Annotated in this window: 52 protein-coding genes (2 of these 52 running past the window's edge); 30 read left to right on the plus strand and 22 right to left on the minus strand. The window is 62.6% G+C overall.

The genetic code is table 11. The features are described from left to right. Positions 1–611, plus strand: the 3' portion of a protein-coding gene (locus ACFOEV_RS20760) for a TSUP family transporter (RefSeq protein WP_386776801.1). Its footprint begins 154 nt before the window's first position; only the last 611 of its 765 coding nucleotides appear in the window; its start codon lies beyond the left edge, outside the window; the stop codon is at positions 609–611. A gap of 30 nt (positions 612–641) precedes the next feature. Here ACFOEV_RS20760 and ACFOEV_RS20765 read toward each other — a convergent pair whose 3' ends face one another. Beyond that, complete coding sequence (locus ACFOEV_RS20765; RefSeq protein ID WP_386776802.1) at positions 642–2,351, minus strand: cobaltochelatase CobT-related protein; 1,710 nt, start codon at positions 2,349–2,351, stop codon at positions 642–644. Continuing rightward, positions 2,351–3,331, minus strand: coding sequence for an AAA family ATPase (locus tag ACFOEV_RS20770; RefSeq protein ID WP_386776803.1), 981 nt, complete (start codon positions 3,329–3,331; stop codon positions 2,351–2,353). The genes ACFOEV_RS20765 and ACFOEV_RS20770 overlap by 1 nt, the downstream gene beginning before the upstream one ends. A 297-nt stretch (positions 3,332–3,628) precedes the next feature. On the opposite strand from ACFOEV_RS20770, the gene thiO reads away from it, so the two are divergent. From thiO to ACFOEV_RS20785, 3 genes are all read left to right on the plus strand, one after another. Then, positions 3,629–4,786 (plus strand): glycine oxidase ThiO, encoded by a 1,158-nt coding sequence (thiO, locus tag ACFOEV_RS20775; RefSeq protein ID WP_386776804.1) that lies wholly within the window; start codon positions 3,629–3,631, stop codon positions 4,784–4,786. Between the two features lie 161 nt (positions 4,787–4,947). Further along, complete coding sequence (locus ACFOEV_RS20780) at positions 4,948–5,331, plus strand: nuclear transport factor 2 family protein (protein ID WP_386776805.1); 384 nt, start codon at positions 4,948–4,950, stop codon at positions 5,329–5,331. Between the two features lie 48 nt (positions 5,332–5,379). Beyond that, positions 5,380–6,819 (plus strand): NAD(P)/FAD-dependent oxidoreductase, encoded by a 1,440-nt coding sequence (locus ACFOEV_RS20785; protein WP_386776806.1) that lies wholly within the window; start codon positions 5,380–5,382, stop codon positions 6,817–6,819. Between the two features lie 106 nt (positions 6,820–6,925). On the opposite strand, the gene pdxR is transcribed toward ACFOEV_RS20785, so the two are convergent. Further along, on the minus strand, positions 6,926–8,398 hold the full coding sequence (gene pdxR, locus ACFOEV_RS20790; RefSeq protein ID WP_386776807.1) for a MocR-like pyridoxine biosynthesis transcription factor PdxR: 1,473 nt from the start codon (positions 8,396–8,398) through the stop codon (positions 6,926–6,928). A gap of 482 nt (positions 8,399–8,880) precedes the next feature. On the opposite strand from pdxR, the gene ACFOEV_RS20795 reads away from it, so the two are divergent. The 5 genes from ACFOEV_RS20795 (at position 8,881) to ACFOEV_RS20815 (ending at position 13,524) form a co-directional block, all read left to right on the plus strand. After that, positions 8,881–9,894: a TRAP transporter substrate-binding protein gene (locus ACFOEV_RS20795; protein ID WP_386776808.1), complete on the plus strand. Its 1,014-nt coding sequence runs from the start codon at positions 8,881–8,883 to the stop codon at positions 9,892–9,894. A gap of 100 nt (positions 9,895–9,994) precedes the next feature. After that, positions 9,995–10,561, plus strand: a complete 567-nt coding sequence (locus tag ACFOEV_RS20800; RefSeq protein WP_386776809.1) for a TRAP transporter small permease — start codon at positions 9,995–9,997, stop codon at positions 10,559–10,561. A gap of 2 nt (positions 10,562–10,563) precedes the next feature. After that, entirely contained in the window at positions 10,564–11,904 is a 1,341-nt protein-coding gene (locus tag ACFOEV_RS20805) for a TRAP transporter large permease (protein ID WP_386776810.1), read from the plus strand. A 76-nt stretch (positions 11,905–11,980) separates the two neighbouring features. After that, complete coding sequence (locus ACFOEV_RS20810) at positions 11,981–12,475, plus strand: universal stress protein (protein ID WP_386776811.1); 495 nt, start codon at positions 11,981–11,983, stop codon at positions 12,473–12,475. Then, a complete protein-coding gene (locus ACFOEV_RS20815) occupies positions 12,472–13,524 on the plus strand; it encodes a YeiH family protein (RefSeq protein WP_386776812.1) in 1,053 nt (350 codons plus the stop codon). Before ACFOEV_RS20810 ends, ACFOEV_RS20815 begins: the two co-directional genes overlap by 4 nt. A gap of 30 nt (positions 13,525–13,554) precedes the next feature. On the opposite strand, the gene ACFOEV_RS20820 is transcribed toward ACFOEV_RS20815, so the two are convergent. Further along, on the minus strand, positions 13,555–14,346 hold the full coding sequence (locus ACFOEV_RS20820) for a TraX family protein (protein ID WP_386776813.1): 792 nt from the start codon (positions 14,344–14,346) through the stop codon (positions 13,555–13,557). Positions 14,347–14,423: 77 nt separating this feature from the next. Then, a complete protein-coding gene (locus tag ACFOEV_RS20825; protein WP_386776814.1) occupies positions 14,424–14,828 on the minus strand; it encodes a gamma-glutamylcyclotransferase family protein in 405 nt (134 codons plus the stop codon). A 228-nt stretch (positions 14,829–15,056) separates the two neighbouring features. Here ACFOEV_RS20825 and ACFOEV_RS20830 point away from each other — a divergent pair, with 228 nt between their 5' ends. The 9 genes from ACFOEV_RS20830 (at position 15,057) to ACFOEV_RS20870 (ending at position 25,887) form a co-directional block, all read left to right on the plus strand. Further along, the gene (locus ACFOEV_RS20830; protein WP_386776815.1) at positions 15,057–15,599 is read left to right on the plus strand and encodes a TRAP transporter small permease subunit; all 543 of its coding nucleotides are present in this window, start codon (positions 15,057–15,059) and stop codon (positions 15,597–15,599) included. Next, on the plus strand, positions 15,596–16,924 hold the full coding sequence (locus tag ACFOEV_RS20835; RefSeq protein WP_386776816.1) for a TRAP transporter large permease: 1,329 nt from the start codon (positions 15,596–15,598) through the stop codon (positions 16,922–16,924). The genes ACFOEV_RS20830 and ACFOEV_RS20835 overlap by 4 nt, the downstream gene beginning before the upstream one ends. Before the next feature lie 123 nt (positions 16,925–17,047). Next, positions 17,048–18,106 (plus strand): TRAP transporter substrate-binding protein, encoded by a 1,059-nt coding sequence (locus tag ACFOEV_RS20840; RefSeq protein ID WP_386776817.1) that lies wholly within the window; start codon positions 17,048–17,050, stop codon positions 18,104–18,106. A gap of 107 nt (positions 18,107–18,213) precedes the next feature. Beyond that, a complete protein-coding gene (locus ACFOEV_RS20845; protein WP_386776818.1) occupies positions 18,214–19,173 on the plus strand; it encodes a LysR family transcriptional regulator in 960 nt (319 codons plus the stop codon). Positions 19,174–19,401: 228 nt separating this feature from the next. Further along, the gene (gene eat, locus ACFOEV_RS20850; RefSeq protein WP_386776819.1) at positions 19,402–20,865 is read left to right on the plus strand and encodes an ethanolamine permease; all 1,464 of its coding nucleotides are present in this window, start codon (positions 19,402–19,404) and stop codon (positions 20,863–20,865) included. A gap of 86 nt (positions 20,866–20,951) precedes the next feature. Continuing rightward, positions 20,952–22,331, plus strand: a complete 1,380-nt coding sequence (locus ACFOEV_RS20855) for a glutamine synthetase family protein (RefSeq protein WP_386776820.1) — start codon at positions 20,952–20,954, stop codon at positions 22,329–22,331. A gap of 131 nt (positions 22,332–22,462) precedes the next feature. Next, positions 22,463–23,848 carry an aldehyde dehydrogenase family protein gene (locus tag ACFOEV_RS20860; protein ID WP_386776821.1) on the plus strand — a complete coding sequence of 462 codons (1,386 nt, stop codon included), beginning with the start codon at positions 22,463–22,465 and terminating at the stop codon, positions 23,846–23,848. A 79-nt stretch (positions 23,849–23,927) separates the two neighbouring features. Next, complete coding sequence (locus tag ACFOEV_RS20865) at positions 23,928–25,112, plus strand: iron-containing alcohol dehydrogenase (RefSeq protein ID WP_386776822.1); 1,185 nt, start codon at positions 23,928–23,930, stop codon at positions 25,110–25,112. Between the two features lie 55 nt (positions 25,113–25,167). Next, positions 25,168–25,887: a glutamine amidotransferase-related protein gene (locus tag ACFOEV_RS20870; RefSeq protein WP_386776823.1), complete on the plus strand. Its 720-nt coding sequence runs from the start codon at positions 25,168–25,170 to the stop codon at positions 25,885–25,887. Here the strand turns inward: ACFOEV_RS20870 and ACFOEV_RS20875 are convergent. Both ACFOEV_RS20875 and corA read right to left on the minus strand, forming a co-directional pair. After that, positions 25,850–28,102 (minus strand): heavy metal translocating P-type ATPase, encoded by a 2,253-nt coding sequence (locus tag ACFOEV_RS20875; protein ID WP_386776824.1) that lies wholly within the window; start codon positions 28,100–28,102, stop codon positions 25,850–25,852. The genes ACFOEV_RS20870 and ACFOEV_RS20875 overlap by 38 nt on opposite strands. Positions 28,103–28,188: 86 nt before the next feature. Then, positions 28,189–29,142 carry a magnesium/cobalt transporter CorA gene (gene corA / locus ACFOEV_RS20880; protein ID WP_386776825.1) on the minus strand — a complete coding sequence of 318 codons (954 nt, stop codon included), beginning with the start codon at positions 29,140–29,142 and terminating at the stop codon, positions 28,189–28,191. Positions 29,143–29,306: 164 nt separating this feature from the next. On the opposite strand from corA, the gene cadR reads away from it, so the two are divergent. Next, positions 29,307–29,768: a Cd(II)/Pb(II)-responsive transcriptional regulator gene (gene cadR / locus ACFOEV_RS20885; RefSeq protein WP_386776826.1), complete on the plus strand. Its 462-nt coding sequence runs from the start codon at positions 29,307–29,309 to the stop codon at positions 29,766–29,768. 65 nt (positions 29,769–29,833) lie between these two features. Here the strand turns inward: cadR and ACFOEV_RS20890 are convergent, their stop codons facing one another. From ACFOEV_RS20890 to ACFOEV_RS20915, 6 genes are all read right to left on the minus strand, one after another. Continuing rightward, on the minus strand, positions 29,834–30,610 hold the full coding sequence (locus ACFOEV_RS20890; protein ID WP_386776827.1) for an ABC transporter substrate-binding protein: 777 nt from the start codon (positions 30,608–30,610) through the stop codon (positions 29,834–29,836). Positions 30,611–30,744: 134 nt separating this feature from the next. Further along, on the minus strand, positions 30,745–31,476 hold the full coding sequence (locus tag ACFOEV_RS20895; RefSeq protein ID WP_386776828.1) for an ABC transporter permease: 732 nt from the start codon (positions 31,474–31,476) through the stop codon (positions 30,745–30,747). Continuing rightward, positions 31,476–32,180 (minus strand): ABC transporter permease, encoded by a 705-nt coding sequence (locus ACFOEV_RS20900; protein WP_386776829.1) that lies wholly within the window; start codon positions 32,178–32,180, stop codon positions 31,476–31,478. Before ACFOEV_RS20900 ends, ACFOEV_RS20895 begins: the two co-directional genes overlap by 1 nt. Positions 32,181–32,206: 26 nt before the next feature. Continuing rightward, positions 32,207–32,977 (minus strand): ABC transporter ATP-binding protein, encoded by a 771-nt coding sequence (locus ACFOEV_RS20905; protein ID WP_386776830.1) that lies wholly within the window; start codon positions 32,975–32,977, stop codon positions 32,207–32,209. A 270-nt stretch (positions 32,978–33,247) separates the two neighbouring features. After that, positions 33,248–34,246: a succinylglutamate desuccinylase gene (locus tag ACFOEV_RS20910; protein WP_386776831.1), complete on the minus strand. Its 999-nt coding sequence runs from the start codon at positions 34,244–34,246 to the stop codon at positions 33,248–33,250. Position 34,247: 1 nt separating this feature from the next. After that, positions 34,248–35,060 carry a DUF1338 domain-containing protein gene (locus tag ACFOEV_RS20915; RefSeq protein ID WP_386776832.1) on the minus strand — a complete coding sequence of 271 codons (813 nt, stop codon included), beginning with the start codon at positions 35,058–35,060 and terminating at the stop codon, positions 34,248–34,250. A 333-nt stretch (positions 35,061–35,393) separates the two neighbouring features. Here ACFOEV_RS20915 and wrbA point away from each other — a divergent pair, with 333 nt between their 5' ends. Continuing rightward, a complete protein-coding gene (wrbA, locus tag ACFOEV_RS20920) occupies positions 35,394–36,002 on the plus strand; it encodes an NAD(P)H:quinone oxidoreductase (RefSeq protein ID WP_386776833.1) in 609 nt (202 codons plus the stop codon). Positions 36,003–36,081: 79 nt separating this feature from the next. On the opposite strand, the gene ACFOEV_RS20925 is transcribed toward wrbA, so the two are convergent. After that, positions 36,082–37,155 carry a tartrate dehydrogenase gene (locus ACFOEV_RS20925; RefSeq protein ID WP_386776834.1) on the minus strand — a complete coding sequence of 358 codons (1,074 nt, stop codon included), beginning with the start codon at positions 37,153–37,155 and terminating at the stop codon, positions 36,082–36,084. Between the two features lie 111 nt (positions 37,156–37,266). On the opposite strand from ACFOEV_RS20925, the gene ACFOEV_RS20930 reads away from it, so the two are divergent. Together ACFOEV_RS20930 and ACFOEV_RS20935 are read left to right on the plus strand one after the other, a co-directional pair. Continuing rightward, entirely contained in the window at positions 37,267–38,181 is a 915-nt protein-coding gene (locus tag ACFOEV_RS20930; RefSeq protein ID WP_386776835.1) for a LysR family transcriptional regulator, read from the plus strand. A 70-nt stretch (positions 38,182–38,251) separates the two neighbouring features. Continuing rightward, entirely contained in the window at positions 38,252–39,568 is a 1,317-nt protein-coding gene (locus ACFOEV_RS20935) for a glycosyltransferase (RefSeq protein ID WP_386776836.1), read from the plus strand. Between the two features lie 36 nt (positions 39,569–39,604). Here the strand turns inward: ACFOEV_RS20935 and ACFOEV_RS20940 are convergent, their stop codons facing one another. The 3 genes from ACFOEV_RS20940 to ACFOEV_RS20950 all read right to left on the minus strand — a co-directional run bounded on the left by ACFOEV_RS20940 (position 39,605) and on the right by ACFOEV_RS20950 (position 42,813). Beyond that, complete coding sequence (locus ACFOEV_RS20940) at positions 39,605–40,303, minus strand: TVP38/TMEM64 family protein (RefSeq protein ID WP_386776837.1); 699 nt, start codon at positions 40,301–40,303, stop codon at positions 39,605–39,607. A gap of 68 nt (positions 40,304–40,371) precedes the next feature. Continuing rightward, positions 40,372–41,232 (minus strand): M90 family metallopeptidase, encoded by an 861-nt coding sequence (locus ACFOEV_RS20945; RefSeq protein ID WP_386776838.1) that lies wholly within the window; start codon positions 41,230–41,232, stop codon positions 40,372–40,374. Between the two features lie 9 nt (positions 41,233–41,241). After that, positions 41,242–42,813, minus strand: a complete 1,572-nt coding sequence (locus ACFOEV_RS20950) for a GNAT family N-acetyltransferase (protein WP_386776839.1) — start codon at positions 42,811–42,813, stop codon at positions 41,242–41,244. Between the two features lie 248 nt (positions 42,814–43,061). Between ACFOEV_RS20950 and ACFOEV_RS20955 the strand changes: the two genes are divergently transcribed. The 5 genes from ACFOEV_RS20955 to ACFOEV_RS20975 all read left to right on the plus strand — a co-directional run bounded on the left by ACFOEV_RS20955 (position 43,062) and on the right by ACFOEV_RS20975 (position 47,982). Then, positions 43,062–44,234: an ABC transporter ATP-binding protein gene (locus tag ACFOEV_RS20955; RefSeq protein WP_386776840.1), complete on the plus strand. Its 1,173-nt coding sequence runs from the start codon at positions 43,062–43,064 to the stop codon at positions 44,232–44,234. Then, on the plus strand, positions 44,231–45,517 hold the full coding sequence (locus tag ACFOEV_RS20960) for an ABC transporter substrate-binding protein (protein WP_386776841.1): 1,287 nt from the start codon (positions 44,231–44,233) through the stop codon (positions 45,515–45,517). The genes ACFOEV_RS20955 and ACFOEV_RS20960 overlap by 4 nt, the downstream gene beginning before the upstream one ends. 153 nt (positions 45,518–45,670) lie before the next feature. Further along, positions 45,671–46,558 carry a carbohydrate ABC transporter permease gene (locus ACFOEV_RS20965; protein ID WP_386776842.1) on the plus strand — a complete coding sequence of 296 codons (888 nt, stop codon included), beginning with the start codon at positions 45,671–45,673 and terminating at the stop codon, positions 46,556–46,558. A 19-nt stretch (positions 46,559–46,577) separates the two neighbouring features. Then, a complete protein-coding gene (locus ACFOEV_RS20970) occupies positions 46,578–47,429 on the plus strand; it encodes a carbohydrate ABC transporter permease (protein WP_386776843.1) in 852 nt (283 codons plus the stop codon). Positions 47,430–47,526: 97 nt separating this feature from the next. Beyond that, positions 47,527–47,982, plus strand: coding sequence for a YciI family protein (locus ACFOEV_RS20975; RefSeq protein ID WP_386776844.1), 456 nt, complete (start codon positions 47,527–47,529; stop codon positions 47,980–47,982). Positions 47,983–48,056: 74 nt separating this feature from the next. On the opposite strand, the gene cynS is transcribed toward ACFOEV_RS20975, so the two are convergent. The 3 genes from cynS to ACFOEV_RS20990 are packed head-to-tail and all read right to left on the minus strand — an operon-like array spanning position 48,057 to position 51,128. Next, positions 48,057–48,506: a cyanase gene (cynS, locus tag ACFOEV_RS20980; RefSeq protein WP_386776845.1), complete on the minus strand. Its 450-nt coding sequence runs from the start codon at positions 48,504–48,506 to the stop codon at positions 48,057–48,059. Between the two features lie 21 nt (positions 48,507–48,527). Continuing rightward, complete coding sequence (locus ACFOEV_RS20985; protein WP_386776846.1) at positions 48,528–50,243, minus strand: protein kinase domain-containing protein; 1,716 nt, start codon at positions 50,241–50,243, stop codon at positions 48,528–48,530. A gap of 57 nt (positions 50,244–50,300) precedes the next feature. Next, positions 50,301–51,128, minus strand: coding sequence for a formate/nitrite transporter family protein (locus tag ACFOEV_RS20990; protein WP_386776847.1), 828 nt, complete (start codon positions 51,126–51,128; stop codon positions 50,301–50,303). Positions 51,129–51,971: 843 nt separating this feature from the next. Between ACFOEV_RS20990 and ACFOEV_RS20995 the strand changes: the two genes are divergently transcribed. Continuing rightward, complete coding sequence (locus ACFOEV_RS20995) at positions 51,972–52,859, plus strand: NAD(P)-dependent oxidoreductase (RefSeq protein ID WP_386776848.1); 888 nt, start codon at positions 51,972–51,974, stop codon at positions 52,857–52,859. A gap of 79 nt (positions 52,860–52,938) precedes the next feature. Here ACFOEV_RS20995 and ACFOEV_RS21000 read toward each other — a convergent pair whose 3' ends face one another. Both ACFOEV_RS21000 and ACFOEV_RS21005 read right to left on the minus strand, forming a co-directional pair. Further along, entirely contained in the window at positions 52,939–53,511 is a 573-nt protein-coding gene (locus ACFOEV_RS21000; protein ID WP_386776849.1) for a gamma-glutamylcyclotransferase, read from the minus strand. An 87-nt stretch (positions 53,512–53,598) separates the two neighbouring features. Further along, positions 53,599–55,158, minus strand: a complete 1,560-nt coding sequence (locus ACFOEV_RS21005) for a winged helix-turn-helix domain-containing protein (protein ID WP_386776850.1) — start codon at positions 55,156–55,158, stop codon at positions 53,599–53,601. Positions 55,159–55,295: 137 nt separating this feature from the next. Between ACFOEV_RS21005 and ACFOEV_RS21010 the strand changes: the two genes are divergently transcribed. Both ACFOEV_RS21010 and ACFOEV_RS21015 read left to right on the plus strand, forming a co-directional pair. Beyond that, positions 55,296–55,670, plus strand: coding sequence for a DsrE family protein (locus ACFOEV_RS21010; protein ID WP_386776851.1), 375 nt, complete (start codon positions 55,296–55,298; stop codon positions 55,668–55,670). Between the two features lie 72 nt (positions 55,671–55,742). Next, on the plus strand, positions 55,743–56,739 hold the 5' portion of the coding sequence (locus ACFOEV_RS21015; protein ID WP_386776852.1) for a pyridoxal phosphate-dependent decarboxylase family protein. It continues 500 nt past the right edge of the window; only the first 997 of its 1,497 coding nucleotides appear in the window; it begins with the start codon at positions 55,743–55,745; the stop codon falls past the right edge of the window.

Consider the following 56,739-nt stretch of genomic DNA (forward strand, 5'->3'; position numbering starts at 1 on the left):
TGATGATGCTGGTCAACTGCCTGGTGGCCCTTCCCGGCCGGCTGCAGCATATCGACTGGCCCTCGGTGAAAGCAGCCAGCATCGGCATCGTGCCGATGATCGTCTGTGGCGTGCTGCTGCTCGAGTATCTCAGTGGCCGTGCGTCCACCTTGCTTGGCATCTTGCTGGGCCTGGTCATCATCTACGGTGGGTTCAGCCTGCTGCTGCGGCCCGATCGGCAGACGGAGGTTTCCTCCCCGCGCAGTTTTACGGTGTATGGCGGCCTGTCCGGCCTGCTGGGAGGCTTGTTCGGCATTGCCGGTCCACCCTTGATCTACCACTGCTACCGTCAACCCACCGAGTTGATCGGAATCCGCAACATGCTGATTCTGCTGTTTGCCGTCACGTCCGGGGTGCGCACCCTGTTCCTCGTTTCCCAAGGACGGATGAGCAGCGAGATCCTGCTGCTCACGGCCTGGTCGATTCCGGTCATCGCCCTGGCAACCTATGCGGGGCGTCGCTTTCCACCACCGCTTTCGCCACGGCTGATGCGGCGGGGCGTGTTCGCCATGCTGGTGTTGATCGGTGGGTGGTTGATCGTGGCGGAACTCGGCGGGATCGTCGGCGGGTGATCGACATGGCAAACGAAGCCGTACCTCGGATTAGCGTCGGCGGGCGGTGAGCAGGCCAGCGACTTCATCGCACAGCGCATTATCGAGGGACTGCGCCAGATCGATCACCAGGTGGTGGCGATAGAAAGGACTCAGGTCCAGGCCGACACCCAGGCCCAGGATCTCGATATCGCCTTGGCACTCATGGTGGCTCACCACCTCCTTGAGGTGGTTGTCCAGATAGAACCTGTCGTTGGCCAGGTTCGTCGCGCTGTCCGAAGGGCTGCCGTCGGACAGTACGACGAGGATGCGGCGCTGCTCCTCGCGACCCCGCATCCGCGCGCAGGCCCATTCCACAGCCTCGCCATCGATGCCTTCGCGATAAAGGTCGCGCTTGAGCAGTGCGCCGATGTCGCGGCGTGCTCGACGCCAGGGCCGCTCGGCATCCTTGAATACCAGGTAACGGACCTCGTTGAGCCGCCCCGGGTGCCGGGGGCGTCCGCGTCGCAGCCACTCCTGCTGGGCGCGGCCGCCGCCCCAGGCGCCGGTGGTGAAGCCGAGGATCTCGGTAGTGACACCAGCCATGTCCAGAGCGCGGGCCAACTGGTCGATGAGCATGGCGAGCGCTTCGCTGTGGGCCTTCATCGATCCCGAGCAATCGATCAGAAAACTCACCAGGCAATCGGCGCGGGGCTTGTACTGCTCGCGCCGGAACAGGCGGCGTTCCGCCGGCGAGGTGATCAGTTGCGCCAGGCGGCGCCCGTCGAGCTGTCCCTCTTCCTCGCCGAACCGCCAGCCGTCCCGTTGGGGCAGACTAAGGCGGGCGGTGAACTGGCGGGCCAGGCGGCGGAGATTGATACCTTGGGCGGCGATCCGTGCGTCCAGCCGCTCGCGGTACTCCTCGAGCAGGGCAGAGCGGACCAGTGTGCCGGCAGCCACTTCGCTGTCGAAGGCGGTGGTGAACACGCGATAGCGCCGTGCGGTGTCGCTGAACGCCTTGCTGTGGCCGCTGCTGGCAAGCGCTACGCCATTATCCTGCTCGTCGTCATCGACGTCGAGCAGCAGCGCGAAGCCTTGCTGGACGGTCTCGTCCTGGTCGTCGCCGTCGTTCGGTGGTGTCGCTTGGCGTACGGCGTCGCCCACCCAGCGGGCGATGGCCAGCGCACAGGGCGCGAAGGCCGCCTGGTCATGGCGATGCCGGCGCAGGCCGGCCAGGGCAGTGCCCAGATGGGGCACGATGGCGGCGCGGGTAGCCTCGATCAGGTCCTCGGTCTCTGCCAGCACCGGTTTCGCCATCAGCCGCGACCAGCAGATCTGCGCCACGCTGTAGAGCAGGATGCCCAGCGCGCCTTCGGTGAGCCCCGAGTGATGGAAGGCAGATGACCAGGCCGTGAAGCGCTGTTGCAGGTTGGCCGCCATGCCTGGCATGGCGGCGACGAGGCTCTCCACGCGCAACTGCTCGAGCAGCTCGAAGATCAACCGCTCCACCGGCGCCTCGGGACACTGGCGGCGGTGCAGGTCGGCATCGGAGTGAAGCAGGCGCAGTGCCATGCCATCCGTGACCCCGCGGTAGGCCGCGAGGTCCGTGCAATCCTCGGTCAGGCGCAGATGTGGCGCGTGAATGCCCAGCGCCCGCTGGCCGCGATGCAGCCGCCGCCCGCGATAGTGCAGCGCGGCGTCGCCGGTCAGGGCGCGCAGCGCCGCCGCCTCGAGGTCCTCGAGGCGCTGCTGACGACGCAGGCGTTGCCGGGGACTGTCCATCAGCGCGCTCCCGTCGCTCGGGCCAGGGACTCATCGAGTTCCTGGCCGAAACAGCGTTGGTAATACTCGGCGACCAGGGGGCGTTCGGTCTCGTCGCACTTATTGAGGTAGGACAACCGGAACGCCAGGGCCGGGTCTCGGAAGATCTCGCAGTTCTCGGCCCAGGTGATCACCGTGCGCGGTGACATCAGGGTGGACAGGTCGCCGGCGGCGAATCCCTTCCGTGTCAGTTCGGCCACTGCCACCATGGCATCGATCAGTTCGCGACCGCGCGCGGTGGCCTTGTGAGGCACCCGGGCCAGGACGATCTCGATCTCCTCGTCGCGTGGCAGGTAGTCGAGCTTGGCGACGATGTTCCAGCGATCGATCTGGGCATGGTTGAGCACCTGGGTGCCGTGGTACATGCCATCGAGGTTGCCCAGCCCCAGGGTGTTGGCCGTGGCGAACAGGCGGAAGTGGGAGTGGGGGTGGATCACCCGGTTCTGGTCGAGCAGGGTGAAGTTGCCATCGCGCTCGAGGATGCGCTGGATGACGAACATCACGTCGGGGCGGCCGGCGTCGTACTCGTCGAAGATCAGCGCCATGGGCCGTTGCAGCGACCAGGGCACGATGCCCTCCTGGAACTCGGTGATCTGCAGACCATCGCGCACCACGATGGTGTCCTTGCCCACCAGGTCCAGGCGGCTGATATGGCCGTCCAGATTGACGCGCAGGCAGGGCCAGTTGAGACGTGCTGCGACCTGCTCGATATGGGTCGACTTACCGGTGCCGTGGAGCCCCTGGACCATCACGCGCCGGTTGCGGGTGAAGCCGGCGAGAATCGCCAGGGTCACGTCCGGATGGAAACGGTAGGCCGGGTCGACCTCCGGCACGTAGTCGTCGCGCTCGCGGAAGGCGGGCACCTGCAGGTCGCTGTCGATGCCGAACAGGGTACGCACGGGCACCATGCGGTCGGGTTTGTCACTTATGAGTTCCGTCACGCCAGTCTCCTCGGGTCGTCGTCGGCCGCTGTGACTCCGGGTTGCGGCTCTTGGGCGATTCAGCGGGGCGGTCCGGCCCGGCTCGCCATCTGGCCATGCTACCCATGTTTCTTTTATTGATGCAAATTGTACCGTTTTTCGGAATATACCATTGACGGGCTGTCGGAGTCTGCCTAAGGTTTCTTTAAATTCCATAAAGCGGAATTTCTCGTACCGGTTATCTGATTTTCGCACCCGGGGAAGGTCAGTGCGGGTGAAAGGTTCCCTTGTGCTCTGTCGACCCGAGGAAGCATGTCCATGAAGGATTTTCTGATCATCGGCGGTGGCGTCATCGGCATGATGACCGCCTGGCAGCTCGCCGAGGCCGGCCATGCCGTGACCCTGCTCGAGCGTGGGCAGTGCGGTCGGGAAGCGTCCTGGGCCGGGGGCGGCATCGTCTCGCCGCTTTACCCCTGGCGCTACAGTGCGCCCATCTCGCGGCTGTCGCGCTGGTCGGAGGGACGCTACCCCCATCTGGCCGCGCGGCTGGCCGAGGAAACCGGCATCGACCCGGAGTTTCGCCAGAAGGGCCTGTTCTATCTCGACCTGGACGACGCGGCCGACGCCATGGCTTGGGCGCAGCGTCAGGGCAAGCCGTTGGCGCGGGTCGACGACTACTTCCTTTACGCCCGGGAGCCCCATCTCGCCGACGGCCTGGACGGCGCGCTGTGGATGCCGACGCTGGGCAGCATCCGCAATCCACGCCTGGGGCAAGCGCTGCGCGCGCGGCTCACCACCCTGCCGGGCGTTTCGCTGCACGAGGGCTGTCGAGTCGAGCGCCTGGTGGTCGAACGCGGCCGGGTCGCGGGCGTGGACACCGACGCCGGCCGTGTCCTTGCCGACCGGCTGATCGTCTGTGGCGGGGCCTGGACCGGGCGGCTGCTGGAGACACTGGGGCTCAGCCTGCCGGTACGCCCGGTCAAGGGCCAGATGATGGTGTTCCGGACGCCGGTGGCCACCGGCAGCCGTCAGCTGCTCGAGCGGGTGGTGCTGGCGGACGGCCGCTACCTGATCCCACGCGCCGATGGTCGCGTGCTGATCGGCTCGACGCTGGAAGAGGCCGACTTCGACAAGACCACCACCGAGCAGGCCCGGGCATCGTTGTATGCCAGTGCCGTGGCCATGCTGCCGGCGCTCGCCGACTGCCAGGTGGAGCACCACTGGGCAGGGCTTCGCCCGGGCGCCCCGAAGGGGCTGCCGTTCATCGGCGAGGTGCCTCATGTCGAGGGCCTGTTCGTCAATGCCGGACACTATCGCAACGGCCTGGTGCTGGCGCCGGCCGCCACGCGCCTGCTGGTCGACCAACTGCTGGGACGCGAGCCGATCCTCGATCCCTCGCCGTTTCTTCCCCGGTCGGCGCCGGGCACTTCGGATGCCGCCGTCGACGTCCCGTCCCGCGAGGTCGCCTTCGCCTGACCGGTCCGGGGCCTGGGATGTCGACTGGTCCAACGACTGGGTGGCATCTGGCGCTAATCCTGGCCCGTTCCAGTCGGTAGTCTCGTGGATGAGAAGAGGCCGGGTGTCTCACCCCCCTTTCCCATGCTTTGTATCAACAACGACAAGCCCAGGAGCCAGAGATGAGCCAACCCGACGTGCAATTCCTGAAAGCCTTCAGCGATGCCCTCAACCGCCATGATATCGATGCCGTCATGGACATGATGACCGAGGACTGCGTGTTCCATGCCATCGCCGGTCCGGAACTGAGGGGCAAGAGCTTCGTCGGCCAGAGCGAGGTCAGACAGGCGCTCGAGAATGCCTGGAAGACCGCGCCCGATGCGGCCTGGGTCGACGGCGAGCATTTCGTCGTTGGCGATCACGGCTTCTCCGAAACCACCTACCAGGGCACCACCGCCGACGGGGCCCGGTCCGAGGCCCGCATGGTGGACGTGTTCACCTTCCGTGACGGCAAGATCGCCGTGAAGAACGCCTTCCGCAAGAACCGGCCGCCGATCGACGTCTGACGGGCGTCACGACCGATTCACGGTATCCAGACTGCGAGGAGTCCGATCATGGAGACAACAACGCCAGCACAGGGGGTGGAATCCGGACGCAGCACCGCGCCTTCCCAACCTTACGATCCGGCCTACGATCCACTGAAGAGCGCCACCCCGGGGCAGGGACGCGACTACGCGCCCACCTACTGGATCGGCACGGCGGGAGAACCGCCGGCCGACGACGGCCCGGTCACCCAGGACATGGATGCCGATGTGGTCATCATCGGCTCCGGCTTCACCGGACTGACCGCGGCGATCTTCCTGGCCCGGGAACATGGCATCAAGGCCACCGTGCTCGAGGCGAATCGCGCCAGTTGGGGGTGTTCCACGCGCAATGGCGGCCAGGCCCAGTGCGCCTCGGGGCGCCTCAAGCGCTCGCAGTGGATCCAGCGCTACGGTCTGGATGCCGCGCTCAAGCTCCATGAGGAGTGCCTCGCCGGCATGGCGACCTTCAAGGAACTGATCGCCGACATCGATTGCGACCCCCAGCCCGGCGGCCACCTCTATGTCGCCCATCGCGACAAGTTGATGCCTTCGCTGGAGAAGGAAGCCAAGCTGCTGCGTGAGACATTCCACTACGACGCGCAGATCCTGGATGCGGACACCGTCAAGCACGAGTGGCTGGGCGACCAGGAAGCCGCCGGTGCCATGCACGAGCCGGAAGGCATCGGCATCCATGCCGGCAAGCTGGCCTTCGGCTATCACAGGAAAGCCAGGGCGCTAGGGGCGACGATTCATCCGTCGAGCCCCGTGCAGGGATGGGAAACGCGCGATGGCGTTCACTACCTGAAAACGCCGGGTGGCGTGGTCAAGACGCGTGCCGTGGGTATCGCCACCGGGGGCTATACCTCCCAACTGCTGCATCCGACACTCAAGAATCGCCTGCTGCCGATACTCTCCAATTCGATCGTCACGCGCCCCTTGAGCGATGCCGAGCTCGCGGCGTGTCAATTCAAGACCCGACAGGTGATTACCGACACCCGGATACTCCGTCACTACTATCGGTTGTTGCCCGACAACCGGGTGCAAATCGGCAGTCGCAGCGCAGTGACCGGTCGCGATGCCCCGCAAAAGAAATACGAAGATCTGCTTGTCAGGGACCTGCAGCGCAAGTTCCCGGCACTCGAAGGCATCGGGATCGACTACTCCTGGTGGGGCTGGGTCGATGTGAGCCACGACATGATGCCGCGTATCTGTCAGCCCGACGCTCGTGAGACGATCTACTATGCGCTGGGTTATGGCGGCAATGGCGTCATGTACTCGGCGCAGGCCGGGCGTCGACTGGCGCAGTGGATCGCCGGGCATGGCCAGGCGCTGGACCTGCCGATCTTTACCTCCAAGCTGCCGTTTCCCAATGTCCGGGAGATGGTCGAGTCACAGTCGTTTGCGCCATTTCGCCGGATCGGGCAGCGGTTCTTGTATCGCTGGTACCATCTGAAAGACGAGGTGCTGTGACGCCTCGGCCGGTTCGAGATAGCAACGGCACCCTTAGAATCGCCTGTCCACCATGGCCACCCATCGGGTGGCCATGGTGGTTTCGGGCGGTAGCCCGACGCGGCGACTAATTCTGCTCGGTCGCCTGGGGGATCAGTCCCGCCAGGCGCTCGATGCCCGGCTCGATGCGTGCTTCGGGGATCGCTGAAAAGCCCAGTCGGAAGTACTCGGAACGCGGTGCATCGAAGAAATGGATGCCGCCACACTCGATAAGGATGCTCTGCTCTCGGGCCAGTTGGTTGAGCTTGGCACAGTCGAGACCCGCCGGGCCTTTTAGCCAGAAGCACGAGCCACCGTAGGTCGAAGGGACCGAGGATTGCGGCATATGCTTGGCCAGGGCATCGCCCATGCACTGCCAGCGGCTATGGAATACCTGGTGGATCTGCCTGAGCAGAGCGTCATGGTAGCCACGATCGAGAAACAGGGCCACGGCGCGCTGGTTGTTGGTCGGCGGATGACGCAGCATCAAACGGCGCAACGCCCTGGCCTCGCGGATCAGGGCCGGTGGCCCGACCATGTAGCCCAACCGTAGTCCCGGTGCCAGGGTCTTGGACAGGCTGCCGACGTAAATGACCCGGTTGTGCTTGTCCAGGCTCTTCAGGGCCGGAGTCGGATTGGCGAGATAGTTGGTTTCGCTCTCATAGTCGTCTTCGATGATCAGGAAATTGTCGATCTCGGCCATGTCGAGTAGCTGCCGACGTCGCTCGAGCGGCATGGTCACGGTAGTGGGCGACTGGTGACTGGGGGTGACATAGACCAACTGGCACTTGCCGATCTCCGGTTCCAGGCGCATGCCATGCTCATCGACCGGAAGCAACAGAACATTCTGCGTGAAGGTTCTGGCGATATTGTACATGTCGACATAGCCGGGATTTTCCATCCCGAAGCGTCTCCCAAGCTTCAGCAGGAGCATCGAGACGATCCACAATGCCTGCTGGGCCCCGACCGTGACCAGGATCTCGTCGGGGGACGCCCAGACGCCACGGCGAGGAAGCAGGCGCTTATGGATCTGCTCGATCAATAGCGGGTCGTCATCGTTGAGATGGTCCACCGACCAACTGCGAATGGCCGGGACACTCATGGAGTCACGACTGCATTCCCGCCAATGCTGGGTGGGAAACAGCTCTGGATCGATCTGGCCATACAGGAAGGGATAATCGTAGCGATGCCAATCGCTGGGCTTGTCGATGGTTTGCTGCTGTGACGGGCGCATGGTCAGCAGTTCCTCCCACGGCAAGCGCTCGGCATCGATATCGTCGAGACGCTCGGGCCTCTCGGCGCGCCCCTCCAGAATCTCCGGATTGACAAAATAGCCACTGCGGCTTCTGGCAATCAGATAGCCATCGTCAAGCAATTGCTCATAGGCCAGCATCACGGTATTGCGAGCGATGTGCAGCTCCCGCGCCAGCTTCCGGCTGGAAGGAAGTGCTTCGTCCAGCGGAATGTGGCCATCGAGGATGGCGCGAGCGATCTGCTCTCGCAACTGCTGCTGAAGGCTGGCAGGCAGGTCGGCATCGAGATGAAAAAGAAGCTGGCTCATGAAATGAAACCCTTGTGATTGCCTCAAGACTATATCGCTATCCCACCGCCTCGAAAATGAGGCAGGAAGCTTGGCATTACCGAGCCTCCTTCCTTGGTCTGCTTTGTCCTCTTCAGTCTATGCCTTCCCGGTTCGGGTTGTCCCCTTCCGAGCACCCGTGCCTCATGACCGCTCTTGCCCCGCTGGACCAATAGATGGGTTCGTACTGGTACTACTGATGATCCGGGTTGTGCGTGACAGTGAGTCCTGAGGTAGGGCGAAGCGCTACCGCATTTCAGGAAATCCCGGTAGGGGATCAGACCTGAATGGAAAAGACGGAAGCCCCATTTTTTGACATATCTCTATTGAGATATGACGGATAAAGGAGACGGCTGACTTCATACCAGAAAAATAGTCCAGGCGAGAGCCTTCGATTGAACACTCCAGTGATGACGATGGGAAATTTCTCACTGTCCAGACAAGAACAACCTGTGGAGAATGACATGCGACTATATAAATTGGTGATGCCCCTGGCAGTGTCTGCGGCAAGTCTTTTTCTCAGTGGCCATGCCATGGCAGAAACATGGAAGATGGCACTGGGTGACGCTGCGGGAGGAACTCAATACGAACTCGGTACTACCTTTGCGAATTTGCTGGAAGAGAGAACCGGCGGCGAGGTCACGGTGGACCTCTTTCCCAACGGTCAGCTCGGCAGTGAGCAGGACACCGTCAATAATGCCAGCATGGGGTTGCTCGACCTCTCGGTGCTGGCGATCAACAATATCACACCGTTCTCGCCCACCGTGGGGGTCATGACGCTCCCCTATGTCATCCAGAGCCCCGAGGACGCCAAGACGCTGACCCAGGGCAGTATCGGCGAGGAACTCACCGAGAACACCATTCGTGATGCCGGCGTGCGGATCCTGGCCTGGGCCTATTCCGGCTGTCGTCGGTTGACCAACTCCGCTCGACCCGTGGCCGAGCCGGCCGACCTCGATGGCTTGGTGATTCGGGTACCCAAGAACGAGATCATGATCTCGGCCTACCAGGCCTGGGGGGTCAACCCCAATCCGCTGGCCTGGTCGGAAACCTTCACCGCATTGCAGCAGGGAGTGGTGGACGGTCAGGACAATCCCTACATCACCATCGATGCCATGAAGTTCTACGAGGTGCAGAACTACGTCACTGACAGCTGCTATGTGTTCTCGATGGAACCGCTGATCATCAGCGAATCGAAGTTCCAGAGCCTCAGCCCAGAGATGCAGGAGATCGTACTGGAGGCAGGCAAGGAAGCGACCCAACGCAGCTACGATTACCTGCTGAATACCGAAGCCTCCATCAAGGAGAAGCTCGTCGAAGAACACGGCATGGAGATCGTTGCGCCTGCCAACGACGAGCAACAATGGATCGAGATGGCTACCCAGATCTGGCCGCAATTCTACGACAGCATCGGCGGCAAGGAAAAACTCGACGAGGCACTGGCCGCCTTAGGGCGTGCGCCAGCTCCCGCCGAGTGATGATGACCAAGGTCATATGGCTTGTTCCAACCACTGCACCGGCTCACGGAGTCGGTGCAGGTGCCAAGCATATCGATCCTGTTAGCTGGAGGGGCCAGCCATGAACAAAGATCCCATCTTGAAGCTCATCGACAACCTGGAAAACTATCTCTGTCAGTTTCTCCTGGTATCGTTTGTGGTCATTCTTTTTCTCCAGATCATATTGCGTAATGTGTTCAGCTATTCATTGCCATGGGGCGATGAGCTGGCGATCTATTGCTTCGTCTGGTTCGCCTATCTGGGAGCCGTTTATGCTGCGAAGAAGTCGGCGCATAACCGCGTCACGTTTCAGTTCAAGTTCTTCCCCAGGGTGGTGGAGAAGGCATGCGGTATCCTGACCGATGTGATCTGGCTTGTCTTCAACGCCGTGTTTGTTTATCTCAGCTATGACTTCGTCTTCAACAAGATGAATCTGTTCTGGAAGTCGCAGACATTGGGCATTCCCATGAAATACGTCTACATGATATTGCCCCTTGCCTTTGTCGTCATGTCCCTGCGAATCATTCAAAACAATTATCTGAAGTATGTGAAGAAGGTGGATCTGGTCGATCCCGAAACCCAGGGCGTCGAAGCGATGAAACGCTCCAGTGATTCGGGTGGCCTGACGCCCCGCCATCGGGAGGTATAACCATGGATTCGACCATCCTTTACATCCTGTTCGGCACGTTTTTCCTGCTCCTGATTCTCGGGGCCCCGATTACCGTGTCCCTGGGGGTGGCGGCGCTGGCGACTTACCTGTCGCTTGGCGAGAATCCCATGGCCTTCGTGCAGATGGCGTTCACCTCGGTGGGCTCCTTTCCACTGATGGCGTTGCCGGCCTTCATCCTGGCGGGAGCGTTGATGGAAGCGGCGGGGATTTCCAAGCGTCTGGTGGATATTGCCGAGGCCTTCGCTGGCCCGGTCACCGGAGGCCTTGCTGCCGCCACGGTATTTGCCTGCATGTTCTTCGGCGCGATCTCCGGCTCGGGGCCGGCCACTACAGCGGCGGTGGGCATGCTGATGATTCCCGCCATGGCCAACCGCGGCTACGACAAGGGCTATGGTTCTGCCATTACGGCCTCCTCCGGAGGGCTGGGGGTCGTCATCCCTCCTTCGATCCCCATGGTCATCTTCGGTATCTCCGGCATGGGCCTGCAACCGCCAGCCGAGGCGGTGGCTGCACACGGGACGTTTCAGACCCTGTCGATCCCCAAGCTTTTCATCGCCGGCATCTTCCCCGGGATGGTCATCGCTGCCTGCCTGCTCACCATCAACTACTTCATCTCACGCAAGCGTGGTTATCGGGGGCTGACCGACCGCTGGTCCTTCGCGCAGATTCGCGACACGTTGCGCAAGGGCGTGTGGTCGATACTGGCTCCGATCATCATCCTCGGCGGCATCTACAGTGGTCTCTTCACTCCCACGGAGTCCGCCATTGTGGCCATCTTCTACACCATCATCGTGGGCATCTTCCTGCACAAGGAGCTCAAGTGGATTCCGGCCATGCGCACTCTGGAAACCACCACCTGGATCACCGGTCGGGTCCTGCTGATCCTGTTCACCGCGACGGTCTTTGGGCGCCTGCTGGTCGAACAACGGGTACCAGCCTATATCGCCGAGGTCATGTTGGGGGTCACCGACAACCTGTACTTGATCTGGGCCATGATCATTTTCTTCCTGCTGTTCGTGGGCATGTTCATGGAAACCCTGGCGGCGATCATGATCCTGACACCGGTGCTGCTGCCGATCATGTACATGCTGGGCATGGATCCGGTGCATGTGGGAATCGTGGTGGTCTGTGCACTGGCGATCGGCTTCCAGACACCCCCGTTGGGAGAGAATTTGTTCGTTGCCTCGGGGATCGGCGGGGCCTCAATCGAAGAAATCTCGCTCAAGGCACTGCCCTTCGCCGGGGCCTCCATCATCGCACTCTTCATCATTGCCTACCTTCCCGGCATAGCGCTGTGGCTACCGAGCGTTCTCGGTTACTGATGAAGCGTCTCAACGACAAGGTAGGGGCCCGCCGGGCAAGGGGATGACGCCCTTGCCGAGGCTCCGAGGAGGAAGCATGGACCATCAGATCGGCAGGATACTGTGCTGCGTCGGCTTGCGTGACGACTGCGATGTGGTTCTCGAGCAGGCGGTAAGCCTGGCACTGGCCACCGGGGCCGAACTGCAGATACTGCATGCGGTCAAGTCGCTCTCCGACGATGTGATGAATACGCTCAAGGTCAATATCCGCAGCAAGGAGATGCTGGAAAATCTGATGCGCCAGCGACTCGAGCAGGCCCGGCAACAGCTGGCAACCCGGATGGAGACTTTCTGGAGCCAGCACCCCGACGTTCGCCAGGCATTGGGAGTGCAAGTGGCGCGGCTCGATGTCGTCGAGGGCTATCCCGCCTCGGTGATTGCCCGCCTGGCCGCCAAGCGGGGCTGCGACCTGATCGTCATGGCGGCCAACAAGCGCGGCTTCGCGGCCTCCTATGCGGGCAAGGTCACCCGGGGCGTCATCAAACGGACAACCATTCCCGTCGTCGTCGTGCCACCGGGGAAGAACCTATGATCCTCGAACGCGGAAAACAGGCCCTGCACTGGCCCCTTGGTTTTGCCAAGGGAGCGATGACCACGTTGCCCAAGGTGGGGCAGGGGGTGCTGATTTGCATCACCATCGCCCTGGCGACCACCTTCATCGCCGATCACTATGGCGGACCCACGCTGCTGTATGCCCTGCTGTTCGGCATGTCGCTGCACTTCCTGTCCGAAGACGAGCGTTGCATGGCCGGTATCGACTTCGCCGCTCGCTCCATCCTGCGCCTGGGGGTGGCGCTACTCGGCGTACGGATCACCATCGAGCAGGTCACGGAACTGGGCATCGGCCCGGTGGTGACGGTGGTCGCTGGTGTTGCGCTGACCATCCTGTTGGGGGTGCTGTTGGCCAGGCTGCTGGGGTTGCATCGCGACATGGGGCTGTTGACCGGCGGTTCGGTGGCGATCTGCGGGGCATCCGCGGCATTGGCGCTGTCGGCGGTGATGCCGCGTCACGAGACCAGCGAACGCAACACCATCCTCACCGTGGTGGGTGTGACCACGCTATCGACGATGGCCATGGTGACTTATCCGTTGCTCGTTGGCGTGCTCGGTCTCAGCGACAATCAGTCCGGTGTCTTTCTGGGGGGCACCATCCATGATGTGGCTCAGGTGGTGGGCGCCGGTTACATGATTTCCGAGAGTACCGGTGATGTGTCGACCTTCGTCAAGCTGCTGCGTGTCGCCATGCTGGTGCCGGCCGTCATGGGCTTCATGTTTCTGTTCCGTCGCGCCCGTCGCGAGGAGGGTAGTGGCAAGGTGCCGATGCTGCCGGGCTTCCTGGTGGCCTTCGTGCTGTTGGTGGTCGTCAACAGCCTGGGACTGATTCCTCCCCTGGTCACGGAAGGCTTCACCGACCTGTCGCGCTGGTGTCTGGTCACGGCGATTGCCGCCTTGGGGATCAAGACATCCTTTCAGAAGCTGGCGGTGGTCGGCTGGAAGCCGGTCATCCTGATGGCGGCTGAAACGCTCTTCCTGTTGTTGGTGGTGCTGGCCTTCATTTTGGTCGGTGGAGTAGGCAGCTGATACGGATCTGAATGCCTGGCTGAGCCGTGGCTATACCGGCCAGTGCACAATCAGCGCGATCAAGGCGAAGTGGCCGGGATACCAGGACAGCCACAGCCGGCGTGGCATCTTCAGCGTGACGTCGGGCACATGGCGAGCGGCGCCGGCCGCCAGCAACAAAATCATCAGGGTGGTCGCTACGGTGAAGGACTTGGCCATGTCGGAGCTGTTCATCAACCCGGCGAGGAACAGCAGCGGCACGGCCATGCCGACCGCCGGTAACCGCTCGGCCAGCGACTCGCCCGCGTGATGCAGGTGATACATCGCCAGCATGAACAACGGGATCAGCAGCAGGCCGCGGTGGCCGTATTCCACCCAATCGCCGAGCAGGGCCCATGCCACCAGCGAGGCGGCCGTGCCCAGCGCCAACCAGCGGGCATTCAGCTCGCCGTGTCGGTGCCGCTCGCTCAGGTCGCGTAGCCAGGCGCCCCAGGTGAGCCCTGCCGCCAGGGTGAAGCAGACGTTGAGGATCAGGGCATCCGAGGCGCGGGGCATCAGCATGTAAGGCAATTGGGCGACCAGGCCGATGACCAGAATACGGCGGGCGTAACGCAGCGGGTGACGGGTGTTGAACAGGCCGTGCCAGGCGACCATGGCGGCGAACAGCGGAAAGGCGATGCGGCCGATGGACGACCCCGCCCAGGCCAGGTCCCAGTCCGCCGGCAGCACATAGCGTGTCAGATGGTCGATGGTCATGGTGGCGAGCGCCAGCCACTGACCCCAGCCGGTCCAGCTCGACGACGGGCGGGAAATGTCGGTCACGGCGATGGCCGGTGCGGGCATCGTTACCTCCTCATGTAAGCGATGGCGGTAGGGGATGTGCGACATCCACCCGGCCTTGTCTCGGAAGCGGGAAACCATCAGGAACCGGGACGATAACGCCTGTCCTGATAAACCGACATGGGGCCGCCCCTGATGTCCTCGACCCATGTCGCCGGCTTGAGATAGCCCCAGGCGCGGTGAATGCCACCCTGGCTATCGGTGACGGCCAGTCGACGGCGTCGATAACCATCACGGGCATTGACCTCTTCGAGGCGGTCGAGTTCATCCAGGATAGGGTTGTCGACTCGGTAGAGTTCGCCCTGGACCCGGTGCCCCCGTCCCCCGGTATCGACCAGCACCGGCGTATAACTCGCGCCTTGCAGGACCAGGGGAAAAGGCTCGCAGGTTCGCGCGGTATCGAGGAACCTGGCTTTTGCCAGATAGCCGTCATGGTTGATGAACCCGCGCTTCAAGGTGCCGTAGACGAACAGTAGATGTTGCATCGAAGGCCTCCCGGGACGTTCAGAAGTGTCTGTGCCTGAACGCGCCCTAAGTTCCGGTTCGCTGCATTATGGTGAAACCATCATGGCGCAGGGCGCCTGGTGAGTGCACTATCGATTTTATCGATAGCTGAGGCGTCGCTGTGACCGATGATCTTTGCGATTTCCCCACGACTCTGCTCAGACTGACTCGTATCGAATTGTTACCAATCACAGGAACAACGAGACGCGATGCCAAGAACAATAAGACTCTACGTGCGCTACGTCGATGCCTTCAATCGCGGGGTAGGGCGTTTCATCATGTACCTGATCTTCGTGATGATCGCCGTCCTGCTGGCCTCCTCCATCGCGCGCACGGTATTCAACAGCCCATTCAATTGGGTGGTGGAATCCTCACAGTTCATGATGGTCGCCTATTTCCTGCTGGGTGGTGCCTATTCCATGCAAATGGGCGCCCATGTCCGGATGGATTTGATTTATGGCCGCCTGACGCGTCGACGCCGCGCCCTGATCGACGTGGTCACGATCCTGTTCTTGATGGTGTTCCTGGTGGCCTTGTTGCTGGGCGGCATCTCCAGTACCCAGTACGCGCTGCAATACGGCGAGCGCAGCTATTCTGCCTGGGCGCCACCGTTGGCCCCGATCAAGATCATCATGACCTTCGGCATCCTGTTGATGCTGTTGCAGGCGGTATCGACTCTCTTCAAGGACATCGCATTCGCCATCGGCAAGCCGCTTGCTGAGCACCCGGCCTTGAGCGAGGAGCGGTCATGAGTTACCAGATGATCGCGCTCACCATGTTCTCGTCCATGATGGTGCTGCTGCTGACCGGTCAGCGCGTCTTCGGCGTCATCGGTTTCGTGGGGGCGGCGGCCGCCATCCTGCTGTGGGGCGATGGCGGGATCGAGATGCCGTTCAACGCCAGTTTCGTGCTGCTCAACTGGTACCCCTTGCTGACCCTGCCGCTGTTCATCTTCATGGGCTATATGCTCTCCGAGTCCGGCATAGCGAGTGAACTCTACGACATGTTCCACGTGTGGATGGGCTCGCTGAAAGGCGGCCTGGCCGTCGGCACCATCGGTCTGATGGTGGTGGTTTCGGCCATGAACGGTCTGAGCGTCGCTGGTATGGCAATCGGTGCCAGCATTGCATTGCCGGAGCTGCTACGGCGCGGCTATGACAAGATCATGGTCACCGGGGTGGTGCAGGCGGGAAGCTCGTTGGGCATCCTGGTGCCGCCCAGTGTGGTACTGGTGCTCTACGGCATGATCGCCCGCCAGCCGGTAGGCAAGCTGTGGCTGGCCGGCGCCGTGCCGGGGTTGATGCTAGCGGCGATGTTCGTCCTTTACATCGTGATCCGTTGCCGTCTGCAGCCTGACCTGGCCCCGGCGCTGCCAGAGGAGGAGCGCCATCACACCGCTCGGGAAAAATTCAAGCTATTGCGAGCCGGCATCCTGCCGCTGCTGATCTTCTTCGCCATGACCGGGCTGTTCGTGCTTGGTGTGACCAGCCTGGTGGAAAGTGCGGCCGTGGGGGCGACATCGGCCCTGGTGGCGGCCTGGATCAAGGGGCGCCTGACCCGCCAGGTGATCGAGAATACCGTCCACAAGACGCTCGGCATCACCTGCATGTTCATGTGGATCATCCTCGCCGCGTTGTGCTTCGGGGCCGTGTTCGACGGGCTTGGTGCCGTGCGCGCCATCGAGGCGTTGTTTCTCGACCGTATCGGCATGGGCCCGTGGGAAATCCTGCTGATGATGCAGCTTTCCTACATTGTGATGGGGATGTTCCTCGATGACACCGCCATGCTGGTGATCGTGGCGCCGCTCTATGTGCCTCTGGTGATGAGCCTGGGGTTCGATCCGGTGTGGTACGGAGTGCTCTATACCATCACCGTGCAGATCGCCTATATGACGCCGCCGTTCGGCTACAACCTGTTCCTGATGCGAGCCATGGCGCCGCCGGAGATCTCGCTCGGCGATATCTACCGTTCGGTGTGGCCCTTCGTCACGATCATGTTGCTGGGCCTGGCCCTGGTCACGGCCTTCCCGCAGATCGCCATGTGGCTGCCTGACACCTTCTACGGGGTGCGACGCTGATCGTGCAAAGGCATCCCGTCCACCCACATCAGACAGGGAGAGTGAACGACCGGAACCCGGACACAGCGAAGATTCGACAACGAGTGATGACAACAAGCTCTTTCACCAGCAGGAGTCGATGAGATGACCAACAAGAACAGACGCGAGTTTCTCAAGAAGGCGGGAGTTGCCACGGCAGCCGGCGTGGGCGCTGCGACCTTCCCGGCCCCCTATGTGCACGCGCAATCCAAGATTCGCTGGCGACTCCAGACCTATGCCGGCCCTGCGCTTGCCGAGCATGTCATCAAGCCGTCGATCGATGCCTTCAACCGGGCGGCCAATGGGGAGATGGAAATCGAGCTGTACTTCTCCGACCAACTGGTGCCTACCAGCGAGCTGTTCCGCGCCATGCAACGTGGCACCATCGACGCCGTACAGAGTGACGACGACTCGATCAATGCCCCGGTGGATGTGTCGGTGTTCGGCGGCTACTTCCCCTTCGCCTCGCGCTACAGCCTCGATGTGCCGACGCTATTCCACCACTACGGTCTCAAGGAGATCTGGGAGGAGGCCTACGGCGAAATCGACAACGTCACCTGGCTGGGCTCGGGCGCCTGGGATCCTTGCAACTTCGTCACCCGCGATCCGATCCGCAGCCTCGAGGACCTCAAGGGCCAGCGTGTCTTCACCTTCCCCACGGCGGGACGTTTCCTGCAGCGCTTCGGCGTGGTACCGGTGACCCTGCCCTGGGAGGATATCGAGGTCGCCATGCAGACCGGCGAACTGGACGGCATCGCCTGGGCCGGTATCACCGAGGCCTATACCGTAGGCTGGGCCGATGTCAGCAACTACTACCTGACCAACAACATCTCCGGTGCCTGGTCGGGTTCCTATTTCGCCAATACCGAGCGCTGGGAGGCGCTACCCGAGCATCTCAAGACCCTGTACAGGCTATGTATGGACAGCTCTCACTATTACCGTCAGCACTGGTACTGGTGGGGCGAGGCGCACTACCGCACCAAGGGCGGCAAGCTCGAGCTGACCTCGATTCCCGAAGAGGAGTGGCAGACCATCGAGGACGAGGCGCTGGCGTTCTGGGACGAGATCGCTCAGGAGAGCGAACGTAGCGCCAAGCTGGTGCAAATCCTCAAGGACTATCGCCAGACCATGCAGCAGGCGGGGCCGCCGTACCGTTACAGCTAAGCGGATCCGGCGCCCGGGCGTCCACGGGCACACCTCATCAGGCTGTGTCCCGGGACGGATACGGGATAGGCTTGGAGCGATCAGCTTCCCGGGCTAAGGAGACAGGCATGCGTAGCGGTTTCGGGTTCGACCTGCGCAGCATGGAAATCTTTGTCGAGACCCTCGAACGCGGCAGCCAGACCGCCGCGGCCGAGAGTCTCGGCCTCAAGCAGTCGTCGGTGTCCCAGAGCCTGGCCAACCTCGAAGAGGCCCTGGGCGTGGCCCTGCTGGACCGCCATTCGCGCCCGCTGGAACCCACCAGCGCCGGCCGCTTCTTCTATGATCGTGCCAAGCGTCTGTTGAACGAAGCCCGAACCACGCGGCGCGAGCTGGTCTCGGGGGCTTTCGGCCGCCTGCATCAGGTTCGCATGGCACTGGTCGATTCGCTGGCTTCGGCCGTGGGACAGCCACTGATCGACGTCATCAAGCGCCATACCAACGACTATACCCTGACCACCGGACTGTCCCACATGCATGGCCATGCCCTGTTGACCCGTCATGTGGATATCATCATCTCCGACGACCGCCTGGAGAACTATGACGGCCTGGAGCGTCACGCCATCCTCGGCGAGCCTTTCGTTCTGGTGCTGCCGGCCGACTGGGCCGGACCGGTCGACAACCTGCGCTGGCTGGCGCGGCAACTGGATTTCGTGCGCTACACGCCGCAGTCGCTGATCGGTCAGAGCATCGAGCGGCATCTGCGGGTCAGCCAGTTGGAACTGCCGGCCCGGCTGCATCTCGACAATACCTTCGCCGTACTGGGCCTGGTCAGTGGCGGTGCCGGCTGGACCATCACCACCCCATTGTGCCTCTATCAGGCGGGTCTCGATCGCTTGCAGGTCCGAGTCGTGCCGCTGCCGACCGAGCCGTTGCGCCGTGAGTTGACGCTGGTGGCACGACGCGACGAACTGGGTGACCTGCCATCGCAACTGGCACGTGATAGCCGCCGCCTGCTGGAGCGACGCTATCGTGCCGAACTGGAACGGCACCTGCCATGGGTGCTGCCCGAGATCGTCACCTCGCGCTGATGCGGCGGATGGAGTCCCCGTACCGGCGCCGAAGGGAGTTCCGGATGCCCCTTGCGAGTGCATTATCGAGCTTTTCGATGGAAACGCGGTCAGCCCCACCGATGCTGTTTGCGCCTTGTCTCGAACCCCCCTCACACTGCCTGGGCGCACCAATGATTGGCAGCGGTAGGGCGTCTACGCCACCTCCGTGACTTCAACCATGACAAATACAAGTGTTGGGGGTATTCGATGAGCCATTCCCGCCTGTCCACCGCCTCGGTGGACTACGAAACGGTCGACAAGGCGTATCTCGACAAGCGCAAGCTGAAGAAGGGCGCAGCGGGCTGGATTCTGCTGGCCAGTCTCGGCGTGTCCTATGTGATTTCCGGCGACTATGCCGGCTGGAACTTCGGTCTCGCGGCCGGCGGCTTCGGCGGCATGCTGGTCGCCACCATCCTGATGGCGATCATGTACACGGCCATGGTGCTGTCGATCGCCGAATTGTCCTCCTCACTGCCTACCGCCGGGGGTGGCTACAGCTTCGCCCGGCGTGCCTTCGGCCCTTGGGGTGGCTACATCACCGGCACGGCGATCCTGTTGGAATACGCCATCGCGCCGGCGGCCATCGCCATCTTCATCGGTGGCTATGTCAACGAACTGATAGGTCTCAACGGTCCGCTGGTCTATGCGGCCTTCTACGCGCTGTTCGTCGGTATCCACCTGTGGGGAGCCGGCGAGGCCCTGAAGATCATGATGGGAATCACCGCCCTGGCGGTCATTGCCATCGTCGTCTTCGTGGTCGGCATGCTGCCGCACTTCAGCTTGAGCAATCTATTCGATATCCAGGTCAACTCCAGCGCCGTAGGGGCCTCGGCCTTTCTGCCCGAAGGTTTCATCGGCATCTGGGGCGCACTGCCGTTTGCCATCTGGCTGTTCCTGGCGGTGGAGGGCGTGCCCCTGGCCGCCGAGGAGGCTGGCGACCCGGCCCGCGACATGCCACGTGGCATCATCACCGCCATGCTGGTGCTGCTGGTGTTCGGCACCTGCGTGCTGCTGCTGGCGCCGGGCGGGGCCGGCGCGGCGGCGATGAGCGAGCACGCCGCACCGTTGGTCGGCGCCCTGCAGGCGGTCTACGGGACCGACTCCTGGGCCGCGGGCTTCGTCAATCTGGTGGGACTGGCCGGCCTGATCGCCTCCTTCTTCTCGATCATCTATGGCTACTCACGTCAGACCTTCGCCCTGTCGCGGGCCGGTTACCTGCCGCGCTGGCTGTCGGTGACCGGCGGGCGCAAGGTGCCCTTCCTGGCCCTGATCGTGCCCGGGGTGATCGGTTTCCTGCTGTCGCTGACCGGCAAGGGCGATCTGATGATCACCATGGCGGTGTTCGGGGCCACCATCTCCTACGCCATGATGACCCTGTCGCACATCCTGCTGCGCCGTCGCGAGCCGGAACTCGAGCGCCCCTACCGTACCCCGGGTGGCACCTTGACCTCGGGCGTGGCCTTCGTGCTGGCCATCGTCGCCTTTCTCTCGACCTTCGTCGTCAGCGTGGAAGCGGCGCTGTGGTCGGCCGTGTTCTACGCCGTCATGCTCGCCTATTTTGGTGTTTATAGCCGTCATCATCTGGTGGCCCAGGCGCCGGAAGAAGAGTTTGAAGCCATTGCCCTGGCCGAGCGGGAACTCTCGGGCGACGCGGCCGCCGAAGGAGCCTAGCAAGAGGTGCCTCGGCAACCTGCTCGTGACGGAACACCGCGGAACCGGTAAGCGCAACAACAACAGTCAAGATCGAGGGTAGTTCGATGAGCCGAATGCAAGCGAGAGACATCAAGACCGCGGAAGAGGCTCGACGTATCGTCGAGGAGCGTGGCTTGAGCCACGTCAAGGTGGGCATGTTCGACATCGACGGCGTGATGCTCGGCAAGTACATGCAGCGTGACAAGTTCTTCTCGGCCCTGGAAGACGGTTTCGCCTTCTGTGACGTCGTATTGGGGTGGGACAGCAAGGATGAACTCTACGACAACGTCAAGTTCACCGGCTGGCATACCGGCTATCCCGATGCGCCGCTGAAGATCGTGCCCGACAGCTGCCGTGATCTGCCCTGTGAAGGCGACATGCTGCTGTTCCTGGCCGAGTTCGCCGGCCCGGCCGGGGAGCTCTGCCCGCGTGGGCTATTGAAGCGTGTGCTGGAACGCGGGCGCACGATGGGCTTCGAGGCCTTCGGCTCCCTGGAGTACGAGTTCTTCCTGTTCCAGGAGACACCGGAGTCGGTACGCGAGAAGGGCTTCCGCAATCTCAAGCCGCTGACGCCGGACATGATGGGTTATTCGATGCTGCGCAGCTCGGTGCACAGCGAGCTCTATCGTGAGTTGCTGGCGCTGGCGGAAACCATGGATTTCCCGATCGAGGGACTGCATACCGAAACCGGACCCGGGGTGATCGAGGCGGCCATCGGCGTGGATAGCGCCCTGGCGGCCGGCGACAAGGGCGCGTTGTTCAAGGTCTTCACCAAGGTCTGGGCCCAACGGCGTGGCCTGATGGCCACCTTCATGGCCAAGTGGTCGCCCGACTACCCCGGCCAAAGTGGGCATATCCACTTGTCGCTGCGGGAGAGCGACAGCGGCAAGTCGGCGTTCTTCGATGCCGAGAAGCCCTACCAGATGAGCGATGTGCAGCGCCACTTCGTGGCCGGTCAGCAGAAGCTGATGCCGGAGTTCCTGGCCATGTTCGCGCCGACCATCAACAGCTACACGCGCTTGATCCCCGGTTTCTGGGCGCCTACCGACGCCACCTGGGGGGTGGAGAACCGTACCACGGCGCTGCGCGTGATCCCGGGCTCGGACAAGTCGCAACGGGTTGAATACCGCCTCGGCAGCGCCGATGCCAACCCTTATCTGGCACTGGCGGCGGCCATCGGTGCCGGCCTTTACGGCATCGAGCACCAACTCGAGCCCGACGAGCAGGTCAAGGGCAATGCCTACGAACTCGACCACCCCGAACACCAGGCCCTGCCGCGCACCCTGTGGGAGGCCGCCCAGCGGCTGAAGGCTTCCGAAGCGGCTCGGGAACTGTTCGGCGATGCCTTCGTCGAGCATTTCGCCGCGACGCGGGAGTGGGAGGAGCGGCAGTTCCGCAAGCACATCACCGACTGGGAGTTGGATCGCTATTTCGAAATCATCTGAGCTACGGGCTACGGGCTACGGGCTACGGGCTACGGGCTACGGGCTACGGGCTACGGGCTACGGGCGGTTTTGGGGTTCGCGGCTCGAGGCTTTACACGATTCGTCGCCGGAAACGAGAGGATCAAGACACTATGACCACACAAAAGACGATTTCCCCGGTCGACGGTTCGCTCTACGTCGAGCGTGAACAGGCCGATGCGGCCCAGGTGGAGGCGACCCTCGAGCGGGCGGTGGCGACGCAACGGAGGTGGCGCGAGGTGTCGCTGGGGGAGCGCGCCAGGTTGTGTTCGGCAATGGTCGATGCCTTTGTCGCCCGCCGTGACGAGTTGGCCGAGGAGCTGACCTGGCAGATGGGCCGGCCGATCGCTGCCGCCGGGGGCGAGGTTGGCGGTTTCGAGGAGCGTGCACGCAGCATGATCGGTCTGGCCGAGCCGGCGCTGGCGCCGATCGAGCTTCCCGACAAGCCGGGCTTTACCCGCTATATCACCCGTGAGTCGCTGGGGGTGTCATTCATCGTCGCACCCTGGAACTTTCCGTTCATGACCGCGGTGAACGCCATCGTGCCGGCGATCATGGCCGGCAATACGGTGATCCTCAAGCACTCGGCCCAGACGCCGTTGTGTGCCGAGCGCATCCAGCAGGCCTTCGACGAGGCCGGGTTGCCGGAAGGCGTCTTCCAGCACCTGCATCTGTCGCACGAGGCCACCGAGGCACTGATCCGTGACGGCCGGATCGACCATGTGTCCTTCACCGGGTCGGTGGCTGGGGGTGCGATGGTCGAGCGCAACGTGGCCGGGCGTTTCATCGCCACCGGCCTCGAGCTGGGGGGCAAGGACCCGGCCTATATTCGTGCCGACGTCGACCTCGACAGTGCCATCGAGGGGGTGCTGGACGGGGCCTTCTTCAACTCCGGCCAGAGCTGCTGCGGCATTGAGCGGATCTACGTGAATCGTGAGATCTTCGAGGCCTTCGTCGAGCGCGCGGTGGCCTGGGTCAAACAGCTCAGGCTCGGCAATCCCACCGATCCCGCGACCACCCTGGGGCCGATGGTCAAACCGACGGCGGCCGATTTCGTGCGTAGCCAGATCGAGGACGCGGTGGCACAGGGGGCCAAGGCCTGGATCGATCCCGGCGATTATCCGCTCTCCATGCCCGGCAGTGCCTATCTGGCACCGCAGATCCTGACGGGCGTCGACCATTCGATGCGGGTCATGCATGAGGAGAGTTTCGGCCCGGTGGTGGGGATCATGCCGGTGGATTCCGACGACGAGGCCGTGCGTCTGATGAACGACAGTGACTTCGGCCTGACCGCGGCGGTCTTCACCCGCGATATCGCCGCCGGCGAGGCCATCGCGCGACGCCTGGAGGCCGGCACGGTATTCACCAATCGCTGCGACTACCTGGACCCCGAGCTGGCCTGGACCGGCGTCAAGCACTCGGGCCGCGGCTGTTCGTTGTCGCGCCTCGGATACGAGACGCTGACGAGGCCCAAATCATTTCATTTGAAGCATGCTTGAAGCCGTAAGCCGTAAGCTAGAGGTCGAATTGGTTTTTCTTACAGCTTCAAGCTTCCGGCTCTGACGAAGAGAGGTCACCATGAGCCAACAAGATATGACTCAGTTCACCACCGGCTGGAACTATCCGGCCCAGATCCTCACCGGTGTCGGGCGCATCCGCGAGTTGCCCGGTGCCTGCAAGGCGCACGGCATGCAAGCGCCGCTACTGGTCACCGATCCGGGGCTGGCGGGATTGCCGATGGTCCGCGACCTGGTCCAGGCCTGCCATGACGAAGGGCTGGATATTGCCGTGTTCAGCGAGATCAAGGGCAACCCCACCGGCAAGAACGTGTTGGATGGCGTAGCGGCCTTTCGTGAGGGCGGCCATGACGGCGTGATCGCCTTCGGCGGTGGCTCGGGGCTGGATGCCGCCAAGGCGGTGGCGCTGATGGCCAACCAACGCCAGGACCTGTCGCTATGGGCGCTGGAGGACGTCGGTGACAACTGGAAGAATGCCGACGCCGAGGCCATCGTGCCCATAGTCGCCGTACCCACCACCGCGGGCACCGGCTCCGAGGTCGGCCGTGCTTCGGTGATCACCGACGAGGTCGAGCACGTCAAGCGCGTCATCTTCCACCCGGGCATGGTGCCGGCCACGGTGATCCTCGATCCCGAGCTGACCACCGGTCTGCCGCCCGCGATCACCGCCGCTACCGGCATGGATGCGTTGTCGCACTGCATGGAAGCCTGGTGTTCGCCGCTCTATCACCCCATGGCCGAGGGCATCGCCGTCGAAGGCATGCGCCGCGTTCGCGACTTCCTGCCGCGCGCCCATGTCGACGGCGGCGACCTCGAGGCACGCATGAACATGCTGGTGGCGTCGATGATGGGCGCGACCGCCTTCCAGCGCGGGCTGGGGGCCATGCACGCCCTGGCGCATCCGCTCGGCGCTCTCTATGACGCCCACCACGGCACGCTCAATGCGGTGTTGATGCCCTATGTGCTGCGTGCCAACGAGTGTGTCATCGGCGAGCCCATGGTCCGTCTGGGACGTTATCTCGACCTGCGCCAGCCCGGTACCGCAGCGGTGATCGACTGGGTGCTGGAGCTGCGCGAACGACTGGGGATTCCGCATACCCTGGCGGAACTCGATATCGACACCCGTCAGGCCGACAAGGTCGGGCAGATGGCGGTGGCGGATCCCTCCTCCGGCACCAACCCCATCGCCTTCGACGCCGGGCAGTACCGCGAGATCTTCGTCAAGGCCGTCGAAGGACACCTCTAAGCGGATGAACGTGGGCCGCGGTTCCGGGCGGCATAAACAGCAAGGAGATTCATCGATGCGTATAGGGCTTCTGCAATGCGATGACGTGGCGCCGGAACTGCGCGATGAGCATGGCAATTACCCCGAGATGTTCCAGCGGCTGTTCACATCGGTGGATCCGACCCTGACGTTTCGCGTATGGCGTTGTCTGGACGGCGAGATTCCCGACGATGTGGACGCCGTGGACGCCTGGGTGACCACCGGTTCCAAGTTCGGTGTCAACGATGGCCTGGCCTGGGTCGACGAGCTGTGTGGCTTCGTGTGCAAGCTGTGGGAGGCCGGCAAGCCGTTGGTCGGCGTGTGCTTCGGCCATCAGGTGATCGCCAAGGCACTGGGCGGCAAGGTGATCAAGAGCCCCCGCGGCTGGGGGGTGGGGATGTCGTTCAACCGGGTCACCGAACATGCCGCGTGGATGGAACCCTGGCAACCGAGCCTGGATCTGCTGGTCAGCCACCAGGACCAGGTGGAGGAACTGCCGCCCCAGAGCCGGGTGCTGGCGGAAAGCGATTTCTGCCCCTTCTACCTGATGCAGGTCGGCGAGCATTTCCTCGGCGTGCAGGGTCACCCGGAGTTTCCCAAACCCTACTCCCGCGACCTGATGCGGCTACGCAGCCACCTGGTGGGCACCGAGCGGGTCGGCGAGGGATTGGCCTCGCTCGACGCCCCGGTCGACGACCACCTGATGGTGCGTTGGATCCTCAACTTCCTGCGCTCGCGACAGCCGCGCTCGGGTTAGCCTGGTGGGAGTGGCCGGGAGTCGTGGTCCGCAACAGCCGTAGCCCATTGGCCACCACCAGCAGGCTGGCGCCCATGTCGGCGAACACCGCCATCCACAGGGTGGCATGGCCGGTGAAGGCCAGGGCCAGGAATACCACCTTGATGCCGATGGCGAAGGCGATGTTCTGGATCAGCACGGAGCGCGTGGCCCGGGACAGTCGCACGAAGGTCGGCAGCTTGCGCAGGTCGTCGTCCATCAGCGCCACGTCGGCGGTTTCGATGGCAGTGTCGCTGCCGGCAGCGCCCATGGCGAAGCCGATATCGGCTCGGGCGAGGGCCGGAGCGTCGTTGATGCCGTCGCCGACCATGCCGATGGTGCCTCGTCTGGCGCGGTCCTCGATGGCTGCCAGCTTGTCCTCGGGGAGTAGCAGCCCCCGGGCTTCATCGATGCCGGCTTCGCGAGAGATAGTGGCAACGCTCGCGGCGTTGTCGCCACTGAGCAATAAGGTCTTCACCCCTAGCTGATGCAGTGCTTCGATGGCCTCGGCGCTGGTCACCTTGAGCGGGTCGGCGACGGTGAACAGGGCCAGGACTCGGTGCTCATCACCCAGGACCACCACGCTGTGCCCTCGGTGCTCCCAGGTCTCGAGTTGGGCTTCCAGATCCGGCGTGCACAGGCCACGCTCCTCCACCAGGCGATGATTGCCGAGCCACAGCGTTCGAGCCTGGATGTCGCCTTGTACGCCACGTCCGGGCAATTCGTGAAAGGCGTCCACCTCGGTCAAGTCGATACCGTCCTGCTCGGCGGCCTCGTGGATCGCCCGAGACACCGGATGGTTGGAGCGCCCGGCCAGGCTTGCAGCCCACTGCCGGAGCCGTGACTCCGTGGCCTCGTCGGCGTCGCTCACCAGCGCTTGCCAATGTCGCTGACGTGGCTGGCCTTGCGTCAGGGTGCCGGTCTTGTCGAACGCTAGCCAGTCCAGGCGATGGCCCTGTTCGAGAAAGCTGCCGCCCTTGATCAGGATGCCGCCACGCGCGGCAGCCGACAGACCGCTGACGATGGTCACCGGGGTCGAGATCACCAGGGCGCAGGGACAGGCGATCACCAGCAGCACCAGCGCGCGGTAGACGCCATCGAGCCAGGCGCCGGCGAAGAGCAGCGGCCACAGCAATGCGGTAGCGATGGCGAGGGCGAATACCGCCGGGGTATAGATGGCGGAGAAACGGTCGACGAAGCGCTGGGTTGGCGCACGGCTGGCCTGGGCCTGTTCCACGGCATGGATGATACGAGCGAGCGTCGTGTCGTTGGCCAGGCGAGAGGTGCGATAGTCGAATTCACCATGGCGATTGATGCTGCCGGCGAAAACCGTATCTCCGGGCGTCTTGTCATGGGGCAGGCTCTCGCCGGTGATCGGCGATTCGTCGAGCGCCGGATGGCCGCGAGTGATTTCCCCATCCAGTGCCACCCGCTCGCCGGCACGTACCCGAACCAGGCTGCCGATGGTGATCTGGTCGGCTTCCATGTCTCGCCACTTGCCGTCGGGTTGCTGTACTCGGGCCTGCTGGGGAGTCAGCGCCAGTAGCTCGCGGATGGCGTGGCGAGCGCGGTCCAGGGAGCGGGCCTCGATACGCTCGGCGAGGGTGAACAATACGATCACCATGGCGGCCTCGGCCCAGTGGCCGATCAGCAGCGCGCCGGTCACCGCCACGCTCATCAGCGCATTGATGTTGAGCGTGCGATGACGCAGCGCCACCATGCCCTTGCGCCAAGTGGGCAGGCCGACCATGGCGATGGCGGACAGGGCCAGCAGCGCCGGTGCCCACGGGGTGGCGAAGTCTCCCCATGCGGCCAGTTCGGCACCCAGGGCGATCAGGGCGGCCAGGATCAGCGGCCACCAGCGCTCGCGCGGCTGCTGGGGGGCTTCGCCTTGGGTGCCCTGAGTATCAAGCGGCTCCGGCGTCATGCCCAGGCGGCGAATGCTGGCCTCGAGTGTCTCGCGGTCGGCCCCTTGGTGATGAACGGTCAGTACCCGTGCCATCAGATCGAAATCCAGGGCGGTGACCCCTTCTTCCTTGCCTAGCGCCTTACGCAGCAATGCTTCCTCGGTGGGGCAATCCATTTCCTGGATGCGTAGGCGCAGGGTGTCGCTACCCGGTGGGGCTGGCGTGGCCTGGCTCACGGTGTTGGCGTGCTTCCCCCCACAGCAGGGATCTGAGACACAGTGTCGAGACATGACGAACTCCTGGTGGCTGCGTGCATGTTCAATGACACACCCTGTAGTCACTACAGGGTCAAGCAGGATCGTCTTTCGGTGAGTGCCTAGAGCCAGTTCTTGTGCTTGAAGTACAGATACGGCGAGATCCCGGCAACGGCCATCAGGCCCAGTGCGAAGGGGTAGCCGAAGGGCCATGAGAGTTCGGGCATGACTTCGAAGTTCATGCCGTAGATGCTGGCGATCATGGTGGGGGGGAGGAAGACCACGGCGGCGATCGAGAAGATCTTGATGATCTGGTTCTGCTGGATGTTGATGAAACCCTGGGTGGAATCCATCAGGAAGTTGATCTTGTCGAACAAGAATGAGGTGTGCGTCATCAGCGTTTCGACGTCGCGCATCACTTCGCGGGCCGTTTCCTGGAGTTCGGGGCTGCTGCGCAGGTGTCGGATCAGGAACAGCATCGAGCGCTGGGTATCCATCAGGCACAGGCGGATCTTGCCGTTGCTGTCCTCGAGCTTCGCCAGTTGGTCGATGGCATCCTCGAGGTCGGAATCTTCCTCTTCCAGCACCAGATGGCTGACGTCCTCGAGTTTGCGATGAATGTCCTCCAGGGTATCGGCGAGGTTCTCCACCTTCTGCTCGAAGATCGTCAGCATCAGCGACTGCACCGAGTCGGTTTCCACCTGGCCGCTGCGTGCACGCAAGCGCAGCAGGCGAAAGTCGGCGATCTCGGCGTCGCGGAAGGTGATCAGCCGCTCGGGCTGCAGGATGAAGGCGACGGTGGTGTTGCCGTGGCGGCCTTCGCTCTGCGACAGGAACAGCGAGTGCACGTGAATGCCGTCGGCATCGACGAAATAGCGCGCCGATGATTCGATCTCCTCCACGTCGTCGGTGGCCGGCAACTCGTCGGCGAGGAAGGCATTGAGCCGCTCGCGCTCATCCTCGTCGGGTTCGTGGGCATCGATCCAGGTGGCATTGGCAAGGCGCTGGGACAGCGGTTGGGCGTCTTTGGTGACTTCTTGAATGGTCCGGCGATTGAGCTGAAAGGTGCGAATCATCGATGTCCCTGACTGGTCGCGTTACGTTTGCACAGATTAGGCGTTTGCGGCCACCAAGCCAACTGCGTTGGCCGGGTTCTCGCCGTGGAACGCTTTGAGATCCTTCCTTGTCCGACAGAAACACCCTATAGTAACTATAAGGTTTGCCGCGGGAGAAGCGCAGCATGAAAATCGGTGAGCTGGCCCGGCGCGTGGGCTGTCAGGTGGAGACCATTCGCTACTACGAACGTGAGGGGCTGTTGCCGATGCCGGCGCGCAGCGCGGCCAACTATCGCCTGTATGGCGAGGCCCACGCCGAGCGACTCGGCTTTATTCGCCACTGCCGGGCGCTGGACATGACCCTCGGCGAGATCCGCTCGCTGCTCGATTACCATGACCACCCCAAGCAACCCTGTCACGAGGCCGATACCCTGATCGACGAGCACCTGGCCCACGTGGAGTCGCGCATCGCCCAGCTACAGGCGCTCAAGCAGGCCCTGGTCAAGCTGCGCGCGAGGTGCAACGGCGAAAGCGCGGCCAGCGACTGCGGCATCCTCAACGAACTCGCCCGCCCACTGAAGAGCGAAGAGTTGCCACCGGTTGAGACTGGCGAAGCCCATGTGGCGGGGACTCACCGTGGGGTGTGAGTCAACACGCTGGGGGGCGTAACGGCAGGCGGCCTCCTCCGGGAGACCCGGAGGAGCCGGCGAGATCACTTGGCGTTGTTGTTGCCGAAGTAGCGGTTGTAGATCTCGTCGTAGGTACCGTTTTCCTTGAGCGTGGCCAGGGCCTCGTTGAACCTCGCGGCCAATTCCTCGTCACGCTGGCGGAAGGCGATGCCGAAGCCGTCGCCGAAGTACTTCTTGGGCTCGGTGATCATCTCGCCGACCACCTTGTAGTTACCCGCTTCGCTGTCGAGCAGGGTGGCCTTGCCGATCGGGAAATCGAGGAACACGATGTCCAGGCGCCCGGCATCCATGTCCAGCACCATGTCGTCGGCGGTGGCGTAGCGGTTGATATCGGCCACGTCGCCGAAGTTGTCGGTCACGTAGTTGTCCTGCAGGGTGCCACGCTGCACGCCGATGGTCTTGCCTTCCAGGGCTTCTGCATTGGGCGTTTCGATATCGCTGTCGGCCGGCGCGAACCAGGCGGACGGCGGCGTGATGTACGGATCCGAGAACAGTACCTGTTCGCGACGCTCGTCGTTGATGGTCATCGACGACATGATCGCGTCGTACTTGCGCGACAGCAGGCCGGGGATGATGCCGTCCCAGCCTTGTACGATCCATTCGCATTCGATGCCCATCTCTGCGCACAGGGCGTTGCCCAGGTCGATGTCGAACCCGGTCAGTTCGCCATCGGGGGTACGGTACTCCATCGGCTCGTAGGGAACGTCGACGCCGAAACGAACTTCCTCGTATTCACGTGCCTGGGAGGTACCGGCCACCAGTGCGGCACCCAGGATCGCGATGGTAAGCAGCTTTTTCATGGTGTGTCTCTCTGTCATTGTATGTATTCACTCAAGGTGAGGACTCGATCACGGTAGCGCAGCTTGGCGTGACTCGAAAGAGGGGAAATCCTTCTGTCAGAGCGATTTCCCAACGCTCGTTTGACGCTCGCCGCTCACTGACTGGCTGGCTTGAGGTGAGCCAGCAGGCGTTTCTCCAGATAACGGAACAGATACAGAATCGCGAACGTCAGACACAGATAGATCGCCGCCACGAACAGGAACGCCTCGAAGGGAGCGTAGTAGCGAGCATAGACGAAGCGTGCCGCCCCGGTGAGGTCCATGATGGTGACCACGCTGGCGATGGCGCTGGCGTGCAGCATGAAGATCACCTCGTTGCCATAGCTCGGCAAGGCGCGACGGAAGGCGCTGGGCAGGATGATGCGGCGCATCATCAGAGCCCGTGACATGCCGTAGGCCCGCGCCGCCTCGATCTCGCCACGCGGCGTGGCCTTGATGGCGCCATGGAAGATCTCGGTGGTATAGGCGGCCGTGTTCAGGGTGAAGGCGATCAGCGCCGGATAGAAGGGCTTCTCGAGGATCAGCCACAGCCAGGTGTCCTGGATCCCTTCGACGAACACCACGCCGTAGTAGATCAGATAGAGCTGGACCAGCAGTGGCGTGCCGCGGAACACATAGGTGTAGAAGAAGATTGGCAGCTTGATCCACTTGCGCTGGGAGCCGCGTCCGATGGCCAGCGGCACCGCCAGCACCAGGCCGATGACCAGCGACAGGAACACCAGTTGCACGGTGGTGGCCAGCCCTCTGCCGTAATAGCTGAGCGTCTGGGCGTTGAAGATAGTGTTGTCGGACAGCAACTCGGTGAGGTTTGCGATCAGTGCTTCCATCAGTGCGACTCCCCGAAACCGACGCTATAGCGTTTCTGCAAGCGGGCGAAACCCCACTCGGAGAACGTGGCGATCAGCAGGTAGATCGCCGCGACGATGATCATGAAGGTGAAGGGCTCACGGGTGGCCTTGGATGCCTCCGAGGCGACGCGCACCATGTCCGACAGCCCGATCACCGAGACCAGGGCGGTGGTCTTGAGCAGCACCATCCAGTTGTTGGACAGCCCCGGCAGGGCATGCCGCATCATCAGCGGGAAGCGGATACGCCGAAAGACCAGCCACTGGCTCATGCCATAGGCGCGGCCGGCCTCGATCTGGCCACTGTCGACCGCCAGGAAGGCGCCGCGGAAGGTCTCGCCCATGTAGGCGCCGAAAATCAGGCCGATGGTGATGACGCCAGCGACGAACTCGTTGACATTGATGAAGATGTCGATGTCGTAGCGGTCGTAGAGCATGTCGGTGAACATGTTGATGCCGATCTGGCCACCGAAGAACATCAGCATCATCAGCACCAGGTCGGGCACGCCGCGAATGATGGTGGTGTAGAGCGTGCCCACCCGATGCAGCAGCCAGTTACGCGACATCTTGGCACTGGCGGTGAGTAGGCCGAGCACGATGGCCAGGATCAGCGACAGGATCGCCAACTCGATGGTGATGAGGGCACCTTCGAGTAGCCGGGGGCCATAACCATGCAGATCTATCATGTGTCTCTCCTTTCCCGGGTCACCCGTCAGTGCTTGGGCGCCAGGAACTGCTTGAGGCGCTCCGAACTGGGGTTGCCGAGCACCTCGGCGGGTGGGCCGGCTTCTTCCACCACGCCCTGATGCAGGTAGATCACCTGGGTGGACACGTCGCGGGCGAAGGACATCTCATGCGTTACCACGATCATGGTGCGACCTTCCTCGGCCAGGTCGCGCATGACCTTGAGCACATCGCCGACCAACTCCGGATCGAGCGCCGAGGTGGGCTCGTCGAACAGCATCACCTCGGGGTCCATGGCCAGGGCACGGGCGATGGCGCCGCGTTGCTGCTGACCGCCGGACATCTGGGCCGGGTAGTAATCGGCGTGGTTGGCCAGGCCGACCCGCTCGAGTAACGCGCGCCCCTTTTCGACCGCGTCCTTCTTCGACTTGCCGAGCACATGGATCGGCGCTTCGATGACATTCTCGAGCAGGGTCATGTGAGCCCACAGGTTGAAGCTCTGGAACACCATCGACAGTTTGGCGCGCATGCTCACGACCTGCTTCCAGTCGGCGGGTTCGCGGCCGTGGCGGGTCTGTTTGAAGCGAATTTCCTCGCCATGCACGATCAGGTCGCCTTCATTGGGCTGTTCGAGCAGGTTCATGCAACGCAGGAAGGTACTCTTGCCGGACCCAGAGGCGCCGATCAGGGTGATGACATCGCCCTTGTGGGCCTGCAGGGAAAGGCCCTTGAGGACCTCGGTGTCGCCGAAGCGCTTCTTGATGTTGCGCACTTCCAGCGGAATGGGCGTATCGGCCATATCGGACTCCAGAGCTTCTTGATGTACCGCCAGGGGTGCTGCAAGCGGTGTTGACGAGCGTGGCGGGCGCGAAAAGGGGGCGATTCTAGCAGGCCAGCCGCGTTTGGGCAGAGCCTGATAGCGATATGGGGGTACGACTTTTGGCTAATCCTGAAAGAGTATAGATCATGGGAAACGCCTATAGCTTGTTGTTATGTTGGATGAATATGCTTTCCATTTGATATCTCGTAGAGCAAGTCGCTGATCAGTGCCCGGTCAGTCCTGTTGCGGTCAACTCGGTGCTGGTGCCGGTGCCACCAGCAAGGCGGCTCGCGCTCCGATCTCTACCTCGGCATTGGGAAACACCACCGCCAGCGGGTGCTCTCCCACGACGAAATCACCGGCCTCGGCATCACGGGCCAGGCAGGTGCCCGGGGCGAATTCGGTGAAGTTCGGCGTATCGTCGGCGAAGCACAGGCTGAAGTCCTCGGCATTACGCATCAGCTCATGTTCGACACGGAAGAATGCCATGCGCGAGAGGTCGGCTCCGGCTGGCTCGCGCCCCTCGATCAGCGCTTCCAACAGAGCGCGCATTGGCCGCAGGGTAGCCAGATCATTGTCGCCGAATGGTGCCACCTTGCCCAATTCCAGGGTGAACGACTGGGCACCATGATAATGCTTGGAATAGTGCGAGAAGGTCCAGCTAGGCCGGTGCTGATGAAGGACCGCCTGGATTCCTGCGGCGGCCAGCCAGCGCCAATGTGCGGCGTCGATAGTCGTTGCCGCAAAGGGCTCGACGGCGAAGCGCGGGTACCGGCTGCTGCGAATCGCCGTGTGCATATCGTAATGCAGGGGTTCCAGGCTCGGATGCCGACCGTAGAAGGCATCCACCGCGGCCATCAACTGCCGGGCACGCTCAGGCTCTTCACCGTCCTCCGCCAGGTCGCGGCGAAACAGCCGATTGAGGTTGGTGGCGATGAAGCGCTGTCCCGCGCGGACGGCGGGGATATTGCCGATCAGCACCAGCACCGGGGCCCCCAGGCGCACCAGCCCCGCTTCGAGGCGCGACAGCAGTTCGCCCAGCAATTCGATGGGGGCGGTCTCATTGCCGTGGATGCCGACCGACAGCACGCAAGCCCGCGCTTGGGAACGTGACGCGGCAGGGATCAGTTCGAGAGTCCCCGGCCCATGGATCCTGTAACGTCCGAAGGGCAGGCGTCCTTCCTGGCCGGCCGGCGAGGGTGCCTGCGCCGGTTCCGCCAGGGTCAGGTCGAGCCAGTGTCCCAACATGTCAGGTTCCATACCGCTTGATATCGGTCGACTCGAAGATCTTGTCGGCACTGGCGGCGACGAAGCCCTGGTAGCACTTGCCTGCGGCATCGGGGTAGCGCTTGGCGAATTCGTAATAGCAGGTGGGGATTTCCTCGACCTGGCCGCCGGCGAAGGTGAAGGGCTGGCGGTCGGCCAGCGTCGAGCCCTGCTCCAGCAATACCTCGGGCGAGCCCTTGATGCGTCCGCCGGAGGCATTGATGCCGAGTCCCAGCGACTCGATCCTGGCCAGCACCTTCTCCACGCTATCGTAGCGCTGGAAGTGGTTGACGCTGATGGTGAAGTGGTTGGCGCGCAGGCCGATGATCGCCAGCCAGGCGGCATATTCGCTCTCGGCCATCAGCGACTGATAGTCCTCGAAGCTGGGGGCCTGCCACAGGCGTCCGGCCCACATCACGTCCGGAGTGGCCACGCGTGCGGGATCGATCTGGTCGATCAGGCCATCGATGATGCCTTGTGCCTCGTGGGAGAGTTCGCTGCACTTCAGTTCGGACAGGAAGACCCGCGGCTGATCGTCGCTCGGGGGTAGGTAACCGTAGGCGCGCAACTTCTTGGCCTTGAACTCGTAGGGTTCGAAACGGGTATAACCCAAGGCCAGCAGATGGGGTTCCAGCGCAGCCAGGGTAATGGGGCCGCGATCGAAGGTGCGAAAGGCGACATGGTCATTGACGATGGTTTCGCCCTCGGCGACGAAGGCGTCGTGAATCCGGCTCGCCTGGGGGGTCATGGCGGTGTAATCGTCCCACAGCCGCGAGAAGAAGGTATGGATATCCATGTGGCGGTGTCTGCCTGCTGGTACTGGGTTGTTGTTGCGTGACCCTTACCTTCCCGGTCACGCTTCCCGACGACAAGAGAGCACGTCGAGCTGATGAAAATGGCCGGTGCGATAATGAAAACCCCAGGGAAACCAGTGATCGTGTCGCTCGCTTTATCTCAAGCATGCCAACGAATCATGCGAAGGGATCTCAGCGAGGCTCCCGGCATCGATAAAATCGTATGCAGGGGTCGAAATCATTCGCTTAACTTGGTCGTGGGCTTCACTAGACTGGGAGATGGTTATCTCACCAAGGTTTCTCGAAACGCTTGTGGAGCGTAAGGAGTGGCAACGATGACCAAGGTACTCGTTCTCTACTATTCCATGTATGGCCATATCGACACCATGGCGCACGCCGTGGCCGAAGGCGTGCGTCAGGTCGATGGCGTGGAGGTCACCGTCAAGCGGGTGCCGGAAACCATGGATCCTGAAGCCTTCGCCAAGGCCGGGGGTAAGCAGGACTACACCACCGAGGAAGCCCGGCCCGCCGAACTCGCCGACTATGACGCCATCATCTTCGGCACGCCGACCCGTTACGGCAACATGACCGGCCAGATGCGCACCTTTCTCGATCAGACCGGCGGCCTCTGGATGAAGGGCGCGTTGCGCGGCAAGGTGGCCAGCGTCTTTACCTCCACCGGAACCGGCGGCGGCAACGAAACAACCATCCTGACCTCCTGGACCACCCTGGCGCATCACGGCATGGTGATCGTGCCCATCGGTTACGGCCTGGAGGCGCAGTTCGACGTCTCCGAGGCCAACGGTGGATCGCCGTATGGGGCGGCGACCATGGCCGGCGCCGATGGCTCTCGCCAACCCACTGAGTACGAACTCAACCTGGCCCGCTTCCAGGGCGAGCATGTGGCGAAGATTGCCGCCAAGCTCAAGGACAACGCTGAATAAGGGCTGGTGCGCTGGCCTGACCCCGAGACGCCCCGCCTGGTTGACCAAGCGGGGCGTCGTCGTTTTGGTGGGAGGATCGTTAGCCCGCGATACGCTCGGCGATGGCGCGGCCCAGGTCCTCGGTGGTGCCCCGACCCTTGAAGTCGGGTGTCAGCACGCTGTCGCTTGCGTCGGCCAGTACGGCTTCGATGGCATCGACGATGGCCTGGCCGGCGTCCTGGTGACCCAGGTGGTCGAGCATCAAGGCGCCGGACCAGATCTGGCCGATGGGGTTGGCGATGCCCTTGCCGGCGATGTCCGGGGCGCTGCCGTGGACCGGTTCGAACAGGCTGGGAAAGGTGCCTTCCGGATTGATATTGGCGGATGGCGCCACGCCGATGGTGCCGGTACAGGCCGGGCCCAGATCGGAGAGGATGTCGCCGAACAGGTTGCTGCCCACCACCACGTCGAACCAGTCGGGATGCAGCACGAAATTCGCGGCTAGGATATCGATATGGTACTGGTCGACCGTGACATCGGGATAACTCGCTGACATGGCTTTCACCCGCTCGTCCCAATACGGCATGGTGATGGAGATGCCGTTGGACTTGGTGGCCGAGGTCAGTTTCTTGCGTGGCCGGCTCTGAGCCAGGTCGAAGGCGTATTTCAGCACCCGATCGATGCCGGTGCGGGTCATCACCGTCTCCTGGATCACCACCTCGCGCTCGGTGCCCTCGAACATCCTGCCGCCGATGCTGGAATACTCGCCTTCGGTGTTCTCGCGCACCACGTAGAAATCGATGTCGCCGGGCACGCGATCGGCTAGCGGGCTCTTGATGCCGGGCATCAGCTTGCAGGGGCGCAGGTTGATGTACTGGTCGAACCGACGGCGAAACTGCAGCAGCGAGCCCCACAGGGAAATGTGGTCGGGTACCTTCTCCGGCCAACCCACCGCGCCATAGAACAGCGCGTCGAAATCCTTGAGCTGGTCGAACCAGTTGTCCGGCAGCATCTGGCCATGCTCGAGATAGTAGTCGCAGTTGCCGAATTCGAAGTGCTGGTATTCCAGGTCGATGTTGAAACGCTTGGCGGCCGCATTCAGGGCGCGCAGCCCTTCGGGCACGACTTCGGTGCCGATGCCGTCACCGGCGATGACGGCGATGCGCTGTGTCATGTCGTTCTCCTTTTGGCTGGCGTGATCGACACCAGTCTAGTCCCTATTATCGATTCGATAATCTGGCTAAAATGAAAACTATTCTTGCGTTCAAGTGGAGAATCGGCAGCCATGACCCAACTCGACGATCTGGCCTTCTTCCAGCGCCTGGCCCAGTGCGGCAGCCTGACGGCCACGGCGCGGGAGTTGGGGCTGTCGCTGTCGGCGGTCAGCAAGCGCCTCAAGCAGCTCGAGGCACGACTGGGTGTGGAGCTGGCGAGTCGCACCACGCGTCGTCTGACGCTGACCGCCGAGGGTGAGCTGTACCTGGCGCGTGGAATGGCGATCCTCGAGGAGCTCGGCGAACTGGAAGAGACCCTGGGTGATAGGCAGGCAGAATTGACCGGGCGGCTGCGGGTCAATGCCACCTTCGGTTTCGGTCGTCGCCATATCGCGCCGCTGCTTTCGCACTTCTGCGCCGAACACCCCCGCCTCGACGGATGGTTGGAGTTGACCAATTTTCCCCTCAACCTCAGCGATCACGGCTTCGATATCGGGATCCGGGTCGGTGAACCCCCCGACTCGCGCCTGGTGGCCAGGCGCATCCTCGCCAATCGGCGACTATTGTGCGCTGCACCGGCCTATCTTGCCGCGATGCCGGCCCTCGAGATGCCTGCCGACCTGGCCGACCATGCATGTCTGGTGCTGCGCGAGAATGATAGCGACTTTGCCGTATGGCGTTTCGAACGTGTCGATGACCCGGAACAGGAACAAGGGGTCAAGATTGGTGGTCGGTTGGCTAGCAATGACGGCGAAGTGATCACGCGCATGGCATTGGATGGACATGGCGTCATGTTGCGCTCGTGGTGGGATGTGCACGAGCATCTGGCCAGCGGCCGGCTGATCGAGTTGTTGCCAGGCTGGCGCGGTGTTTCGGCCGATTTCTATGCCGTGTTCGACCAACGCCGCCATGTGCCGACCCGTGTACGGGCCTTTGTCGGCTATCTTGAGGAGAAAATGGCTGGGCGTGTACCGACGTTGCCATGAAACCAATCGGTCACGGGACTGCCATAGCATCGAGGTCTGTCGATAATGCTTTGCGAGGGGAGAGGATGGCTTGAATATCCTGATGTTCACCAACACCTATCGGCCCATCGTGGGAGGGGTGAGCGAATCCGTGCAGCGACTCAAGAATCGCCTGCAGGAGGAGGGTCATCGTGTGTTGGTGGTAACTCCCAAGATGGCGGGGCGGCCGCGACATGAGACCGATGTCGTGCGTGTGACGGCGGTGCAGCACTTCAATGGCAGTGACTTCTCGCTTCCGGTACCGATCCCCGGTCAGCTATACGAGGCCATCGAAGAGTTCGATCCGGATATCATCCATTCCCATCATCCCTTCCTGCTTGGCGACACAGCCGCACGAGCGGCGGAGACCTATGGCCTGCCGCTGGTGTTCACCCACCACACCCTTTACGAGCATTACACGCATTACGTGCCTGGCGATTCGCCGCGCATGCAGCGATTCGCCGTGGCCCTTGCCACCGAATACACCCATCTGTGCGATGCAGTGATCGCCCCCAGCGAGAGTGTCCGCGACCTGCTGTTGCGACGTGGTGCCAACAAGGCGATCACGGTAGTGCCGAGTGGGGTCGATACCCGCCGCTACGCGCAAGGCAGCGGCAGCACCACAGTGCGTGCCTGGTGCGGGATTCCTCCTCAGGCCTACGTGGTAGGGCATGTTGGCCGCCTGGCGCGGGAAAAGAACCTGCCGTTTCTGGCCGAAGCGGCGACACGATGGCTGGTCGATGTGCCACAGGGCCATTTTCTGGTGGTGGGGGATGGCGATGCCCGCGAGGTCATGCGTGATATCGCAGAGCGGGCAGGGGTCAGCGAGCGCGTCCATTTCACCGGCAAGCTGCAGGGACAGACGCTGATCGACGCCTACCATGCCATGGACACGTTTGCCTTCGCCTCGCACAGCGAGACCCAAGGCATGGTGCTGGTCGAGGCCATGGCGGCTGGGTTGCCGGTCGTGGCCGTCGAGGCCTCCGGCGTACGTGAGGTGATTCGCCACGGCGAGAACGGTCTGTTGCTGCGCGATGACGATGTGGCGGCCATGGCCGCGGCGTTGGCGGAACTCGGCGACGGCTCGCGTCGCGCGGCCATGTGCAAGGCGGCAACGGCAACGGCAGCGGCCTTCGACGAGAGTTGCTGTGCCACACGCTGCCTGGAGGTCTATCGCCAGGCCATCGCCATGGGCGGCCCCTTCAGTCATGCCGATGATGGCACCTGGGAACGGGTGCGCGGCCGCCTTGGCGCGGAGTGGCACATGCTGCTGTATCGTGGCCGGGTACTGCGTTCACTGCTGCAGGACGAACCGAATAGCGACAAGAAAGCCGTCGACGACGCCCTTCGCGATACCTCTCCCAAGTAATCCATCGTTCCCGCAGGGGCATGCGAGGCCGGTCGTTCACTCGCGTCGTTGCAGCCGGCGGTCGCGTCGGCGTCGGTCGGCGTAACGCTTCAATCCGTAGAGCAATGCGATCCCTGCGACGATGCCACCCAGTGACCACATCAGCTCCTGACGATTCTCGGCGGTGATCAGCTCGCCGAACTGGCTACTCAGCAGGGTAATGCCGGCCAGACCGGGCACGATGCCGAGCAGTGAGCCCAGCATGTAATCGCGAAAGCGTATATGGAAGGCGCCAGCCAGCATATTGGTCAGCGTGAAGGGGGCCAGAGGTAGCAGGCTGACCACGGTCATGGTGCGGATACCGCGGCCAGCGAGATAGCGTGATAGCCCGTGGAGGCGCCGGCCGCCATGACGCAGCAGGGCGTCGCGCCCCAGGCGGCGCCCCAACCAGTAGGTGCATACCGAAGCGGCAAGCGTACCCGCCAGGGAATAACCAAAGCCCCACAACGGCCCGAACATCAGCCCGGTCAAGGCGACCAGTACGCTCAGGGGAAACATCACCAGCGAGGTGCCGGTATAGATCGCCATGACAATGGCGATCGCCCAGGCGCTATCCCGCCATGCCACCGAGCCCTGAAGCAAGGGGTAGAGAGTCTGGGCATCGAGCAGATCCTTCGCCGCCAGCCACTGCCACAGCAAGCCGAGGGTGGCCAACACGGCCAGTGCCACGAGGGTGATGGCGAGCGAACGGGACATAGGGGACGGACCTGCGTAGCAGCATGTGGCTACAGCATACGGCAACGCGCCCGACGGCCAAAGCGGGTTCAGGTACGCGAGGAATCGTCGCTGTTGTGGGAGTGGCCGGCCGCGGGGCTGGCAGAGGTCGCTCCCTTAGGCATGCGTGCCAGGGGGTCCTGGCGGAAGTAGCGAGAAAGCAACGCATACAGCTCCGGGTAGGCATCGGTGAGGGTATCCGGTGCACTGAAGAAGTGTTCGCAGCATACCGCATAGCACTCGCCGGGATGACTGGCTGCATAATCATCGATCGGTGTGTCCTCGCCCCGCTCCAGGCGGTTTTGCAGATCGTCCCATACCGCCGTGAAGATGCGGTGCCACTCGCGCGGATCGATGTCGCGCGGCAGCGGCGGGAAGCCGTCGATGTCGCTGGCGTTGCCCATGTCGAGCTTGTGCGCCAGCTCATGGATCAGCACGTTGAAGCCGGTCCAGCCGCCGCTGGCCATCAGGTCGGTGAAGGAGACCACCACCGGTCCTTGATAGGAGGTTTCGCCGGCGCGCTCGTCGACGTATTCGTGCATGACGCCGAATTCGTCCAACTCTTCTACCTGGCGCTGGAAAGAGTCGGGCAGCACCAGGATCTCGTGAATATTGGCGAAGGCGTCCTGATGCTCGTGGTCGCGCCAGTTCAGTGTCAGCAGGCAGGCCTGGGCGGCCAGGGCCAGGCGCGCGGGCAGGTCGAAGTCGGTGGTTTCGGCCAGGTCGGGGTGCAGGGTCAGGCGCTTGGCGTGGGCGAAGTGCCAGGCACGACGCCCCAAGCGTGCTGCCTCGTCGTCATCGAGGGCGGCGAGCAGGGGAATGCGGGCCCGAGCTTCGCGCCAGGCCTCGTCGGGAAAGGGATGGCGGGCCTCGAAGCGTTCGGCCCGCCAGCGGCGCCATTTCTTGATCATGGCCGAGCCTCAGCTCTCATCCTGCCGCCCCCCGGACTTCCACGACCAGTCGCGCCAGCGCAGGTCGAACAAGTCCTGGCGGCGATCCTTGAGATTGGTCACCGAACCCTCGGCGCGCACCACGGTCAGCCGCGTCAGGTCGAGATCCGAGAACATGATCATCTCGGTGTTGGGGGTGGTCTCGGAGAGCACGGCGTCATGCGGGAAGGCGAAGTCCGAGGGCGAGAACACCGACGACTGGGCGTACTGGATGTCGAGGTTCCGGATCGACGGCACGTTGCCGACGCTGCCGCACAGCACCACGTAGCACTCGTTCTCGATGGCACGGGCCTGGGCGCAGTGGCGCACCCGCAGGTAGCCGTTCTTGGTATCGGTCCAGAACGGCACGAACAGGATGTCCATGTCCTGGTCGGCGAGCAGTCGCGAGAGTTCGGGAAACTCCACGTCGTAGCAGATCTGGATGCCCACCCGGCCGGCGTCGGTCTCGAACACGCGCAGTTCGTCGCCACCTTCGATCACCCAGTCACGGCGCTCCTGGGGGGTGATGTGCAGCTTGGCCTGGGATTCCAGGGTGCCGTCGCGATGGCATAGGTAAGAGACGTTGTAGAGGCGGTCGTCCTCGCCGACTTCGATCATCGAGCCGGCGACGATATTGATGTTGTAGGACACCGCCATGCGCGACAGCTCGGTCTTGAACTGCTCGGTGAAGCCGGCCAGGAAGCGTACCGCGGCCATCTGGTCCTGCTGGGCGGCACGATCCTGCAGGCCCATCAGGGCGGCGTTGAACAACTCCGGGAATACCGCGAAATCGCTCTGGTAACCGGACAGCGCATCGACGAAGTACTCGACCTGTTGCAATACCGACTCCACCGAGGCGAACTCGCGCATCTGCCACTGCACGGCCCCCACCCGTACCTGGGTCTTGCGCGTCTCCAGCACCCGCTCGGCCGGCTCGTAGAGGATGTTGTTCCACTCCAGCAGGGTGGCGAAACCCTGGGACTTCTCGTCTTCCGGCAGATACTTGCGTAGCAGGCGCTTGACCAGGAAGTCGTTGGCCAGTTGGAACGACAGGATCGGGTCGTGGATTTCCTTGCGCGCCACCTTGTCGATGTACTCGGTGGGCGAGAGCTCGTCGGCATAATGGTGGTAGTTGGGGATACGTCCGCCGGCGAGGATCGCGCGCAGGTTCATCGAGCGGCACAGCTCCTTGCGCGCCTCGTACAATCGCCGCCCCAGGCGGTAGCCGCGGTAGGCCGGGTCGATCAGCACGTCGAGCCCATACATGGCATCGCCGTCCGGGTCGTTGAGGATGGTCTCGCGCTTGCCGATCAGGTCGTCGTACCTGTGCGGGTTGGAGAACTCGTCGTAGTCGACCAGCGCGGTCAGGGCCACGCCGACGATGATTTCGTCGTCCTCGATCACGATCTGGCCGTCGGGAAACTCGCTGATCAGCTTGTCGATGGTGAATTTCGGCCAGGCACCACCGATGTCGTCGTAGACCCGGTCCATCAGCGTCTTGAGCTGTGGATAGTCATCCGGAGTCAAGTTGCGCAGGTTGAGATGCAGTTCGTCGAGGGACATGGGGCGTGTTCCTGAGCGAGGGGTGTGATCGAGAATGCTGACACATTCTAACATGACCGCCGAAGGCGCTTTGAGGGCCGGGAACGACTCTCCATCGTCATCATGTCATCACACGATGGACATATGCGACGGTGACGATAAAACCGAGACAACGGCGCCTGAATGACTACGCTTGAGGAAAGCAGGGATGATCGATATGCCGCATTCAAATGATGCGATTGGCGAGTGCAATCGATACCAGGCAAGTCATGACCGATAACAACAATCAGCGTATTCGTCTGGACACCGTGAGCAAGACTTGGGGCGGTGCGCCGGCCGTGGACCGTGTGTCCTTCGACGTCGCGCCCGGCGAGTTCGTGATCCTGCTGGGGCCGTCCGGCTGTGGTAAATCCACCACGCTGCGCATGATCGCCGGTCTAGAGCAGGTCTCCGCAGGACGCATCCATATCGGCGAACACGATGTAACCGTGCTGCCGCCAGGCGAGCGCCACATCAGCATGGTGTTCCAGTCCTATGCGCTCTTCCCGCACCTGAGTGTCGCCGACAATATCGTCTTTGGCCTGCGCAGCCGCAAGGTCCCCAAGCCCGAACGCCTCGAGCATCTCGACAAGGTGGCGCGGCTGGTCGGCCTCGAAACCTACCTGGATCGCAAGCCGGCACAGCTTTCCGGCGGCCAGCGCCAGCGAGTGGCGCTGGCGCGGGCGATCATCTCCGAGCATCCGATCTGCCTGATGGACGAGCCGCTGTCCAACCTGGATGCCCGGCTACGTGGCGAGATGCGGCGCGAGATCAAGGCGCTTCAGCGGCGCCTGGGCATGACGGTGATCTACGTCACTCACGACCAGGTCGAGGCCATGAGCATGGGCGACCGCGTGCTCCTGATACAGGACGGACGCATCGTGCAGGATGGTACGCCCAGTGAACTCTACAACCGTCCGGCCTCGGCGTTCGCGGCGAGTTTCATCGGTAGCCCGGCCATGAATCTGGTGCCGCTTGCCGCCGGTCGCGATGGCGCCGTCATCGATGGTGAACCGCGTTGCTCCATTGCCCCGCATGAGGCCACCGGCTGCCAACTGGGCATTCGGCCCGAGGATATCCACGTACAGCCTGTCGACGCATCCGGTGTGCCGGCCGAAGTGCTCGATGAGGAATATCTGGGCGCCGATACCATCGTCCGGCTGCGAGCCGGTACCCAGGAGTTGCGCGCGCGTCTACCCGGCGTGACGTCCTTGGGCAGCCACACGGCCTGTCGCTTGCAATGGGCACCATCGGCGGCGCATTTCTTCGCCACCGAGGATGGCCAGCGTCTGGACCTCCAAGGCTACGATTTCGCGGCCACCGCGGGCTGCGATACACAGGAAAACGAGGCCCGCTCCTCGACCGCCCACTACGGTACCAACCCTCCAGGAGTGAACTCATGAGCTCACGTCTTCCCCGCCCACTAAGCTGCCTGGCCGCTGCTGGCCTGCTGGTCGCCGGTCAGGCATCCGCCCAAGATCAGGTCGAATTGACAATGTACTATCCGGTGGCTGTCGGCGGTGCCTTGACCGAGGTGATCGATGGCCTGGTCGCCGACTTCGAGGCCGAACATCCGGATATCGCGGTGGATGCCATCTATGCCGGCAACTACGACGATACCCGGGTGCGTGCGATGTCGGCCATCGAGGCCGGCGACATCCCGCAACTCTCGGTGATGTTCTCGATCGACCTCTATGAGCTCATCGAGCAGGATGTCATCGTTCCTTTCGACGATCTCGTACAGAGCGACGAGGAGCGCGAATGGCTCGACAGTTTCTATCCGGCATTGATGGAAAACGGCCGGCTCGACGGCAATACTTATGGCATTCCCTTCCAGCGCTCGACCATCGTCTTCTACTGGAACAAGGATGCCTTCGAGGCGGCGGGGCTCGATCCCGACCGTCCACCGGAAACCTGGGAGGAGATGGCCGAGATGGGCGCTGCCATTCGCGAGGCCAGTGGCGGTGAGCAGTGGGGCGTGATGGTGCCTTCCACCGGCTATCCCTACTGGATGTTCCAGGCCTTCACCTTCCAGAACGGCCACCGGCTGATGAGCGACGATGGCACCGAGGTCTATTTCGACGACCCGGCGGCCATCGAGGCGCTGGAGTATTGGGTATCGCTGGCCGACGAGCACCAGGCGATGCCGGACGGGACCATCGAATGGGGCACCCTGCGCCAGAACTTCATCGAGCAGTCCACGGCCATGATGTGGCACAGCACCGGTAACCTTACTGCGGTACGTAACGAGGCGAACTTCGACTTCGGCGTCGCCATGCTGCCGATGAAGACCCAGCGTGGCAGCCCCACCGGCGGCGGCAACTTCTATCTCTTCAAGGGTACCAGCGACGAGGAACAGCGTGCCGCGATGACCTTCATCCGCTGGATGACGGCACCGGAGCGCGCCGCCACCTGGTCGATCGAGACCGGCTACATGGGCGTGAGCCCGGCCGCCTACGAGACCGAGGCGCTGAGCAATTACGTCGAGGAATTCCCACCGGCGGCGGTGGCTCGCGACCAACTCGAGCACGCCACCGCCGAGCTTGCCACCTACCAGGGCGGCCGGGTGCGCCGTGCGCTCGACAATGCCGTGCAGGCGGCGCTGACCGGCCAGATGTCGCCCGAAGAAGCGCTACAGCAGGCGCAGGCCGAGGCCGATGCAGCCCTGCGCCGTTATGCACGCTGACGCTGAGTTCTAGCGCAGCATAATCAGGGCGTCGGGGGCAAGGGCGGCGAGGAGGTCATTTGCCATGGATGGCAAATGTAGCGTCCAGGGAAGGATTCACAGCGCCTCCTCAAAGCCCTTGGCCCCCGGGTCAGCCCCTATACGGGAAGGGACATGGTGATCCAGACTTCCGATCGGCGCATGCAGGTCTACGGCGCACTGCTGCTGCTGCCGGCGGCGGTGCTGCTGGGCACCTTCGCCTACCTGCCGACCGTTGCCACCCTGATCAACAGCCTGTTCATGCCCGGCTTTCGCGGTTCGCCCCCGGAATTCGTCGGGTTCGAGAACTACGCGCTACTGATCGAGGATCGCACCTTCTGGCAGGTGGCACGCAACAATCTGCTCTACGCACTGGGTACCATCCCCACTGCGATCGCCCTGGCGCTGGGCATGGCGTTGTTCGTCAACAGGCGGCTACCGGGGCGCGGTCTGGTGCGCATGGCTTACTTCACGCCGACCATCCTGCCGATGATCGCTGCGGCCAACATCTGGATGTTCTTCTACGCGCCGCAGATCGGCCTGTTCAACAAGCTGCTGGGGGCGCTGGGCATTGCCGGCCCCAACTGGCTGGGCGATCCCGGTATGGCGCTGACCTCGGTGATCGTGATGACGGTATGGAAGGAGGCCGGTTTCTTCATGATCTTCTACCTGGCGGCGTTGCAGAGCATTCCGCCGGAGCTCGAGGAAGCCGCCGACCTGGAGGGCACCAGTCGTTGGAGCTTCTTCTGGCGGGTGACCTTCCCGCTGCTGATGCCTACCACGCTATTCGTGCTGATCAATGCACTGATCAACGCGGTTCGAGTGGTCGACCATCTGTTCATCCTCACCAAGGGCGGGCCCAACAACGCCACCAACCTGTTGCTTTACTACGTCTACGAGAATGCCTTCTCGTTCTTCGATCAGACTTATGCCGCCACCATCACCGTGGTGATCCTGTTGGTGCTTGCCGTGGTGGCGACACTCAAGTTCCGCGTGCTCGACCCCCGCACGCACTACCAGTGATGACCGCGAGGAACGGGCCATGACCACGCCAACCGTTGCCGCATCCACGACCCTGGCACGACGGCTGGTGCGTGTGCCGAGTCTGGAAACCGTCGCCGCTTGGTTGCTGGCCATCGTGTGGATATTCCCGTTGTTGTATGCCGTGTGGGCGGCGTTCCACCCCTCGGCGTTCATGGTGCGCTTCGACCTGCTGGCGCCACTGACGTTGGAAAACTTCACCAACGCCTGGAGTCAAGCGCCGTTCGAGCGCTATTACATCAACACCTTCCTACTGGTTACCGGTATCGTCACCGGCCAGTTCGTGGTCTGCACTCTGGCGGGATTCGCCTTCGCGCGTTTCCCGATCCCCGGGCGCGACGTGCTGTTCATGCTGGTGCTGATCCAGCTGTTCGTGTTTCCCGAGGTACTGATCGTCGAGAACTATCGTATCGCCAGCGGATTGGGGTTGGTCGATACCATTGCCGGCATCGGCCTGCCTTACGTGGCCAGCGCCTTCGGCATCTTCCTGCTGCGTCAAACCTTCAAGACCATCCCTCGTGAGCTGGAAGACGCCGCCCGTGTCGAAGGCTGCGGCTGGATGGCGGTGTTGCTCAAGGTCTACGTACCGCTGGCCAAGCCCACCTACCTGGCCTACGGTCTGGTTTCGATCAGCCACCACTGGAACAACTTCCTGTGGCCGCTGGTGGTCACCAACTCGGTGGAGAGCCGCCCGCTGACGGTGGGGCTGGGGATCTTCTCGGCCCCGGAAACCGGGGTCAACTGGGCCACCATCAGTGCCGCCACCCTGCTCAGCATCGCTCCGCTACTGGTCGCCTTCCTGCTGTTCCAACGCCAGTTCGTGCAGTCGTTCCTGCGGGCGGGGATTCGCTGAGCCAGGCCAAGCCAGCCAATTCTTTTTCGCTAGCTGTCGATTCCGGGCTGATTTCTTCGACAAGGAAGTGAGCAGTCCAACCTACGGAGAGACGACCATGCGATTCATGATCATTGTGAAGGCAAGCAAGGACTCGGAAGCCGGCAAGATGCCCAGCCAGGAGCTACTGGAGGCAATGGGCAAGTACAACGAGGAGCTGGTCAAGGCCGGCATCCTCCTCAGCGGCGAAGGGCTGCAGCCGAGCAGCAAGGGGGCGCGCGTGCGCTTCTCAGACGATCAGCATACCGTCCTCGACGGTCCGTTCCCCGAGACCAAGGAGTTGATCGCCGGCTTCTGGCTGTGGCAGGTGAAATCGAAGGAAGAGGCCATCGAGTGGGTCAAGCGTTGCCCCAACCCGATGCCCGGCAGCGAGGCCGAGATCGAGATCCGCCAGGTGTTCGAGGAGGAGGACTTTGGTGAGGAGTTTACGCCGGAGCTGCGCGAGCAGGAAGAGCGCTGGCGCGCCCAGGCCGCCCAGAACGCTGAAGAAGCGCACAGCCGCAAACCCCAATGACCCCGAAGCTTTCCTCGCTGGCCTCGTTGCTGCTCGGCGAGGCCAGCGCCATTGGCATCCCAGGCCCGACCCCGTCAGTAGGATTGGTAGGGCAGGAACTTCCCGGACAGGGTGATGTTGACCCGGTCACCCTTGGGATCCTCCTCGCGCTGGATGTCCATCGAGAAGTCGATGGCGCTCATGATGCCGTCGCCGAACTCTTCATGGATCAACTCCTTGATGGTCGTGCCGTACACATTGACGATCTCGTACCAGCGGTAGATCAGCGGGTCCGTGGGGATGGCCGTTGGCAGTGAGCCTTTATAAGGGGTGATCTGCAGCCAGGCCACGGCTTCGTCGGGGAGGCCGAACAGCTCGCCGACGGTTTCGGCCTGCGGCTTGTCGAAGGTCATCTGCCCCAGGCAGGCAGCGGTGGTCCACTCCTTGGACATGCCGACTTTCTCGGCCACGTCGCGCCATTTGATGTCTTTGGCGACCTTGGCGGAGAGAATCATTCGGGTGACGTCGTCACGGTTGCTGATCATGGTCTCTTCCTTCCTCTTCGTTCATTGGTAGAGCAATACCAGAATGATCCCGGCCAGAATGGCCGAGACGCCTTGCCAGAACATCACGGGATTTCGTTCGATCAAGGGTGGACGTGTCTTGTTGAGAAACGCCTTGTTCGGGTGGCGCAGGTCGAAGGTGAACTCGGAAAGTTCCTGATAGCGTTTTTCGGGATTGGGGTGCACGGCTTTCTTGAGGGTCTCGTCGAGCCAGGCCGGGATCTCGCGTTCATCATCCAGTACCGAGCGGTATGCCAGGCGTCGCTGTGCGGCGGCGGTTCGGGTTTTGGCGACCTGGGTGCCATAAGGATACCGGCCCGACAGCATGTGATAGGTCAGCACGCCGAGCGAATAGAGATCCGAGCGCGACGATCCGACTTCCCCCATGAAGTATTCGGGGGCCATGTAGAGCGCGGTGCCCGGGAACGGGTTCGGCTCGACCGTGGCGGTCTCGACAACGCCGGCGACACGGGCCGAGCCAAGGTCGATGATCTTCACCGTGCCGGTAGTGTCGATCATGAGGTTGTCGGGCCTGAGATCCTGATGCAGAACCTCCATGCGATGCAGTGCATACAGTCCCTTGACGATCTGCTCCACGATACTGCGCACGGTTTCGAGGTCGGGCCTGGGGTTATCGATCAACCATTGCTTCAGTGTTTGCCCTTCGACGAACTCCGTCACGGTATAGAGGTAATGGCGTTGGCGGGTCGGCAGGGCGGCTTTGAGCACGTGGGCGCTGTTGATACGCCTGGCGATCCATTCCTCCATCAGCAGCCGCTCGAGATAGCCCAGGTCCTCGCGCAGGTCGATGGAGGGCGTCTTCAATACCACTTGGGTGGCGGTTTCTTCGTCCAGGGCGAGGTAGACATGGCTGCGGCTGCTGGCATGCACTTCGCGAAGAATCGTATAGCCATCGAACCGGGCCCTGGGCTCCAGGATAGGAGGGAAGGGCAGTTGATCGATCTGCTGGTGAAGCTCAGGGGACGTTTCCAGAGGTACGTCATCGATGCGGACGATCTGGATGCTGAGATTGTCCTCGCTTCCCTGCTGGTAGGCGTGCTCGACGATGCGTCTGGCCGCTTCATTCAGATTCGTTAGGTGCCCATTGATGGTGTGGATGATGAATTGCGCATCGACATGCTCATGAACCCCATCGGTTGCCAGGATAAACACATCGCCTGTCTTGATCGTCAATGACCGGTGATCGATCTCCACCAGCGAATCGGCACCCAACGCTCGGCTCAGATAACCTTGATCCTGCGATATCCACAGCCGATGATCGTGGGTGAGCTGTTCCAGGCCATTGTCATGCAATCGGTAGATTCGGGTGTCGCCGACATGAAAGAGATAGGCCGTGGTCGACTTGATCACCATGGCGCTGAGGGTGCACACATAGCCTTTGTCTTTATCGTAACGGTAGGGGCCGTTGCGGCTCTGTGAGTGCAGCCAGGAGTTGGTGGCCGTCAATACCCGCTGGACGGCATTGTTGACCGACCAGGCCTCCGAGGTGCAGAAATAGTCGTCAAGAAAGCTCTTGACTGCCGTTTCACTGGCGATGTGACTGACTTCACTGGTGCTGATCCCGTCGGCCATGGCAATGGCGATGCCTTTCAGGCTGAGCTGGGGCTCTCTCGGGATATGGCAGCCATGAAAGTCCTGATTAAAGGCCTTGCGACCTTTATCGGAATGCTGGCCAACGGAAATTTTTAATCGGTTCATAAGGCTGACCAAAGCCTCGACCAGAAAAACCGGTCGAGGCTTTTTTGTTTCTTCTGATTAGGTCGTGACAGGCTTGGCGGATGCGCGCTTGGACGCAGTACGCACGTGCGTGGTGTACAGCGTCAAGCCGGTAAAGGCGAGTCCGCCGACCAGGTTACCCAGAACCGTCGGGATCTCGTTCCAGATCAGATAGTCCATGATGGAGAACCCACCACCCATTATCATCGCGGAAGGGAACAGAAACATGTTGACAACGGAGTGCTCGAAAGCCATGAAGAAGAACAGCATGATCGGCATCCACATGGCGATGACCTTGCCGCTGACATTGGTGGAGATCATGGCACCCACGACGCCCATGGAGACCATCCAATTACACAGCATCCCGCGAATGAAGATAGTGACCCAACCAGCGGCGCCGTATTCGGCATAGCCCAGGGTACGCGCTTCACCGACACCAGCGATCTTCGCACCCACGGGGCCGGGATCCGTGTTGAAGCCATAGGTGAAAACGAACGCCATCATGAAAGCAACGGTCAGTGCACCGGCGAAGTTACCCACAAACACCAGGCCCCAGTTTCTCAGGATACCGTTTACTGTCACGCCAGCGCGCTTGTCCAGTAGCGCCAACGGGGTCAGCATGAAGACGCCGGTCAACAGATCGAAGCCCATCAAGTAGAGCATGCAAAAACCGACAGGGAACAGAATGGCACCAATCAGGAAGACACCGGTCTCAACCGCCACGGTCACTGCAAAGACCGCGGCCAATGCCAGAATGGCGCCGGCCATATAGGCTCTGATCAAGGTGTCTCGCGTTGACATGTGAATCTTCGATTCACCAGCGTCAACCATTTTTGTCACGAATTCCGATGGAACTAAATAAGACATCTTTATTCCCTCATGCAACGATCAGGTTTTACGATCCCGGCGAGCCATGCGCTGGTTCTCTTCAAGCTGAAGACTTGTCCCTGTCATGTGGAGGCAATAAAAAAGCGTCCGCACGCACTCTGTCTTGCAGATACGTGAGGACGCCATTGTCCAGTTATTGCTCAGCTTGTCAGGGCTCCGTTGCCCAGATGATGACTCATCAACAATCACCAGTGACTATGGCTAAGCAAAAGTTGTGCCCAGCATTCTGAAGTGATGGAAAGGCATTTGATTTCAATTGATTAAAGTGCTTGTGAGGCGTCTGACCTGACGCAAGCACACGCTGAAAGAGGCGCTACACGCATAAGGGGGCTTCAAGATGATGCAGGCAAAGGCGCCTATGCCCTGAGGCTGTGCATCAGGCATCGCTGATTGGGACACACACCTCGTCTTCAGAGAGCTCCCGGTATAGCGCACGCCTCCAGTGGTCAATCCTGCTTAAACTCTAAGAATGATGAGATCCATACGGTGGGTATCGTGGATTTCCTGCATACAAACGGTCACTGTTGTGTAACACTGTGTAAGTGAGGCAGGGAGACTCACGGGAGAACTGAGTAGGGAGACTCGATACGACAAGGAGGCACGGGCAGGACGTTCGTGGTGACTTGCACAAGGATAGTTTTCAAAGCCCGGCCGGTAGTACCACGGCCGGGCTTTCTCGTTGCCAGCCTTGAGCATTCGACCCGTTGCATGGTCGAATTCCATTGCTGTACCACCTCATCCCGATCATTGGGCGCAGTTTGCGATTATGATCGTCCTGACGCATATCGAGGACGAGGAAATCAAGGTGCCACGAGGTAACGCATGAACAAGAAACGTATCGGGTTTATCGGAACGGGGCTGATGGGCGAGCCCATGGCGCTCAACCTGCTGGCAGCCGGCTATGACCTGCAAGCCTGGAACCGCTCCCCGGAAAAGCTGGACAGGATCGTGGCGGAAGGAGGTGTGGTATGCGAAACGCCCGCCGCTGCCGCAACAGGGGTGGATGTACTGATCTGCATGCTCAGCGATGGCCCGACTTGTGACGCAGTGCTGTTCGGCAGCGGCGGCGAGAATGCCGTCGACGCCCTGACGCCTGGCGCCACACTGATCGTGATGAGTTCGATCCCGGTGGAAACGGCCATCGAGCAGGCCCGGCGCTGTGAAGTGCGCAATGTAGCCTACCTGGACGCCCCGGTATCGGGCGGCCAGAAAGGAGCGATGGACGCCAGCCTGGCGATCATGGTGGGTGGCGCCAGTGAGGCGTTCGATCAGTCGCAAGACGTGCTTTCGGCCCTGGGTCGCCCAGTGCATGTCGGCCCCGCCGGCACCGGTCAGCAAACCAAGCTGGCCAACCAGATGATCGTCGCCAGTACCATCGCCACCGTGGCCGAGGCCTTACTGTTCGCTGAGCGAGGAGGTGCCGATCCGGCCAAGGTACGGGACGCTCTGGCCGGAGGGTTCGCCGACTCGCCGATACTTCGCCAGCATGGCCAGCGCATGCTCGAAGAGAATTACGAGCCGGGCGGCGCGGCCAAGTACCAGCTCAAGGATACCCGCACCGCACTAGAGCGGGCCGAAGCGTTGGGACTGGAACTCCCCGTTGCACGCACGGCCGATGCGCTGTTTGCCGCCATGGTCGAGCACGGCGATGGCGACCTCGACCACAGCGGGCTGATGCGGGAGCTCAGGCGGCTCAATACACAGTCGTAGCGATGGTGGCTCTGGCTTGGTGCGCCGGTGTTTCGAGAAAGCCCAGGATGCGGCCGTGGTAGCCGGTCGCGTAGGGCCTTCAGTGCTGCGACGAGTAACGCCGGACCTGATCCGCCAGCGCGAACACGTGGCGGTCCTCCGCGCCAAGCCCCTCGAGCGAGGTAGCCAGGTTCAGCAGGTAGTCACGGTTGGGGCCGCTGGGACCATGGGCGCTGGCGATCTGCTGCGCCATGGTGTCGAGTGGTGCTTCGCCGAGGAAGGCGGCGTTGTCTTCCGTGGCGATGTAGACCAGCCCTTCGGCGTGGCTGCCGTCGGTGAAGTGCAGTGTCACGATCTCGCGCAGATAGCCGTTCTTCTCGCGGATATCCAGCGGGCGCAGGGTCTCGGCATCGATCCGATAGGCCATGCCCTGGCAGATGGCGCCGGGTTCGCTGACCAATGTGACGACACGACCGGGCGCCTCCGGAGTGCCGCGATGGTCGTGCGAGCCCTGCCAGAAACGCCGCACCCAGCCGCGGATATGGGCGGGGTGGCGCTCATGGTAGGGAAACTCGGCCTTCCAGAGCAGCGAGCCGTAACCGAACAACCAGAGTTCGGCCTGGTCGTCGAGGGGCATGCGTTGCTGGTTGATGTGCGTGGTATCGAATGTCATGTCGCCAACATTATTGGAACTCTGCCGCCATTCTCAAGCATCCGATCAGTTGCGTGCAGGTCGGTGTTTTCATGCGGGAGCCCACCGCTAGTGCTCCGGCACCTGGGCCAATCGCAGCCCGGCCAGGTAGTGGGTGATCTGGCTCGGCTCGTGTAGATAGAACAGCTTCTCGGTGGCAAAGGCACAGCTGAAGGTGGGCAGCATGGCCAGGAGTCGATCCTTCGCCTCGACGGCGTCATCCCGCCGGCCCAAATGGGCCAGGGCAACGGCACGGTGGGCGGCGGTCCAGTACTGGCAATTGGGCAGGTTGGCGGCCCGTTCCGTCCACTCCAGGGAACGCTCGTAGTCACCCTGGAAGAGAAGCGCCAGCGCGCCATAGGTGTAGAAGGCCCATAGCTGCGGGTCGCTGGGGCTCAGCGCAATGGCGCGTTCGAACTGCACCATGGCCTCCTCATAGCGGCATTCGTAGGCCAGCGAATCCCCCATACCGCAATAGGCCGCCGCGAAGGTTGGATTGAGGTCGATGGCGATCCGGTTATCGGCGATGGCCCGCCGATATTCCCGGCGGGCCAGCAACACCCGGCCACGCAGCATGTGAAAAGTGGCGTTCTGGTGATCGATCAGCAGTGCCCTGTCACAGGCGGCGAGCGCCTCGTCCAGCAGTTCCCGATCCGGCGGCGTGTCCCAGTAGACCATGCCCAGCACGACGGCATAGGCCCACCACGCCTGTGCCTCGCCGAACATCGGGTCCAGGGTCTGGCTCTGGCGCAGCAGACGCTGGGCTTCCCGATTGTCCTCCCCTGTGAAGCGGAACAGGTGGTAGCACCCCAGGTGGAAGCAGTCCCAGGCTTGCATGTTCGCCGGTCGTGCGACCACGATCTTGTGCCGCTCGGCGAACCCGATCTCCGGTTCCAGGCGGGCGGAGATGGTTTCCGTGATCTCATCCTGGAGCGCAAAGATTTCGGATCTCTCCCGATCGTAGCGTTCCGTCCATCGGGTCAGCCGAGTGGCGGCGTCGACGAGTTGCACGTTGATCCGCACATGCTGGCCGCCGCCCTGGATACTGCCTTCCACCACGTAGTCGACACCCAGAATTCGACCCAACTCAAGCGGATCCGGAGCCTGCCCCTTGAAACCGAAGGCCGTATTACGCGCCACGACGTTCAACCAGCGGTGTTTGCTAAGCAGGGCGATGATGTCGCTGGTGACGCCGTCGGCGAAATACTCGTGGTCGGTCTCCCGGGACAGGTTGATCAGGGGCAACACGACGACGGCTGGCTTGTGTAGTGGATCGGGGGTGCCCAACTGCGTGGGGGGCGGCGCGAGTTCTTCTGGATCGTCGGTTTGCACGATACCCACGAAACGAAATCCCTTGCGATGAATCGTCCGAATGTAGGTCTGGCTGCGCCCGTCATCTCCCAGTAGCTGGCGGGCCATCTTGATCCGGCTGCTTAGCGCCGCGTCGGAAACGATACGTCCCCGCCATACCACCTCGTTGATCTCTTCCTTGCTGACCATGCGGTCGCGATGCTCCACCAGCAAGGCCAACAGCTCGATGACCTGTGGCTCACTGCGTAGCGACTGGCCGTTGCGACACAGCTCGAAGCGGTCGGTGTCCAGGATGAAGTCGTCGAATCGGTAGCGCATGGCTATTTATCGTCTCAGTCAGCTCTTCAGCACTTCTCCACAATAACACCAGCTCGCCTTCAAGCCTTCCCGGGTCGCTATCACTAGGATGGCAATGTGTTCCGTAAAAAGACCAATGCCCAGAGGAAAGCACAACCATGTCCGAGTTCAACCTTGCAAACCAGAAGTTCTTGCTGAACTGTCAGTACGGCACTGATAATTTGGAACGCGCCACCATCATGTTCATCCTGGCCACTAGCGCATCCAAGACCTCCGAGACCGCGGTTTTCATCAGCTCCAATGCCACCGACCTGTGTGTACGAGGCGCCCTCGACGGACTGGTGGCCAAGGGGTATGAGCCTCTCGCCGACCTGGTCGCTCAGTACCAGGCCAACGGGGGTCTGATTTGGGTCTGTCCGGTCTGCGTCAAGGCGAAGGGCCTGGCGCAGGAGGATCTTCTCCCCGGCGTCGAGATCGCCGGCGCGCCGCGTACCACGGCCTACCTTGCCAGTGGCGCGAGGTTGCTGGCCTGAGGCGCCGCGCTGCCGTCGCGAGTGACGGCGGCAGCGCGGGTGGCCATACTTCAGCTAGTAAAGGAGGGCACCATGACCGAACCGGCCGAGTGCGGAAAGCTGGAGGTTTACCTGCAGGCGCTGGGGTATACGCTTGACCGCTTCCTGACCTTTCAGCATCCCGATGCCATGCATGAGCCGGCGCGTTGGCGCGCGGTACTGGAGCGGCCACTGCCCACCTCCGGCATCGGGATCGACGCCGTCATGGAAGAGATGGCTCACTACCTGATCCCCAACGGCTCGGCCATTCCGAACCCTGGCTGCACGGCGTTCATCACGACGGGCGCGACCACGGTCGGGGCCCTGGCGACGCTGGCCGGCGCGGTGGCCTCGCCCCAGCGCCTCACGCTCAACGCCTTCAACTTCCTGGAGGAGCAGTCCCTGGAGTGGCTCGCCGAGCTGCTTCAGCTCCCGCCCGCTATGAAGGGGCTCTACAGCAGCGGCGGCTCGGTAGCCAATCTGGTCGCCCTGGGCGCGGCTCGCCAGCATGCGTTCGAGGCGGTGGGCATCGATCCCGCACGGCAGGGCGTCCGCGGCGCGGCGCGCCTCTACGTCAGCAGCGCCAGCCACCATTCCATTCGCCGCGCGGCAGCCGTGCTCGGCCTTGGGCGCGATGCGGTGGTGACGATCGCCACGGACGTCGAGGGTCGGATGATCCCCGCGGCGCTGGAGCGGCAGTTAAAGGAGGATCGTGATCAGGCCATGGTGCCAGTCGCGGTGGTGGCCAATGCAGGCACCACGGACACCGGTGCCATCGATCCGCTTCACGCTATCGGCACCCTCGCGCACCGGTACGCCATCTGGTTTCATGTTGACGGCGCGTATGGCCTGCCGGGCATCCTGGATCCGGAGGTCAATCACCTGTACGCGGGCCTCGATCTGGCCGACTCGGTGATAGTTGACCCTCACAAGTGGCTGGGCGCGCCAGTGGGCATCGGCGCCACCTTCGTGCGCGACCGCGCCCTGCTACAGCGGGCCTTCACCCAGGAGGTCTCCAGCTACCTGGAGCTGGCGTGCACCCAGGAAACGG

Source organism: Litchfieldella rifensis, assembly GCF_042646605.1.
GTDB lineage: Bacteria > Pseudomonadota > Gammaproteobacteria > Pseudomonadales > Halomonadaceae > Litchfieldella > Litchfieldella rifensis.

Coding starts and splice junctions, on each gene's coding strand:
- ACFOEV_RS20930 (WP_386776835.1), top strand. CDS start 37,267: ATGACCCAACTCGACGATCTGGCCTTCTTCCAGCGCCTGGCCCAGTGC.
- ACFOEV_RS20795 (WP_386776808.1), top strand. CDS start 8,881: ATGCGACTATATAAATTGGTGATGCCCCTGGCAGTGTCTGCGGCAAGT.
- ACFOEV_RS20895 (WP_386776828.1), bottom strand. CDS start 31,476: ATGGAAGCACTGATCGCAAACCTCACCGAGTTGCTGTCCGACAACACT.
- ACFOEV_RS20830 (WP_386776815.1), top strand. CDS start 15,057: ATGCCAAGAACAATAAGACTCTACGTGCGCTACGTCGATGCCTTCAAT.
- ACFOEV_RS20945 (WP_386776838.1), bottom strand. CDS start 41,232: ATGATCAAGAAATGGCGCCGCTGGCGGGCCGAACGCTTCGAGGCCCGC.
- ACFOEV_RS20870 (WP_386776823.1), top strand. CDS start 25,168: ATGCGTATAGGGCTTCTGCAATGCGATGACGTGGCGCCGGAACTGCGC.
- ACFOEV_RS20765 (WP_386776802.1), bottom strand. CDS start 2,351: ATGGACAGTCCCCGGCAACGCCTGCGTCGTCAGCAGCGCCTCGAGGAC.
- ACFOEV_RS20940 (WP_386776837.1), bottom strand. CDS start 40,303: ATGTCCCGTTCGCTCGCCATCACCCTCGTGGCACTGGCCGTGTTGGCC.
- pdxR (WP_386776807.1), bottom strand. CDS start 8,398: ATGAGCCAGCTTCTTTTTCATCTCGATGCCGACCTGCCTGCCAGCCTT.
- ACFOEV_RS20875 (WP_386776824.1), bottom strand. CDS start 28,102: ATGTCTCGACACTGTGTCTCAGATCCCTGCTGTGGGGGGAAGCACGCC.
- ACFOEV_RS20890 (WP_386776827.1), bottom strand. CDS start 30,610: ATGAAAAAGCTGCTTACCATCGCGATCCTGGGTGCCGCACTGGTGGCC.
- ACFOEV_RS20810 (WP_386776811.1), top strand. CDS start 11,981: ATGGACCATCAGATCGGCAGGATACTGTGCTGCGTCGGCTTGCGTGAC.
- ACFOEV_RS20780 (WP_386776805.1), top strand. CDS start 4,948: ATGAGCCAACCCGACGTGCAATTCCTGAAAGCCTTCAGCGATGCCCTC.
- ACFOEV_RS21005 (WP_386776850.1), bottom strand. CDS start 55,158: ATGCGCTACCGATTCGACGACTTCATCCTGGACACCGACCGCTTCGAG.
- ACFOEV_RS20840 (WP_386776817.1), top strand. CDS start 17,048: ATGACCAACAAGAACAGACGCGAGTTTCTCAAGAAGGCGGGAGTTGCC.
- cynS (WP_386776845.1), bottom strand. CDS start 48,506: ATGATCAGCAACCGTGACGACGTCACCCGAATGATTCTCTCCGCCAAG.
- ACFOEV_RS20965 (WP_386776842.1), top strand. CDS start 45,671: ATGGTGATCCAGACTTCCGATCGGCGCATGCAGGTCTACGGCGCACTG.
- ACFOEV_RS20805 (WP_386776810.1), top strand. CDS start 10,564: ATGGATTCGACCATCCTTTACATCCTGTTCGGCACGTTTTTCCTGCTC.
- ACFOEV_RS20990 (WP_386776847.1), bottom strand. CDS start 51,128: ATGTCTTATTTAGTTCCATCGGAATTCGTGACAAAAATGGTTGACGCT.
- ACFOEV_RS20845 (WP_386776818.1), top strand. CDS start 18,214: ATGCGTAGCGGTTTCGGGTTCGACCTGCGCAGCATGGAAATCTTTGTC.
- ACFOEV_RS20995 (WP_386776848.1), top strand. CDS start 51,972: ATGAACAAGAAACGTATCGGGTTTATCGGAACGGGGCTGATGGGCGAG.
- ACFOEV_RS20985 (WP_386776846.1), bottom strand. CDS start 50,243: ATGAACCGATTAAAAATTTCCGTTGGCCAGCATTCCGATAAAGGTCGC.
- ACFOEV_RS20820 (WP_386776813.1), bottom strand. CDS start 14,346: ATGCCCGCACCGGCCATCGCCGTGACCGACATTTCCCGCCCGTCGTCG.
- ACFOEV_RS21010 (WP_386776851.1), top strand. CDS start 55,296: ATGTCCGAGTTCAACCTTGCAAACCAGAAGTTCTTGCTGAACTGTCAG.
- eat (WP_386776819.1), top strand. CDS start 19,402: ATGAGCCATTCCCGCCTGTCCACCGCCTCGGTGGACTACGAAACGGTC.
- ACFOEV_RS20970 (WP_386776843.1), top strand. CDS start 46,578: ATGACCACGCCAACCGTTGCCGCATCCACGACCCTGGCACGACGGCTG.
- ACFOEV_RS20800 (WP_386776809.1), top strand. CDS start 9,995: ATGAACAAAGATCCCATCTTGAAGCTCATCGACAACCTGGAAAACTAT.
- ACFOEV_RS20915 (WP_386776832.1), bottom strand. CDS start 35,060: ATGGATATCCATACCTTCTTCTCGCGGCTGTGGGACGATTACACCGCC.
- ACFOEV_RS20900 (WP_386776829.1), bottom strand. CDS start 32,180: ATGATAGATCTGCATGGTTATGGCCCCCGGCTACTCGAAGGTGCCCTC.
- ACFOEV_RS20785 (WP_386776806.1), top strand. CDS start 5,380: ATGGAGACAACAACGCCAGCACAGGGGGTGGAATCCGGACGCAGCACC.
- ACFOEV_RS20865 (WP_386776822.1), top strand. CDS start 23,928: ATGAGCCAACAAGATATGACTCAGTTCACCACCGGCTGGAACTATCCG.
- ACFOEV_RS20910 (WP_386776831.1), bottom strand. CDS start 34,246: ATGTTGGGACACTGGCTCGACCTGACCCTGGCGGAACCGGCGCAGGCA.
- ACFOEV_RS20975 (WP_386776844.1), top strand. CDS start 47,527: ATGCGATTCATGATCATTGTGAAGGCAAGCAAGGACTCGGAAGCCGGC.
- ACFOEV_RS20835 (WP_386776816.1), top strand. CDS start 15,596: ATGAGTTACCAGATGATCGCGCTCACCATGTTCTCGTCCATGATGGTG.
- ACFOEV_RS20860 (WP_386776821.1), top strand. CDS start 22,463: ATGACCACACAAAAGACGATTTCCCCGGTCGACGGTTCGCTCTACGTC.
- ACFOEV_RS20905 (WP_386776830.1), bottom strand. CDS start 32,977: ATGGCCGATACGCCCATTCCGCTGGAAGTGCGCAACATCAAGAAGCGC.
- ACFOEV_RS20925 (WP_386776834.1), bottom strand. CDS start 37,155: ATGACACAGCGCATCGCCGTCATCGCCGGTGACGGCATCGGCACCGAA.
- ACFOEV_RS20950 (WP_386776839.1), bottom strand. CDS start 42,813: ATGTCCCTCGACGAACTGCATCTCAACCTGCGCAACTTGACTCCGGAT.
- ACFOEV_RS20855 (WP_386776820.1), top strand. CDS start 20,952: ATGAGCCGAATGCAAGCGAGAGACATCAAGACCGCGGAAGAGGCTCGA.
- ACFOEV_RS21000 (WP_386776849.1), bottom strand. CDS start 53,511: ATGACATTCGATACCACGCACATCAACCAGCAACGCATGCCCCTCGAC.
- cadR (WP_386776826.1), top strand. CDS start 29,307: ATGAAAATCGGTGAGCTGGCCCGGCGCGTGGGCTGTCAGGTGGAGACC.
- ACFOEV_RS20825 (WP_386776814.1), bottom strand. CDS start 14,828: ATGCAACATCTACTGTTCGTCTACGGCACCTTGAAGCGCGGGTTCATC.
- ACFOEV_RS20960 (WP_386776841.1), top strand. CDS start 44,231: ATGAGCTCACGTCTTCCCCGCCCACTAAGCTGCCTGGCCGCTGCTGGC.
- thiO (WP_386776804.1), top strand. CDS start 3,629: ATGAAGGATTTTCTGATCATCGGCGGTGGCGTCATCGGCATGATGACC.
- ACFOEV_RS20955 (WP_386776840.1), top strand. CDS start 43,062: ATGACCGATAACAACAATCAGCGTATTCGTCTGGACACCGTGAGCAAG.
- wrbA (WP_386776833.1), top strand. CDS start 35,394: ATGACCAAGGTACTCGTTCTCTACTATTCCATGTATGGCCATATCGAC.
- ACFOEV_RS20815 (WP_386776812.1), top strand. CDS start 12,472: ATGATCCTCGAACGCGGAAAACAGGCCCTGCACTGGCCCCTTGGTTTT.
- corA (WP_386776825.1), bottom strand. CDS start 29,142: ATGATTCGCACCTTTCAGCTCAATCGCCGGACCATTCAAGAAGTCACC.